Below are 55,725 nucleotides of genomic sequence, written 5' to 3' on the forward strand. Positions count from 1 at the left end.
TCCGCCCGGCGGGCGGCGTCGGCCGCGGCGCGGTGCAGGCGGTACATGTCGCCGTCGAGGCTGCGGCGGGCGGCCAGCGCGGCGGCGTGCCGCAGCGCCTGCGCCGCGTCCGCCGCCTCGGCGAGCCGGGCCGCCTGCTCGAACCGCTGCTGGGCCTCGCCGAGCAGGTTGCGGGCGAAGGCCAGCTCGGCCATGGCCAGGGCGAGCCGGCGGGCGTCCGCGCGCCGCTCCGGCCGGTCGGCGGCCCAGGCGAGGGCGGCCCGCATGTCCTGCGCCACGGCGTCGAACCGGACGCGCCAGTCCGCGCCCGCGGCCCCGCTCAGCGCGGCGGCACCGGCCAGGCACCAGTCCAGATGGCGGGCGCGGACGTCGGTCAGCTCCCCGGCGTCGGCGAGCCGCTCCGTCCCGTACTGGCGGACGGTCTCCAGCGCGTGGTAGCGGGTGCCGGTCGGCGACGGTGTCACGGCGAGCAGGCTGTGCTCGGCGAGGCGGCCGAGCCCGTCGACGACCGCGGCCGGGTCCAGCGGGGCGAACCCGGCGACGTCGGCGGCCGCGGCGGGGGTGAACGGCGCGACGAACACCGACACCCGGCGCAGCAGCGCCTGGTCTTGCGGGTCCAGCAGGTCGTGGCTCCAGTCCAGCACCGCGCGCACCGACCGGTGCCGGTCGTCGGCGCGGGGGCCGCCGGTGAGGATCCGCAGCGGGTCGGCGAGGCCGGCCAGGAGGCCGTCCAGTCCGAGGGTGGGCCACCGCGCCGCCGCCAGTTCGATCGCCAGCGCCATGCCGCCGAGCCGTTCGCAGATGGCCACCACGCCGTCGCTCGCCGCCGGTCCCGGCGGGGAGCCGACCGCCGCCGCCCGGTCCATGAACAGGGCCACCGCTTCGGACCGGTCGCCGCCGTCCCGCGACAGCGGCGGGACGGGGAAGGCCCGCTCGAACGGGACCATCAGCCGGGCGCGGCTCGTCACCAGCACCCGCAGCCGCGGGCAGGCGGCGAGCAGCCGCTCCAGGAACGGCGCCACCCCGTCGCGGACGTGCTCGCAGTTGTCCAGCACCAGGAGCGCCCGGCGGTCGGCCAGCGCGGCCAGCACCGCGTCATCGACGTCGCGGCCGGGCTGCTCGCCCACGCCCATGGCGGCCGCGACCGCCGCGCCCACCCGGCCCGGCTCGGCGACCGGCACCAGGTCGACGAACCACACCCCGTCGGGGTGGTCGCCTGCCACGTCCGCCGCCACCGCCAGCGCCAGGCGCGTCTTGCCCACCCCGCCGGGTCCGACGACGGTGACCTGCCGGTGCGCCTTCACCGCGGCGGCCAGTTCGCCGCGCTCCCGCACCCGGCCGATGAACGTCGTCAGCGGTGCGGGCAGGGCGGGTGCCGGCTCGGCGCGTGCGAGCTCGGCCGCGTGCCGGGCGAGCGCGCGCCGGTCGGGGAGCTGGAGCTTGCGCAGCAGCGAGGAGACGTGCGACTCGACGGTGCGGACGGAGATGACCAGCCGCGCGGCGATCTCCGCATTGCTGAGGTGCTCCCCGAGCAGCGCGAGGACTTCGGCCTCCCGAGCCGAGATCGCCGACCTGGACACCGACTCATTATCCGTGGTGTTCTCCGTGGTCGGCACGGATGCGTCCGGCATACCGGACGGGCGAGGCTGTGATCACGGCGATCGGGCCCGGCGGGACGGACCGGAGCGATCGCGTCACGACGACCACAGGAGTGACCATGACGACCGCCCCCGAGTGCCCGTCCGCGGGCGGCGCTCCCCGCCCCCGCTCCCGGCGCCGCCGCGACACCGAGCACCGGCTCGCCCACGACACCGACGTCTGGGTGGCCAGCGCCGCACCGGACGGCGCGCCGCACCTGGTGCCGCTGTCGTTCGACTGGGACGGCGAGACGCTGCTGATGGCCACGCCGGCGGGCAGCCCGACCGGCCGGAACCTCGCCGCGACCGGGGTCGTCCGGCTCGGGCTCGGCCACACCCGCGACGTGACGGTGATCGACGGCCGGGTCGAGGTGCTGGAGATCGGCGCGCTGCCGCCGGAGCGGGGCGACCGGTTCGCCGCGCGCGCCGGGTTCGATCCGCGCGGGGCGGACACGCCGTACCGGTGGTTCCGCGTCCGGCCGCACCGCGTCCAGGCGTGGCGCGAGGAGAACGAACTGGCGGAACGCGAGCTGATGCGCGGCGGCGTCTGGCTGGGCTGACGCCCGGCACGACCGGACTCTGCATATGACTCTGCATATAGGGTCTTTTCTACGCCCGAATACCAGGAAAGGGGCAGTTCATGAGCAGCACCGACAGCGGCTACGAGGGTTTCACCGCCGAGGAGCGGGCCGCGATGAAGGAGTACGCCCAAGAGCGCAAGAAGGCGGCGCGCCGCGCCTCGCGCGAGGAGAAGGCGGCGGAGGCGCTGCGGGACGTGCTGCAGAAGATCTCCGAGATGCCCGACTCGGACCGGGTCATGGCCGAGCGGGTCCACGCCGTCATCACGGCCACCGCCCCGGATCTCGCGCCGCGGCTGTGGTACGGGATGCCCGCCTACGCGCTGGACGGCAAGGTGGTCTGCTTCTTCCAGGCCGCGGCGAAGTTCAAGGCGCGGTACGCCACGCTCGGATTCAACGACCCGGCCAAGCTCGACGACGGGCCGATGTGGGCGACCGCGTTCGCCCTGACCGAGGTGACCCCGGAGGTGGAGGAGCGCATCGCCGCCCTCGTCAAGCGCGCGGTGGGCTGACGCGCGCGCTCCGAACGAACCCCACACGAGGCGGTGGGGGTGTCGGCCGAGTCCACGGGTCGGCACCCCCTCAGCGCCACAGAATGCGCCGCGCCGCCCCTGCCCGCCCCCGCGGGGCACGGCGCGGGGCTGGGGGCGTTCGTGCCCGGGGGTCGTGCCACTCAGCCGGGGGACGAGCTCAAAGACCTTGCGCGCCTCATTGCGGTCGCCGTCATGACCAGCAGGAGACCGGCGAGGGTCAGCCGGTACCCGGTCTCCTGCGCGTTCGTCGGCAGGCCGGTCAGCAGCGCGGACGCCACGCCCGGCACGACGTAGACCGCCGCCGCCAGCGCCCAGCGCGGACTGCGCGCAACGGCCGTCGCCCACACCCCGGCCAGCAGGAGGACGCCCTCCGTGCCCGCCCTGACCGACTGCCAGACCATGCCGTACTCCCGCACACCGGGCATGTAGGCGAGAACGAAAGCGGCCGCCGGGATCGCCAGCCACCACCACGGCCGGGTGCGCAGGCGCCCCGGCCGGGCGGCAGCGAGGACGACGGCCCCGGCCGCCAGCAGTCCGTAGGGCGTCAGCGAGACCCAGTCGTGGTACGCCGGGCCGAAGAACGGCGCCCAATGCGTCGCCTCGACTCCGAAGATCATGGCCCGGCTCGTCGAGAACGCCACGACCAGGGCCAACGGCAGCGCCGCTGGCGCCCATCCGCGCAGAAGCGCGATCACCAGCATCGCGGAGGCGGCCAGCCACCACGGCGACGCGTGGTCGCCGGCGCCGTACGCCAGGTTCGCCAGGGCGAGCGTCAGCAGGCCGAGCTGCGTGCCGTCGGCCCACCACGGCGCGGGCCCCTCGGCGGCCGCGCGGGCCCGGGCGGCGAAGCCCGCCGTGACGAGCCCGGCGGTCTCCCGCAGGGACGGGACGCGGCGCGGCGAATCGTGCATCAGCGTGCCGAGGATCTCGGCGCCGTACTCCTCGCGGTGGGCGCGCGGGAAGGCCCGCAGGAAGAGCCGGTACCAGCCCTCGGTGAACGTCCCGCTCATGCGCCCGCCGCGCCCGGCGCCATCCGGGCGGTGACGACCCGGGCGGCCTGCTCCATGCGCGCCGCCTCCCGGGCGAGCGCCAGGCGGCCGTCCTCGGTGAGCCGGTAGTAGCGGCGGGGACGGCCCCGCACGGTCTCCTCGCGGTCCACGGCGACCAGCCCGTCGCCCGCGAGCCGGTCGAGCGCGCCGTAGAGGGTGCCGACGGCGAGCCGCACCCGCCCGCCGGACTGCTCCCCCGCCCGCTTGATGATCCCGTACCCGTGCAGCGGGCCGTCGAGCAGCGCGGCCAGCACGAAGTACGTGGGCTCGCTCATCACTGTCGATCGTCTGACCATACGCGGACGATATATCACCATCCGATACATCGTCCCGCGATATATCAGAGAGTGAGCCGGATCACCCCGCCCTGGACACCGCCTGCGTGCCCGGTGCCGCGGCCGGGCACGCAGGCGGAGGTCGTCATTCGCCTGCGGGCTCGGGGATCCGCAGGTACTTGATGGCCTTGCGGTGGTGGGTGCAGGCGATGTGGAGCGCGCCGTCCGGGGTCTGCCGGATGGTCGGGTACGACAGCTCGCGGTTCAGCCCGTCGCGGGAGTTGTCGGTCAGGCAGTGGCCGTCGCCCGCCTCCAGGTCGTGCCGGTCCGGCCAGGCGCGGCCGCCGTCCGAGGAGAAGGCCGGCGTCATCGGGGCGCGCGGGGCTCCCCAGAAGGCGCGGGCGGGCGGCTGCGCCCTGATGCCCCGGCGGCTGACCGCGGTCAGCGGGCTCGGCGGAGCTTCACACGACGTGATGGTCAACGAACGCCGGCTCGCCGCTCGCAGAGGTCCGTCAAAGTTCCCAAAATGCGTGCGAGGCGCCCCAGGCAGGCGGTCATCGGGCCGCATGCGAACGGGTCGGGCGCACAGCGCGCCCGACCCGTCCACCAGTGAACCTATTGACGCTTATGCGAAGAATGAGGGGACGCCCCCACTGACGATCTTTCCTATGAAGTCGCCGCCGGGAAGCGCCCACATGAAGACCAGAGCACCGAGACCGCCGCCAACACCACACAGCCTGCTTACTATCGCCATGAATCTTCCGTTTCGAACGGGTCATGCCACCGAGAGGTGACGATTCGGCAGAAAAGTAGCAGAGTCGACGTCCTCACGACACGAAGTTTCGTGATCACTTGGGAGGGCAGTCAGAGCAAGCGTTTTCCGCCGGGTCGGCCGTCCACGAGACGGTCGTCACTCACTGCCGAAAGCACCGTCCGGCTCGCTGAGGCGGGTACGGACCTCCGCCGCCTCGGGCACCCCCAACGCCTCATAGAGCCGGTACGAACGGCGCCAGTGCGGCAGGGCGTGCGCGAAACCGTGGGTTCGGGCGAGCACCTTCGCCATGCCGTCCAGGGCGCATGCCTCCTGGTACGTGTCGCCTATCGCCCTGGCCAGTGCGAGCGACTCCTCGTACCGCTGGAGCGCGATGCCATACCGCCCAGTGCGGTCGTAGACGGCGGCGATATTGCGCAGGGCGCAGATCTCCTGGTACTTCTCTGCGATCTCACGTGAGATACTCAGGGCCTTCTGAAAATGGATCAGCGCCTCACCGTCGCGTTCCGCCTGGCCGTACCATGCACCGATGTGGTTGAGGCTGGTCGCCTCACCCCGCCGGTCGCCGATCCCTCTGCATATCGAGAGAGCACGGCGATAACACTCCAACGCCTCGTCCAGCCGGCCGGTCTTCCGGTACACCGTGCCCACGTTCATGAGCCAGGCGGGCATGTGTTGACGACCCATCTCCTTGACGGCCGCGGCCCGTTCGTAATAATCCAGCGCTGATTCGTAGCGGCCGAGATGGAGTTCGACGTCCCCCAAGTTGTTCAGCGTCATCTGCCGCCCCTGCGGGTCTCCCGCCTGCTCGTAAAGCGCGAGCGCGGCGTGCATCTCATCCGCGGCCTCGGCATATCGCCCGAGATGCCACAGCGCGATAGAACGGTGGTTGCGGACCTCTGCCTCGCCCACCTCATTCCCGATCGCCTGCCATGTGCTCAAGGACTGCTCGTAATATCCGATGGCGACGTCGATTTCGGAACGGTGCCAATGCAGCAGCCCCATCTGGTCGAGCAGCGTCGCGACGAGTTCTAGGTCACCCAGGGCACGGCCGATGCGCAACCCCCGGGTGGCGTGGTGGAGGGAGTCCTCGTGGTGGCCGGCGCGCAGGAGGATCCGGCTGAGGTCGGCCATGGCGAGGGCGGCCTGGCGGTCGTCGCCCAGGGTGCGCCATGCCTGGACGGCGCGTTCGTGAAGCACCGCCGCCTCCGACCACGGGCCCTGTTGTTCGAGGTACTGCCGCAGCGCGCGGGCCAGTAAGGCCGCGTGGCGGTGGCGGCCGCGGTCGGCGGCGTGGCGGGCGGCGCGCAGGAGGTTGTGCAGTTCGGCGTCCAGCCACTGCCGGGCCTGGTCGGCGGTCTCGAAGGCGGACGGCGCGGCCGACCGCGGGAACAGCGCCGCGTCGGCCTGCTCGGCGGTGGTCAGGTAGTGGTCGAGGAGGCGGTCCAGGGCGGCTTCGCGGGCGGGGGCCGGGTCGCGGTCGGCAAGCTGCCGGGCGTACTCGTGGATGAGGTCGTGGAAGCGGTAGCGGCCGGGCTTGGGCTCGCTGATCAGGTGGTGGTCGTGCAGGGCGTCCAGCAGGTATTCGGCCTGGGCTCGGTCGGTGTTCAGGAGGGCGGCGGTGTCCGGTGCGGTCACCTCGGCGCCGGGATGCAGGCCGAGCAGGCGGAACGCGCGCCGCGTCACGGCGTCCAGGCCGTCGTAGGACAGGCGGAATGCGGTGACGACGGCGCGTTCCTCGGCGCGCAGCTCGGCGAGCCGGCGGCCGTCCGCGCCGAGGCGGGCGGTCAGGTCGGCGACGGTCCAGCTGCTGCGGTGGCGCAGCCGGTTGCCGACGAGCTGCAGCGCGAGGGGCAGATGGCCGCAGAGCCGGGCGACCGTCGCGACGGCGGCGGGGTCGGCGTCCGGGCTCAGCTCGGCGACCCGGGTCAGCAGGAGGGCGGCCTCGTCCGGCCCCAGGACGTCCAGGGAGAAGGCGCGGGCCGCGTCCAGGCCGGACAGCCGGCGGCGGCTCGTGATCAGCACCAGGCAGCCGGGCGAGCCGGGCAGCAGGCGCCGGATCTGGTCGTGGCCCAGCGCGTTGTCGAGCACGAGCAGGACGCGGCGCCGGGCGAGTTCGGTGCGCCACAGGCCCGCGCGGCCGTCCAGGTCCGCCGGGATGCGGTCGGCCGGAATGCCCAGCAGGCGCAGCAGCTGGTCAAGGGCGGCGGCCGGAGCGAGGGGCTCGTTCTCGGTGTCGTGCCCGTAGAGGTCGAGGAAGATCTGGCCGTCGGGATAGCGGGCGGCGAGCCGGTGGGCCAGGCGGACGACGAGGACGGTCTTCCCCACTCCGGGCATGCCGTCCACCGCCACCACCTTCGTGGTGCCGCCGTCGTGCTCGGCCATCGCGGTGAGCCGTTCCAGCTCCCGGGTGCGGCCGGTGAAGGTCGCCAGGTCGCGCGGCAGATTGTTGGGGGGCGGCGCGCCGCCGGCGGGTCGGGGGCCCGCTATCAGCGACGAGTCGCCGGCGAGTATGCGCTCGTGCAGACGCCGTAGATCGGCGTGGGGGGTGGCGCCCAGTTCGGCCGCCAGGCGCTGCCGGGCCCGCTCATAAACGCGCAGGGCCTCGGCCGAGCGGCCGCTGCGGTGCAGGGCGAGCATGAGCAGTTCGACGGGTTTCTCGTCGTGCGGAAAATGATCGACGAGTTCATTGAGGCGGGCGACGAGTTCGCCGTGGCGGCCCTGGTCGAGTTCGAGCCGGGCGCGGGCGAGCGCGGCGCCGAGCAGTTCATCGCGAATGCCGTGGCGGCGTTGCGCGGCCCATCTTCCGGTGACGCCGCCGAGCGGTTCTCCCCGCGCCAGGCCCAGCGCCTCACCGTAAAGGGCGATCGCGTCCTCGGGGTGGCCGCTGGCGGCGATGGCGCGGGCCTGGTCGCACAGCGAGCGGAAGCGGTGGTAGTCGATCGTCTCGGGGTCGGCGTCCAGCACGTAGGCGCCGGAGCGGTGGTCCAGCCGGACGCCGTCGTCCAGCGAATTGAGGATGCGCCGCAACCGGGTGATGTGCGGGTAGAGCCGGTCGCGCGCCCGCTCGGGAGGGTCGGCGTCCCACACCCGGTCGATCAGCACCTCGGTCGGCACCGGGCGGCCGGGCGACAGCAGCAGGACCGCGAGGACGCAGCGCTCCCGCGCCCAGTTCAGGTGATGGCGCTGCCCTCGCGACCACAGTTCCAGCGGGCCGAGTATGCGGAATTCCATCCGCACTCTCCCAGAAGAAAGCCACCCTTGACATTCACAGCATGGCATTGTCAAGTGCGGATTTCCACTATCGGCTAAGTCTTTGCTGGCCAGGATGGGTCGGCCGACGGCATCGGCCGCAAGGTCGCCCGCAAGGCATTCGGCAAGGCACTCCGCAAGGCCGCTTTCCGACGATCGTCCGGGGTCGCGCAGTCCCAGTGCCGAAGGAGGACTGAAAGCACGATGTCCGAAATTCCATGGCGCCCGGTCCCGATCGGGCCCGGCGCCGACCGGTGGGCCACGTGCCGCCCGAGCAGGACCATGCTGGTGGTCGCCCACACCCTCACATCCGTGCAGCGGCTGATGGACGTTGCCCGGCTGGTGGAGAATGACCTGCGGATCCAGGTCGTCTTCACCCAGGCGCCCGACGTCTTCGGCGCCGGCGTCCGGGACTACCTGACCGGGATCGGCGCCGCCTGCCTGCCGTGGCGGCAGGCGACCAGCAGCCGGTTCGACCTGGCGATCGCGGCGAGCCTGGAGGGGCTGCACGAGATCCACGCGCCGCTGATCGTCATGCCGCACGGGGCGGGCCACAACAAGCTGGTCGGCACGGGCCGCGGCCGGACGGCCGGTTTCCGCGCCGCCTACGACCTGGACGCGCAGCGGCTCATGCACGACGGCGCGCTGGTCCCGTCGTCGGTCGTGCTGGCGCACACCGAGGACCTCGCCCAGCTGGAGCGGTCCTGCCCGGAGGCGGTCCCCGCCGCCGTGGTGTGCGGCGACCCGTCGCACGACATCCTCGTCGCCAGCCGGGAGTGCCGCCCGTCGTACCAGGTGGCGCTGGGCGCGGGCGACGGCCGCAAGCTCGTGGTGGTCACCTCGACCTGGGGCCGCAAGTCGCTGCTCGGCCGGCGGGCCGGGCTGTGGCGGCGGCTGGTGGCCGAGCTGCCGGAGGACGAGTTCCAGGTCGTCGCGCTGCTGCACCCCAACGTGTGGTCCGGCAGCGGATCCTGGCAGGTCAGGGCGTGGTTCGCCGACTGCCTGCGGCGCGGTCTCAGCCTGCTGCCGCCCGAGGCGGACTGGCGGCCGGTGGTGGCCGCCGCCGACTTCGTGATCGGCGACCACGGCTCGGTCTCGGCGTACGGGACGGTCACGGGCGTGCCGGTGCTGCTGGGCACGTTCGCGGCGGACGACTGCCGACCCGGATCAGCGCAGTCGCTGCTCGGCGCGCTGGCACCGCGGATCTCGGCGCGCACCCCGCTGCGCCGGCAGCTGCTGCGGGCCGCGGAGGCGTTCCGGCCGGAGCTGTACCGGGCGGTCGTGGAGCGGCTCAGCTCGGAGCCGGGCCGGTTCCACCGCAACATGCGGCGGTTGATCTACCGGCTGCTGCGGTTGCGGGCCCCGGACACGGTGCCGGTGGCGCTTCCCGCCGTCCCTCCGTGCCTGGTGAGGTAGGCGGCCATGTCACAGGACCATGTGGTCACGCGGCTGTTCGCACTGGACCGCGTGCTGTGCCTGGCACGCGCCACCGGTGCCGCGTCCGAGGGCGCCCCGGCGGTGCTCACCATCCCCCGGGGCGGGAGTGTGCGCGAGCCGCGCCTGCTGGTGTTCGGCGACCGCGACGCGTCCCGGCCGGGGATCCCGCTGTTCACGGACGCCCACGTGGTCGCCCGCTACGACCACGACGCGGACGAGGGACGGCTGGAGGTCGCCGACGTCCTGATCGGCCCGGACCTGCGGGCGCCGTTCCGGCCGGAGCGCCGGCTGCGGCGGACGCTGCAGCGGTATCCCGGGTGCGGCGTCGCGGTCCGCCGCTGGTACCGCGGGCTGCTGGCCGCGGCGCGCGACGGCTCGGTCGTCGCCACCCGCGGCTCGTGCGGGGCCGACGCGGTGTGGGCGCCCATCTGCGGGTCGTTCCTGTACAGCTGGGCGGCGGCCGGGCTGTCCCTGGCCGAGCTGCCCCGGATGCTGCTCGTCGTCGGGCGGATCACCGCCGCGGACGCGGGCCGTCCGGGCACGCTGGAGACGATGGGCCGCGTCCAGGTCACGGGCGTGCGGCCGGCCCCGGCGCGCTGGAGGCTGGCGTCATGAGCTCCGCGATCGTCGTGGCGGGGACCGTCAGCGTCTACACGACGGCGGCCGTGGAGGCGCTCGCCGCCCCGTACGCGCCGACGGCGCCGCCGCGCTGGGCGCAGGTCGGGATCTCCGGGGCGGCCGCGCACGTCGCACGCGTGCAGCGCGCGCTCGCCCACGAGGTGCGGCTGTGCACCGTCGTCGGACGGGACGCGGCGGGCGGCCTGATCCGGGAGGAGCTGGCCCGCGACGGCCTGCTCGGCCCCGGGGTCGTCGAGTCGCCGGCGTCCTCGGTGGGGGTCGTGCTGGTCGACCGGGACGGGCGGCGGATGGGCCTGCCGTACCTGGAGCCGGTGGACGGGTTCGCCTACCCGTTCGGCCTGCTGCGCGAGCAGGCCCGCGGCGCCGACCTGCTGGTGCTGACCAACGCCAGGTTCGTCCGGCCGCTGGTCGCCCCCGCCACCGCGCTGGGGATCCCCATCGCGGTGGACGTGCACCTGATCGCCGATCCCGGCGACGAGTACGACCGGCCCTGGCTGGAACGGGCGCAGATCGTGTTCTGCAGCCATGAACGGCTCGGCGGCGATCCGCGGGCCTTCGCCGCCGCGCTGTTCGCCCGGTACCGGCGCTGCGAGATGGTGGGCGTCGGCCTGGGCGCGGGCGGTGCGCTGCTCGCCCTGCGCGACGGGGTGCTGATCCGGGTGGCGGCGCAGCCTTCGGGGCGGGTGGTCAACACCTCGGGTGCGGGGGACGCGCTGTTCGCCACCTTCCTGGCGGTCTGGCTGCGCAGCCGCGATCCCGTCGCGGCGCTGCAGAGCGCGGTGCTGCACGCCGGGTGGAAGATCGGCCACCGGCATCCGGCGGCGGTGTCGCTGACCGCCGAGAAGCTGGCGGAGCTGCGCGCGTCGGCGCCGCCGCTGACCGTGGTGGAGCACTGGGACCGCTGATCAGTCCCGGTCCGCCAGCTCGGCCAGCCGCCGGTCGAGGATCCTGGTCGACGCGCCCGTGCCGGCCAGGATCCGCCGCGCGGCGGTGTAGTGCCGCCGCGCCTCGGCGACCTGGCCGTCCCGCACGGCCAGGTCGCCGAGCACGTGCAGGGCGTCCGCCTCGCCGATGGCCGAGCCGATCGCGCGCATCGCCGCCAGGCCGCGTTCGGCGAACCGGACGGCCGCGTCCGGCGGGTGCCCCTCGGCGTGGGCCTGCCCGAGCAGGAGCAGCGCCCGCGCGTGGGTGTAGGGGTCGGACGCGGACTCCAGCGCACGTTCGGCCTCGGTCAGGACGGCGACGGCGTCGGCGGCGCGGCCCAGCCTGATCAGGACGGCGCCGAGGTCGCACCGGGTGCGGGCCGCCCGCCTGTGCTCCCCGAGCGAGTCGTAGACGTCGACGGCGGAGGAGAAGTGCTCGGCGGCCGCGTCCAGGTCGCCGCCGTCTGAGTGCAGCAGGCCGAGTCTGCGGCGAGCCCCGGCGACGCGGTGCGGGACGTCCAGCCGCCGCCACAGTCGCAGTGCGGCGGTGAAGTCGCGGGCCGCCTCGTCCAGGCGCCCCAGTTCGCGCAGCGCCAGGCCGGTGCGGTTGAGCATCTTCGCCTCGGCCGTCGCATCGCCGTCGGCGCGGGCCGCGGCCAGGCCGGTCCGGTCGAACTCCAGCCGTTCGACGTGGTGGCCGCGGTGGGCGAACAGCGGCCAGGCGGCGTCGACCAGCCACCAGCTCTGGCGGTGCCAGCCCAGTTCGTGGGCGCGCGCCGCGATGGCGCGCAGGTTGCCGAACTCCTCGTCGAGCCAGTCGATGGCGGCGGCCGCGTCCGCGAAGACGGGCGGTTCGGGGCCGGAGAAGCCGGGGTCGGGCAGGCGCCGGTACGGGGCGATGACGCGCCCGGCGGCCAGGGCGGCCAGCACCGCGGCCTCGGCCAGGCGGCGCACCGCGGCCCGGCGCTCGTCCTCGGGGTCGAGGGCCTCGGCGGTCTCCAGCGCGTGCAGGCGCACCAGGTCGTGGAAGCGGTAGCGGCCGCCGGGGAGGTCATCGAGGAGGTTGGCGTCGGTGAGCACGCCGAGCCACTCGCCGACCTCGGCGACGGGCGCGTCGGCCAGTGCCGCGGCCATGGCGGTGTCGAACGTCGTGCCCGGGTGCAGGCCGAGCATCCGGTACAGGCGCCGCACCGGTTCGGGCAGGTTGTCGTACGACAGCCGCAGGGCCGCTCGGATCGTCACGTCGTCCTCAGGGTCTTGCGCCGACAGGACCGCCAGGCGCCGCCGCTCCTGGGTGAGGGCCCGCACGAGCTCGGCCAGCCGCCAGCGGGGGCGGGCGGCGAGCCGGGCGGCGGCCAGGCTCAGCGCCAGCGGGGACCGCTCGCATTGGTCCACGAGACGGGCCGCCATGTCACGTTCCACTTCGACCCGTTCTGCCCCGAGTGCGACGCGGAGCAGTTCCAGCGCCGCGTCGGGACCGAGCGGCCCCAGGTGGACGGCACGGGCGCCGCGCGCGACCAGTCCGGCCAGCCGCCACCGGCTGGTGACCACGGCGACGGCGCCGGGCGTCCCGGGCAGCAGCGGGCCGACCTGGGCGGCCGAGTGCGCGTCGTCCAGGAAGATCAGCAGGCGGCGGCCGGCGGCCAGCGACCGGTAGAGGGCGGCGCGCTCGGCCAGCCCGGACGGTATCCGCTCGTCGGGGAGCCCCAGCGCGCGGATGAAGCGCCCCAGGATCTCGCTCGGGCGCACGGGTCCGACCGCGGCGTGCCCCTGCAGGTCGGCGTGGAGCTGCCCGTCGGGGAAACGCGTGACGTTGGCGTGGGCCCAGTGCAGCGCGACGGTCGTCTTGCCGATTCCGGCGGAGCCGCTCACCAGGAGCACGTCGTGCGAGCCGCCGACCCGGTCGAGCTCGGCGAGGATGTCCTCGCGGTCGACCAGCCGCCCGGGTCCGGGCAGTTGGCGCGGCACCGGCAGGGGCGTCGGCGGGCGGTGGTGGATGTGGATGCCGCCGTGCACGTCCCGCGCCTGTACGACCGTCCCGGTCACGGGAACGCCGATCTCGTTGACGTGCCCGCGCAGCCGGTCGGCGCCGCAGGAGCTCCCGATCATCGCGCTGCCTTCTGGGAGGGGGGAGGAACTGAATGCTCACCTTCGGAAAACCGGCCTGTCAAGGCGGGTCAGGTTCCCCTGACGCGGGGGATCGCAGGGGGTGTCCCAGCACGACATGGGGGTTTCCGGGGGGTGACGGCGGTGGGCGCGCGGCCGGTTGCGGTCGTCGCCGAAATGGGTCTCGGCAGCGTCCCGCGGGGGCGATCGTGCGGGTGCGGCGGAGCCTGTGATGAAGTGGGAAGCCGTGACGAAGACACCGATTCATCCCGAGGCGCTGTTCGCCGTCGACGGCCTGCTGACCGACGAGGAACGCCAGATCAGGTCGACCGTGCGGAAGCTGTGCGACAAGGAGCTGCGCCCGCACCTGGCCGACTGGTTCGAGGAGGGCCGGATCCCCGCGCGCGAGCTGGCCCGGCGGTTCGGATCGCTCGGCGTCCTCGGCATGCACCTGACGGGGTACGGCTGCGCGGGGCTCGGCGCCGTCTCCTACGGGCTGGCCTGCCTGGAGCTGGAGGCCGCCGACTCGGGCCTGCGCAGCCTGGTGTCGGTGCAGGGCTCGCTGGCCATGTACGCGATCTGGAAGTACGGCTCACCGGAGCAGAAGAACCAGTGGCTGCCCGCGATGGCGGCGGGCGAGCGCATCGGCTGCTTCGGCCTGACCGAGCCCGACTTCGGCTCCGACCCGGCGCGGATGCGCACCCGCGCCCGCCGCGACGGCGCCGACTGGGTGCTCGACGGCACCAAGATGTGGATCACCAACGGGAGCGTCGCCGACGTCGCCGTGGTGTGGGCGCAGACCGACGACGGCATCCGCGGGTTCCTCGTCCCGGCCGGGACGCCGGGGTTCTCCGCCCGGGACATCGGGCGCAAGCTGTCCCTGCGCGCCAGCGTCACCAGCGAACTGGTGCTGGACGGGGTGCGGCTGCCCGAGAGCGCGCTGCTGCCCGGCGCGCGCGGCCTGTCGGGTCCGCTCGGCTGCCTGAACGAGGCCCGCTTCGGCATCGTCTTCGGCGCGATGGGCGCCGCGCTGGACTGCCTGGAGACCGCGATCGCGTACGCGGCCGACCGCGAGGTGTTCGCCCGCCCGCTGTCGTCCTTCCAGCTCACCCAGCAAAAGCTCGCGGACATGGCGCTGGAGCTGGGCAAGGGCCTGCTGCTGGCGATCCATCTCGGCCGGCTCAAGGAGGCGGGCACGCTGACGCCCCAGCAGGTCAGCGTCGGCAAGCTGAACAACGTCCGCGAGGCCCTGCAGATCGCCCGCACCTGCCGGACCCTGCTCGGCGCCAACGGCGTGACGCTCGAATACCCGGTGATCCGGCACGCGGCCAACCTGGAGTCGGTGCTGACCTACGAGGGCACGTCCGAGATCCACTCCCTGGTCGTCGGCCGCGCCCTGACCGGCGAGAACGCCTTCGCCTGACGGCTTTCGACATGCGCGAGTCCGGGGACGGCGATCCCCGGACTCGCGAACCGTCAGCTCACCCTGGCGTCAGCTCGGATCAGCCGCCGGCCTTCCACTTGTAGGCGCCGTTCTTGTAGCCGCGGATGATGACGTACGGCTTGTAGGTCTTGCGGTTCCCCGTGTAGTAGAACTTGCCCTGCGCCGTGGACGTCGCGTAGCTCCAGTTCTTGGGGTGGGTCGCCGACTTCTTGGCCCAGCCGCGCCACACGTACACCTTCTTGTTCGAGGTGTAGGCGGTGAAGGTCGCCTTGTAGGAGCGGACGTAGCGGCCGTCCCAGCACCAGTAGAGGCGGTTCTTGACGTAGAACAGCCACTTGGTCTTCTTGGAGTTCTTGTAGCCGCGGGTGCGCTCGTAGTACCCGCACCGCTGGGCGGCCTTGATGGCCGCGGTCTCCTTGGCGCTGTACGGCTGCCCGGCGCGCTTGGCCTCGGCCAGGAGCTTCTCCTTGGAGATCGACCCCTGGGCGGTGGCGGTCACTTCCTTGCCGGGGGTGTCCCGGGTCGCGGCCTGTGCGGCCGGCCCCGTGGCCAGGAGTCCGGCGGTGACGGCGCCGGAGACGATCGTCAGCGTGGCGACACGCCGCATGCGTTCTCCTCCATGCTCGGAGATAGGGGGTTTGAGTGGGCGGTACTACCGTAGAGCGCGCTCGGTACCACTTCACTCGTTTTTCGCCTCCTCTGATGCGCGCGACGGGCGCCCGGTTCCCCGCTTCGCAGAACTTTTTTCGCACCAATCCGGACATATCAAAACTTTGGAACATTCAACATCATCTTCATCGTGCTCGCCTACCACCCCGAGTCGCATTCGGCCGACACCGCGCCTCCAATGCGCCCGGCGCCGAGGCGCGCCGCTGAGCGCACGGATCTGTCCCGGGGATCTGCGGACCGATGTCCCTGTCGCCCCGACAAGGCCCCCGCGTACCGTGATTTCGCTCTACGGAGGGAAATCGATGAGACGTTCCGTCACAGCCGTCGTGGTGTCCGGCGCCCTGCTCAGCCTCGGCGCCACCTGCGAGCCGGCCGCGGCGCCGCCGCCCACGGCGTCGGCGACCGCGTCGGCGAAGGCGGCGGGCGCCGAGCCTTCCACGACCGCGAGCACGGCGTCGCCCAAGGTCGAGAAGCGCACCGTCACCGAGACCCGGGTGATCCCCTTCAAGACCCGGCGGGTCGAGGACCCCGACCTGGCGGAGGGCGGCACCAAGGTAAGGAGCCGGGGCCGCACGGGCCTTAAGAAGCTCACCTACGAGCTCACCATCACCAACGGCAAGCGGACGCGCAAGAAGCTGATCCGCCAGGAGGTCACCAGGGCGCCGGTCACCCGGGTCATCGCCGTCGGCACCCGGCAGTCCCGGCGGTGCGACCCCAACTACAGCCCCTGCGTGCCGATCGCCGGCGACGTCGACTGCGCGGGCGGCGAGGGCAACGGCCCCGCCTACGCGCAGGGCCCCGTCCGCGTCGTCGGCTCCGACATCTACGACCTGGACCGCGACGGCGACGGCATCGGCTGCGACGGCTGACCCGCACGACCGTGCCCCTTCCGGCTCCGCCCAAACCGGACGGGGCACGGACGGCCCGGTGAGGTCGGACGGTCTGATCAGGCCGCGAGCCCGATCGGTGGGCGGTGGTCTCCGCAGCGCATCCCCGGGCGGCGGGCTGCGCGGTCGCGCGGGCACGCCGTCCACAGCGCCGGCGGCCCGCACCGGCGACCGGGCACGTCAGCATGCGCGGGTCGTCGGGCACGCTCACTCGGCCTCGGATGCCGGAGTGCCGAAGCCCGCCGGCCGCCCCGCTCGGCGGCCGTCCCGGCCGGTGCGGGGCGGCCGGGGCCTGGCAGCATGGCCGCATGGACCGGATCGATCGCAAGATCCTCCGTGAGCTGCAGGATGACGGGCGGCTCAGCAACACCGAACTGGCCGACAAGGTGGGGCTGACTCCGTCGCCGTGCCTGCGGCGCGTGCGGCAGCTCGAACGCGACGGGGTGATCCGCGGTTACCGGGCGCTGCTGGACGGCGCGGCGCTGGGGCGCGGCTTCCAGTCGTTCGTCACCATCGTGATGCGGCAGGAGGACCAGGCCACGGTCGCCGAGTTCGAGCGCCGGGTCGCCGAACTGCCCGAGGTGGTGGAGGCGCACCGGCTGTTCGGCGATCCGGACTACCTGCTGCGCATCGCCGTGGCCGACATCGCCGCCTACGAGCGCTTCTACACCGACGTGCTGTCCGGCCTGCCCGGCATCGCCCAGCTGACCTCGCATCTGGCGATGAAGGTGGTCAAACCCGACCGCGGCCTGCCGATCATGTGAGGGATTCTGCGGCGGTCGGCGGCTTTTCGCGCAATTTCCTGCCAGCGGGGCGGGCGCGGGCGCGATGATCGGTCATCGCGTGCCAAGCGTTCCCGGTTAGCTTCGGGGGGCATGGACGCGCACGAGCTGCTGCTGTTCCTCGGCGTGGACCTGCTGCTGGTCTGCACACCGGGCCCCGACTGGCTCTACGTCATCGCCCGGAGCCTCAGGCAGGGCAAGCGGACGGGGCTGGCCGCCGTCGCGGGCATCTGTGCGGGCTACAGCGTCCACACCGCGATCGCCGCCGCCGGGCTGGCCTCCGCGCTGCGCAGCGTGCCGGCCGCCCTGCCGGTGCTGCGCTACGCGGGCGCCGCCTACCTGGCCGTGCTCGCCGTGCGCACGCTGCTGGCACTGCGCCGCCACGCCCCCGGTGAGGCGGACGGCTCCGCGGCCGTGCACCCGGGGCACCCGCCGACGGAGCCGACGCGCGTCGTCCTGCGGCAGAGCATGGTCATCGCCCTGCTCAACCCCAAGGGACTGCTGCTGTACCTGTCGCTGATGCCGCAGTTCGTCTCGCCGGACGCGGCCGTCCCGATCGCCGTGCAGTTCGCCGCGCTCGGCTGCCTGCACGTCGCGCAGTGCGCCTGCGTCTACGGGGCGGTCGCCGTCACGGCGGGACGCGCCGGCACCGCGCTGAACGGCGACGCCCGAGCCTCCCGGCGCATGACCGCCGTTTCGGCGACGCTCCTGCTGCTGGTGGCCGCGTTCTCCCTCGGCGCCCAGTGATCCCCTCGGCTACGGGCGGTCGGGGTAGCGGCGGCGCAGGTCGGCTTCGGTGTAGCGGCGGCATTTCTGGTGCCAGTTGAGGATTCCGGCGAGCCAGTTCTGCAGGTCCAGGATGTAGCCCTCGAGGAGGGCGCGGGCCTCGCCGTCGAGGTCGAAGTCGTCGTAGAGCACCGGCAGTTCGTGGTTGGCGGCGCGCTGGAACTGCCGCAGCCGCGCGTTCAGCAGGTCGTGGACGATGAGCGCGGCGGTCGGGTAGTCGCAGCCGAAGAAGTTCTGCACCACCACGCCGGCGTTGTGCAGGTCGCCCTCGAACTCGATCTCCTTCTGGTAGGAGAACAGGTCGTTGATCAGGCATCCGACGTCCATGGCGGCGTTCTCCAGCGACCGCATGGGGCTGGTGTCGTAGATCTCCGGGGGCACGTGGTACCAGCGGGTCAGCCTGCACAGCGAGATGGTCAGGTCGGCGCCGAAGGTGCGGCGCCGCATCTCGATGTAGTCGACCGGGTCGGGGACGCGGTTCTGCGCCTGGTTGTCCAGCTCCCACAGCCAACCGTCGATCATGTCCTCGACGGCGGTGCGGAACCGGCGGCGGGCCTCGACGGCCATCGGGCCCGCGGTGCGCGCCCACAGGTCGGCCAGCGACCGCTCCAGCGCGTTCACCGCGGGCGGCACGGCCTCGGGGTCCTCCACCGGCATGAACAGGCGCAGGCGCTCGTTGCAGATCTTGGCCCCCGCCAGGTCGCGGAACCGGCCGAACACCACCGGGTAGTAGTCGTCGCCGTAGGTGCCCCAGGTGAGCCAGCAGGACGCCAGGGTCAGCTCCTCCGGGGTGGCCCGGGGGTGCAGCCCGGCCGCGCACAGCGGGAAGTCGAAGTCGCGCAGGTCGCCCTCGCTCCAGATGTCGGAGAACGGGACGCCCGGCTGGGCCCGCAGCAGGCCCATGCGCTCCGACCACTCCACGACCTCTTCGCGCGACCGCTCCAGGTGGGGGCTCAGCGTGAGGGAGAACGGGATGTCGATGTCGGGGATCAGCGAGGGCCCCACCTTCTGCGGGGTGAAGGTGAACGTGCGGGCGCGGCGCAGCAGCGTCCTGAGGTCGAGCCCCGACGTGCCGAGGCCGCGCAGCGCCCCGGGACGGCCGACGTCCAGGTCCTTGTTCATGTAGCGGCTGGACCGCATGTGCCACTCGTGCCCGCCCGCCTGCCAGTCCTGCAGGCCCTTGGCGTAGGCCAGGACGCGCGCGCAGCCCTCCGGGTCGAGCCCCGTGTCGGCGAACAGCGGCGGCAGCTCGGTGGCGGCGGTGTGCTCGAACTGCTGCAACCGCGACGTCAGCACGTCGTTGACGGCGTCGGCGGCCTCCTGCGGCGAGCAGCCGAAGAAGGTCTCCAGCACCAGCACGCCGTTGTTGAGCTCGCCCTCCTGCTCGGTCTCGCGCTGGTAGGAGAACAGGTCGTTGCGCAGGTGCACGCCGTCGGAGAAGGTGTCGCGCAGCACCCGCAGCGGCCGCGAGTACGCCACCAGCGCGGGGACCTCGGCGTTGGCGGCGTGCTCCACCAGGCACGCCGACCAGGGCGCACCGCCGACGCGGCGGCGCATCTCGATGTACTCGACCGGGTTCGGCACCCGGTTCTGGTCGATGTTGGCCAGTTCCCACAGCGACTCGTTGAGCAGGTGGTCGGTGTGCTCGCGGAACCGTACCCGCCAGTCGCGGGACATGGCGGGGATGGTGCGCGCCCATAGGTCGGCCAGGCCCGCCTCGACGGGGTTGCGCGGCTCGGGCGTCGGGCCGCCGTCCAGCGGCATGAACAGCGGCAGCCGGTCGAGATGGGCCTTGCCGCCCTCGCGGTCGCGGGTGCGCTTGTACTTCTCCAGGAAGTGGTCGTCGAAGAAGAACACCCACACGTACCAGTCGGTGATGAGGCTCAGTTCGTCGGCGTCGCAGTCGGGGTGGGTGTAGGCGCACAGCAGCGCGTAGTCGTGGTCTTCCAGATCCTGGCCGGTCCAGACGCCCGAGCCCTCCAGCATCCGCATGTCGCGGGCCCACCGGCGGGTGTGGACGCGCGCGGCGTCGACATGCGGGTTCAGCCGGGCCGGGTACGGCATGTAGAAGTCCGGCAGCTCGAACGGCTTGCCGCCGGCGGGCTCGCCCGTGCCCGCCTCCCGCCCCCGCGCGGCGAGGCGCGCGGCGGACGTGCCCAGCCCGGTCGGCCCCGCCGACCAGCCGTTCCGGACCGCCGTCTCCTCACCTGAGGTCGTCTGGAACACGCTCATTGCCACATCCCTGCCGATTCGGGCCGCCGGACCAGTGATTCGCCTCAAGTATTGGCACGTGCGCAGTCTGTGACCAGACGTGCGAGCGGCGGTCACAGTGACATTGCGCTGCCGTCCGCTAACGAACGTGTCACGCCGAGGCGATTGCGGGTTCCAACGGTGCAGGTGAGGCCGCCGTTGCCAGGGCGACGGATGTCTACAGCTGGGGCCGCCATCCGACCTGGGACCGGCCGGCCCACGTCACCCCGTCCCGACCCCGGCACCACGCGGCGGGCTCGGGCCGCGGCGGCGGGCCGGGGGCGGTACGGCCCGCCAAGGTGAGCAGCACGGCGACGACGGCCGCCAGCTCCTCCTCGTCCGGGTGGCCGCGCACCACCTTCAGGACGGTCACTGCGGCTGGTTCCCGTGCTTGCGGCTGGGCAGCGGGGCGTATTTGGCGCTCAGCATCTCCAGCGCCCGGATCAGGGTCTTGCGGGTGTCGGCCGGGTCGATGACGTCGTCCACCAGGCCGCGCTCGGCGGCGTAGTAGGGATGCATCAGCGCGGCCCTGTACTCCTTGACCATCCGGGCGCGCATGGCGTCGGGGTCGTCGGCGGCGGCGATCTGCTTACGGAAGATCACGTTCGCCGCGCCCTCGGCGCCCATCACCGCGATCTCGTTGGTCGGCCAGGCGTAGGTGAGGTCGGCGCCGATGGACTGCGAGTCCATCACGATGTACGCGCCGCCGTACGCCTTGCGCAGCACGACCGACACGCGCGGCACGGTGGCGTTGCAGTAGGCGTACAGCAGCTTGGCCCCGTGCCGGATGATGCCGCCGTGCTCCTGGTCCACGCCGGGCAGGAACCCCGGCACGTCCAGCAGCGTCACCAGCGGGATGTTGAACGCGTCGCACATCTGGACGAAGCGCGCCGCCTTCTCCGAGGCGTGGATGTCCAGCACGCCCGCCAGCGTCATCGGCTGGTTGGCGATGACGCCGACGAGCCGGCCGCCCAGGTGCGCCAGCGTGCAGATGACGTTGGTCGCCCAGCGTTCGTGCACCTCCAGGTGCTCGCCGTCGTCGACGATCTCCTCGATGACCGCGCGCATGTCGTACGGGCGGTTGCCGTCCACCGGCACCAGGTCCAGCAGCGCCGCGCCGTCCCGGTCCACCGGGTCGGACGTGGGGCGCTGCGGCGGGCTCTGCCGGTTGTTGCTCGGCAGCAGCGACAGCAGGTACCGCACCTCCGCCAGGCAGGTCTCCTCGTCCTCGTAGACGAAGTGGCACACCCCGGAGGTCTCGGCGTGCACGTCCGCGCCGCCGAGGCCGTTGTGGGTGATCTCCTCCCCGGTCACCGCCTGGACGACGTCCGGGCCGGTGATGAACATCTGGGCGGTGCCCCGCACCATGAACACGAAGTCGGTCAGCGCCGGGGAGTAGGCGGCGCCCCCGGCGCACGGCCCGAGCATCACGCTGATCTGCGGGATCACCCCGGACGCCCGGGTGTTGCGCTGGAAGATGCCCCCGTACCCGGCCAGCGCCGTGACGCCCTCCTGGATGCGCGCCCCGGCGCCGTCGTTCAGCGACACCAGCGGCGCCCCGGCGGCGATCGCCATGTCCATGATCTTGTGGATCTTGCGGGCGTGCGCCTCGCCGAGCGCCCCGCCGAAGATGCGGAAGTCGTGCGCGTAGACGAACACCTGCCGGCCGTGCACGGTGCCCCAGCCGGTGACCACCCCGTCGGTGAAGGGCCTTTTGTCCTCCAGTCCGAAGCCGGTCGCCTGGTGCCGCCGCAACGGCTCGACCTCGTTGAACGACCCCTCGTCCAGCAGCAGCCCGATGCGCTCGCGGACGGTGAGCTTGCCCTTGGCGCGCTGCGCCTCGGTGGCCCGCTCGCTCGGCCCCTTGGCCGCCTCGGCCTTCAGCCGGGCCAGCTCGGCGACCCGGTTGCGCATCCGCGGTTCGGCCTGCTCCGCCGGCGCCGACGCGGGTCCGGGGGCGGGCGGCGGCGAGGCGGTCCGCGGAAGGCGCTGTGTCGCAATGCCGTCGGTCACTGAGATGGACACCTGGCTCACACCTTTCGAGTACTGGTCGGGTCGTCAGACGGCGGCCGCCGTCCGGGCGGCGGCCGAGGGCGCGCGCACCACCGCGGCCGAGTTGAACCCGCCCTGGCCGCGGGCCAGCACCAGCGCCACCCGCACCTCGGCGGCGCGCGGACGGTCGGTCACCAGGTCGAGTTCGTACTCGGCGGCGGGCGAGACGTTGGTGGTGGGCGGGATCAGCCCGTCGCGGATGGACAGCAGCGCGGCCGCCACGTCCAGCGACGCGGCCCCGGAGTAGAGCCGGCCCGTCATCGTCTTGGGCGCGGTGACCGGCACCCCGCCCGGGCCGAAGACCGCGTTGATCGCGTCCGCCTCGATCCGGTCGAGCTCGGGGACGGCCGCGGCGTCGGCGAACACCACGTCCACCTCGTCCGGGTCGGCGCCGGCGTCGGCCAGGGCGAGCCGGATGGCGCGCTCCAGCCCGGGCGGGCGCCCGCTGCCCGGCGCCGGGTCGAACGTGGCGCCGTACCCGGCGATCTCCCCGTAGACCTTCGCGGCGCCGCGCTCGCGTGCCGCGTCGGCGTCCTCCAGCACGAGCAGCGCCCCGCCCTCCCCCGCGACGTGCCCGCACGCCTCGGCGTCGAACGGCAGGTAGGCGCGGTCCGGGTCGTCGCGGAGGCTGAGCCGCCCGCCGGCGAGCTGGGCCACCCAGCCCCACGGGCAGATCGACCCGTCGACCCCGCCGGACACGATGAGCCTGCTGCCCTTGCGGATCTGCCGGCGGGCCTGCGCGATCGCGTCCAGGCCGCCCGCCTGGTCGCTGACGACCACGCCGCTGGGGCCGCGCATCCCGTGCCGGATGGAGATCTGTCCGGTGTTGACCGCGTAGAACCAGGCGAACGACTGGAAGGCGCTGACGTACCGGCCGCCCCTGCTCCACAGGTTCTGCAGCTCGCGCTGCCCGAACTCGAACCCGCCCGCGGAGCTGGCCGTGGTCACGCCCATGTCGAACTCGGGCACGTCGCCGGGGCGCACCCCGGCGTCCTCCAGCGCCCAGTCCGCCGCGACCAGCGCGAGCCGGGTCATGTGGTCGGTCTGCGGCAGCAGCCGCGCGGGCAGCAGGTCCTCGGCGACGAAGCCGGGCACCTCCCCCGCCAGCCGCGCCGGATACCGCTGCGGGTCGAACCGCCGGACGCGGCCGATGCCGCCGCGTCCGGCGCGCGTCGCGTCCCAGAAGGCCTCGGTGCCCAGGCCGTTGGGGGCCGTCACCCCGATGCCGGTCACCACCACGCACGCGCCGGTCACGCCGCCTTCCTCTCCTTCGCGGTCAGCACCATCGCGCTCTGGAAGCCACCGAATCCGCTGCCCACGGTGAGCACCGTGTCGGTCTTCCACTCGCGGGCGGTGATCGGCACGTAGTCCAGGTCGCATTCGGGGTCGGGGGTGTGCAGGTTGGCGGTCGGCGGGACGACGTCGTTCTCGATCGCCAGCACGGACGCGGCGATCTCGATCGAGCCGATCGCGCCCAGCGAATGCCCGATCATCGACTTGATGGAGCTGACCGGGGTCGCGTAGGCGTGCTCGCCCAGGCTGCGCTTGAACGCGGCGGTCTCGTGCCGGTCGTTCTGCTTGGTGCCCGAGCCGTGCGCGTTGATGTAGTCCACGTCCTCGGGGTTCATCCGAGCCTCGGCCAGTGCCACGCGGATGGCCTCGGCCATCTCCCGGCCGTCGGGCCGCAGGCCGGTCATGTGGAAGGCGTTGCAGCGGGTGGCGAACCCGGCGATCTCGGCGTAGACGTGCGCCCGGCGGGCCTTCGCGCGTTCCAACTCCTCCAGTACGAACACCGCCGAACCCTCGCCGAGGACGAAGCCGTTGCGGGTGCCGTCGAAGGGGCGGGAGGCGTGCTCGGCGTCGTCGTTGCGCGGCGTGGTCGCCTTGATCGCGTCGAAGCAGGCCACCGTGATGGGCGAGATCGGCGCGTCGGTGGCACCGGCGATCATCACGTCGGCGGCGCCCTCCCGGATCAGCTCGGTGGCGTAGCCGACCGAGTCGAGACCGGACGTGCAGCCGGTGGACACCACGGTGGTCGGGCCCTCGGCGCCGACCGCCCAGGCGACCTCGGCGGCGAACGAGCTGGGCACGAAGTAGTCGTACAGGTGCGGCACCGCGTACCGGTGGTCCACCAGGTCGAGGCGGCCGCCGTCGCTGACGACGTTGTACTCGCGGTCCAGGCCCATGGTGGCACCGACCGCGCTGCCGATGGTGACACCGGTGCGGTAGGGGTCGAGCTCGGCCGGTTCCAGCCCGCTGTCGGCCACCGCCTCGCGCGCGGTCACCACGGCGAGCTGCGCGGCCCGGTCCATGCGGCGGATCTCCTGCGGGCCGAGGCCGTGCGCCCGCGGATCGAAGTCGATCTCCGCCGCGACCCGCGACCGGAACTGGGACGGGTCGAAGAAGGTGATGCCCCGGGTTGCGGTGCGGCCCTCGCTGAGCAGGTTCCAGAAGTTCTTGACACCGATCCCGCCGGGGGCGGTGACACCGATCCCGGTGATCGCTACCCGCCTCGTCATCGTGCCTCCCAGTGGTAGAAGCGCTGTGCCATCGCGTCCTTCGGCGACCGCCAGGTCTGCGGGTCGTAGGCCTGGATGAACGGCTTGAGGTTCTCGCTGATGCCGATGAACAGGGGGTGCGTCCTGGCCTCCTCGATGGCCGCGCCGCCGTGCTCGTCGTCGAAGTCCTGCAGGTGGAAGTACAGGTCGTGGAAGGTGAACAGCTGCCGCCGCCGGGTGCCCATCCGGTGCGGCATCTCGGTCTGGTCGAACTCGGCGAACAACTTGGCGACGTCGTCGCTCGTGCCGGGCCGGATACGCGCGACGATCAATGTGCTGTGCATGGGTGCTCCTTGCCGGTGGCGGTGAGATCGGTGGCGGGGAAATCGGTGGCGGTGAGACCGGTGGACGGCGGGCCCGGACGGCGGTCAGCGGGCGGCGGGGCCGAACCAGCGGGTGAGCGCGTCGGCCGGGTCGCCGGCGCCGGGTGAGGTCCAGGCGACGTAGCCGTCGGGGCGGATCAGGACGGCGTCGGCGGGCGGGTCGAGGTCGGTGCCGGCGGGCTCGGCGGTGACCACGTCCACCCGGTCGGTCCAGCCCGCGGCGGCGCGCCGCAGTCCGGCGTCGTCGGACAGGTCGAGCAGCACGCCGCGGCCCGCGTGCAGCAGCGCGGTCGTGCTGGTCTTGCCGGACCCGGTGGCCAGCTCCTGGGGCGGCATGCGGCGGCCCAGCAGCGGGTGGTCGCCGGGGCCGACGTCGTAGCGGATCTCCAGCCCGCTGACCATGCCGACCAGGTGGCGCGCGACCTCGGGGTACTCGGCCAGCTCGGTGAGCAGCTCGCGCAGCGGGCCGGTGTTCTCGCCGGTGAGGAACAGCAGGCCCTGCGCCTGGGTGTTCATCAGCAGCCGGGCGCCCACCGGGTGCCGTTCGGAGTGGTAGGTGTCCAGCAGCTCGTCGGGGGCCTGGCCGCGCACCACCGCGGCCAGTTTCCAGCCGAGGTTGACCGAGTCCTGGATGCTGACGTTCATGCCCTGCCCGCCGGCGGGCAGGTGGATGTGCGCGGCGTCGCCCGCCAGCAGCACCCGGCCGCGCCGGTACTCGGTCACCTGCCGGGCGGCGTCGCCGAACGCGGTGGTCCACACGGCGGTGCCGCCGCTGATGTCCTCGCCGGTGAGGCGCTGCCAGCCCGCGGCGACCTCGGCGAACGGCGGCGGCTCGGTGCGCTTGCGCGGCGGACGCCCCCGCTCGCACACCACGATGCGGGTCACGCCGTCGCCGAGCGGGCCGGCCAGGACCATGCCGCCGGGGACGGGCTCGCCCGCCCAGCGCGGCTTGATGTCGACGCCCTTGACGTCGGCGATGAACATCTCCACGGTCGCGGCGGTGCCGGGGAAGTCGAACCCGGCGAGCTTGCGCACCGTGCTGCGGCCGCCGTCGCAGCCCACCAGGTAGGAGGCGCGCAGCCGCCGGGGGCCGGCCGGGCTTTCGACCTCGACGTCCACGCCGTCGCCGTCGTCGGACAGCCCGACCACCTCGTGGCCGCGGCGCACGTCGCCGCCGAGGTCGTCCACCCACCCGGCGAGCATCGCCTCGGTGCGGCTCTGCGGGATGCTCTTGCCGCCGAAATGCGCGCCCTCCAGCACGCCGAAGTCCAGCGGGATGCCGGCGAAGTGCCCGACGTCGCTGGTCTCGACCTCGCCCAGCCGGGGCAGCAGGCCGCGCTGGTCGAACGACTCCATGGTGCGGGCGGTGAAGCCCAGGCCGCGGGACTCGCCGGTGGGCTCGGTGAGGCGTTCCAGGACGACGACGTCCACGCCCGCCAGCCGCAGTTCGCCGGCGAGCATGAGCCCCGCGGGCCCTGCGCCGACCACGACGACGGGGACGGTTTCCTTCTGCTCGGTCACCTGCTGTTCCTTCCAGGAGCGGGCGGAGGCCGGCCCGAGGCACGCCGAAGGCCGGAAGCGCCCCGGGGGGCGTCCGGTGGAGGCTCGGGAGGCCGGTCGGGCGGCGAAGCGCGTGCGGCGACGCGGCGCCGAGATAGGGGTGCTGGTAGGCGAAGAACCTGCACAAATCGGCGGGAGCGCCCGTTTTCGGGCATAGCTCAACCGCGAGGAAAAGTGTGACATCGGCGCCGCGCGGCAGTCAAGGCGGCGGTGAACGCCCCGGCATGCCGAAGGCCGGGCCCGCGAGCTCGGGTCCCGGCCTTCGGTGCAGGTCAGACGGTCACACGACGACCTTGCGCCGGGCGAGCGCGGAGAAGCTGGAGCCCGCGTCCACGTAGTCGGCCTGCCTGGCCCGCAGCCGGTCGTACACCGCGGCGAGCCCGGTGAAGTCGGTCACGACGGTGGTGACGATGGCGTCGTGCAGGTCGGCCGCGTCCGGGTTGAGCGAGCCCTCGCCGCCCTGGACCAGGTTGTGCACCCGCCGCCGGGCGACGGCGCGGTAGTCCGCGTCGGCGCCCAGCCACTCGGCCTCCGCGGCGAGCGCGGCGCGGAATGCGGCGACGTCCACGCCGGGCCGGCGGCGCAGGAAGTCGATGGCCACCAGGGCGCCGCCGCCGCCGGACGCGCCGTCTCCGGCGTCGTCCAGCACGGTCTCCTCGACGACCTCGTACACCGTGGGCGGTTCGGAGAAGATCTCGGTGCTCATGTAGATCTCGTCGGGCCGCACCGTGGCGAGGTACTCGGCGTCCTGGAGGGTCGCCTCGAACCCCGCCCGGTCGTCGCAGCTGTGCTCGACCACCACGAGCAGGTCGTCGGCGCGCCGGTGGAGCGCGTCGGCGGCGACGCCGTCCGCGGCCGTGAGCACCCGGTTCATCACGTATCCGGTGAACAGGTCGCGGACGGCCGGCACCGTCATGGCCAGCGCCGAGTGCTTCTCGATGACGTAGTCCTGGCCGTCCCGGCGGCCGACCCCGGTGCGGGGGCCGCGGGTGACGAGGATGTCCTTGAAGGTCACGAGGCGTTCCTCTCCGTGCGGAACTGCGGCCGGACCGGGTTCACCCGGCGTGCTGCTGCAGGAAGCGGGACAGGTCCTGGATCTCGGGCGAGACCAGCATGTACTTCTCGTCGATGATGAGGGTGGGCACGCCGACGACGCCGTAGCGGGACGCCAGGGCGAGGTCGGCGTTGACCTCGTCGGTGTAGGCGCCCGGCTCCAGCGGGGGCAGCCCCTGCTCGGCGGCGATCTCGTTGAGCGTGCCGCCGTCGCCGATGTTGCGGCCCTCGACGGCGAACGCGCGCATCAGCGCCTCCGCCGTCTCGGTGCCCTTGCCGTGCGCGTGGCCGTGCTTGACCAGCCGGTGCGCGTCGGCGGTGTTGGCCATGATGGCGCGGTCCAGCCGGTAGCCGATGCCGACCTGGGCCGCCAGGTCGGTGACGAGCTTCTGCCGGCGCTTGTCCTCCTCTCCGTGGATGCCGTAGCGGTTGGCGTGCGCCTCGGAGAGCGTCCAGGTGACGTCGGACGGGTAGGACGGGTCGAGCTGGAAGGCGCGCCAGACCAGTTCGGGCTTGACGCCGACCTGGTCGAGCGCGATCGACAACCGGCGCTTTCCGATGTAGCACCAGGGGCAGACCATGTCCGAGAAGACTTCGATTCTCATGCCCCCACTCTAGGAAACGAGCACACTCCATGTAAGAACATACCTTTTAGTTAGCGCCTTTCCCTCGGGTAGGTGCGGCCCTTCCGCGGAGGCCCGGACGATGCCGCGCCGACCGCTGTTGACGGCGCCCGCGCGGGCGTGTCACGCTTTCGAGCGCGGGCGAGGTATGCCCACGACACCGCCGATGACGACCCCGGCGGTGGTCCGCCCGCCGTTCCACCGGCGCCCGTCGCGTCCCGTCGCACCGTCACGTTCCGGCCTTCGCACGCGGCCGGAGGCAGCCCGCGACGCGCCTTTGCACCGTTCTCACGTCCGCCGCGCCCGGCTTTCCGCCAGGCCCCTCTCCCGGGGCCTGCCGCCGTGCGCGCGGACGCCCGGCCGCGGCCCGGCGGTGTCTCGGCGCCCGCCGCGCCGGCCCCTCGCCGGCCCGCGCCGGTCCGTTCGGCACCCGATGGCACTCGATGGCAGGAGGCAGACATGGGAGTTCTCGACAACAAGATCGCGCTGGTCACCGGGGCGAGCCGCGGCATCGGCAAGGCGATCGCCGAGCGGCTGGCCCGCGACGGCGCGCTGGTCGCCGTGCACTACGCCAGCAACTCCGAGGCCGCCGAGAAGACCGTGGCGGGCATCGTCGAGTCGGGCGGCTCGGCCTTCGCCGTGCAGGCGGAGCTGGGCGTCCCCGGTGACGTGGACACGCTGTTCGACCGGCTGCGCGCCGGGCTGGCCGAGCACACCGACCGGTACGAGCTGGACATCCTGGTCAACAACGCGGGCGAGCAGACCGCCGCCGGGCTGGCGCCGGAGGACATCACGCCCGAGGCGTTCGACCGGCTGTTCGCGGTCAACGCCAAGGCCCCGCTGTTCATCACCCAGCGGGCGCTGACGATCGTGCCGGAGGGCGGCCGGATCATCAACATCTCCTCGGGTCTGACCCGGTTCGCCGTGCCCGAGCAGCTTGCGTACTCGATGACCAAGGGCGCGCTGGAGCAGATCACGCTGCACTACGCCCGGCACCTGGCGCCGCGCGGGATCACCATCAACACCGTCGCGCCGGGCATCACCGACAACGGCAGCCCGGTGTTCTCCATCCCCGAGGCGCGCGAGCAGATGGGCCGGCTGTCGGCGTTCAAGCGGGTCGGCACCGCCGAGGAGATCGCGGGCGTGGTGGCCTTCCTCGCCGGTCCCGACGGCGGCTGGACCACCGGCGCGTTCATCGACGCGACCGGCGGCACGCTGCTCGGCTGACCGGCCCGCGCCCGGAAACGGAAGTGGCAGTCATGGCGCAACGCCCCGTCCACCTCGCCGTCATCACCGGCAGCGTCCGGAACGGGCGGTTCGGCCCCATCGTGGCCCGCTGGTTCCTGGAGCAGGCCGAGGCCTGCCCGGACGTCACCGTCGAGCCGATCGACCTGGCGGACGTCACCCTGCCGGCGCGGCTGCCCGAGTTCGACATGCGGGACCGGCCGCCGGAGGCGGACGCGCTCGCCGAGCGGCTCACCGCTGCGGACGGTTACATCATCATTACGCCTGAGTACAATCACAGCTTCCCGGCCTCCCTGAAACACTTCATCGACTGGTTCATGGAGGAGTGGCAGGCCAAGCCGGTCGGCTTCGTCTCCTACGGCGGCATGGCCGGCGGCCTGCGCGCGGTGGAGGCGCTCCGCCTGGTCTTCGCCGAGCTGCACGCGGTGACCGTCCGCGAGACGGTCAGCTTCCACAACCACCGCGAGCGGTTCGGCGCCGACGGGCGGCCGGTGGAGCCGGAGGGCTGCGAGCAGGCCGCCAAGGTCCTGCTCGACCAGCTCGTCTGGTGGGCGCTGGCACTGCGGGAGGCCAAGGAACGGCGTCCCTACCGCCGCTGACCGACCGGCCGAGCAACCGACGCGGAAGAGGACTTGAGATGTCGACCATCACCACGGTCCTGGTGACCGGCGCCACCGGCTCGGTCGGGCGGCACGTCGTCGACCGCCTGCTGGCGCGCGGCGTCACCGTCCGGGCGCTCACCCGCGACCCGGCCCGGGCGCGGCTGCCGGAGGCGGTCGAGGTGTTCGCCGGCGACCTGACCCGGCCCGACACGGTGCGCCCGGCCGTCGAGGGCGCCGACGGGCTCTACCTGTTCCCGGTGCCCGAGACCGTCGAGGAGATCGTGCGGATCGCCGAGAAGGCCGGGGTGCGCCGGGTGGCGGTGCTCTCCTCGCTGACCGCCGGCGACGAGGTGGAGGCCAACGCCACCAAGGACCACCACCGCGCGGTGGAGCGCGCCGTGGAGGCCGGGGGCTTCGAGTGGACGCACGTGCGGCCCGGCGAGTTCGCGGGCAACGTGCTGTGGCGGTGGGGGCCGGCGATCCGCGCCGAGGGCGTGGCCCGGGCCCCCTACGGCGAGTCGCGGCGGGTGCCGGTCCACGAGGACGACATCGCCGCGGTCGCGGTCGCCGCGCTGCTGGAGGACGGGCACGCGGGGAAGGCGTACGAGATCACCGGCCCGCAGGTGCTCACGCAGATCGAGCAGCTGCGGATCATCTCCGAGGTGACCGGCCGCGAGCTGGGGTTCGTCGAGCTCACGCACGAGCAGGCGCGCGAGCTGATGAGCCCGCACGTGCCCGCCGACCTGCTGGAGGGCGTGCTCGGCTACATGCGCGAGTCGGTCGGCGCCGACCTGAAGGTGCACGCGGACACGATCGAACGCGTCACCGGGCGGCCCGCCCGCACGTTCGCCGAGTGGGTCGCCGACCACGCCGACGCGTTCCGCCCGGAGAGCTGACCGCCCGCCGCGGCGGCGCGGCCACCGCGCGCATCCGACACCGGCCCATCGGTCCGGCTCCTAGGCCGGACCGGTGGGCCGCCGCATGCGTTCCGGCGGACGTTCAGGCGGACTCGCCCGCGGCGCGGTCGTAGCGCTGCTGGGCGGCGACGATGTCGTCGGTGCGGCAGGTGATCCAGTCGATCAGCGTGCGCAGCAGCGAGGCCAGCTCGCGGCCGAGCGGGGTCAGCGCGTAGGAGACGCGCGGCGGCGTGCTGGACTCCACGGTCCGGTCGATCAGGCCGTCGCGGATGAGCAGCCGCAGGTTCTGCGACAGCATCTTCTCGCTGATGCCGCCGATGTTGTCGCGGAGCTGGTGGAAGCGCATCGGGCCCTGGTGCAGCGAGGTGACGATCAGCGTCCCCCACCGGTTCGCCACGTGGTTGAGCACCACGCGGCTGGGACAGTCGTCGACGAACGGGCCCTGCCGGCTGCGAGTCACCACACGTTCCAACTCGGCCTCCATCTCACCCACCTCAATTCTTTCTTTGGGGTTTGGAGCTTACCGGCAGGTAGGCACCTTGTCTCTCGAACCTGCACGCCCTATTTTGTCCAGTCGGAGAAAAATTCCCGTTAGGTCGCACTCGTTGTGAATTCATTTTGGAGGCATCATGCGGCTCGCCGCACCCCGTCCGTTCGACGTCACGCTCGCCGCGACCGGTGTCACCGTGGTGAGCCACTGGGCCGTCCCCGACCCCGACCGCCAGCGCGAGGTGGCCGACGCGCTGTTCGCCGCCTGGGAGGCCGGACCGCTGCCGGACGGGCTGCTGTCGGCTGACACCTTCACCAGCACCACCGAAAAGCCCCAGGGCGAGGAGAAGCTGAACACCGAGGACAGCGCGGTCGTCGTGGTGTCGCAGTGGCGGACCGCCGAGGACTACGAGCGCTTCGCGGCCACCGCGCCGCAACCGCCCGACTTCCCGGGCGTGCAGCGCCCCGAGCCCGTCGTGCACCGGCTCTACCGCGGAACGTTCCGCCGCGACCTGCCCACCTCGGTGCCGACCCAGGAGCCCGCCGGCGGCGCCGACGCCGAGCCCGGCTGCATCTTCATCGCCGAGTTCGAGATGGCCGACACCGAGTCGGCCCAGCTGTGGTCGGATGCGGTGTACGACGCGCTGGAGGAGGCGGTCGTCCAGAAGGGGGTGCTGCCCGGCTGGATCTCCAGCCACCACTTCCTCAGCCTGGAAGGGCGGCGGGTGTTCCAGTACGCCCAGTGGGCGTCGCCCGCCGCGCACGAGGAGTTCCTGGAGAGCGACCTGCGGCAGGATGTGCTGCGCCGGGCCGGGGGCCTGTCGAAGGTCAAAAGCGCGCTGGGCCAGCGGTACGTGCACCACGCGGGGCTGCGGCAGGGCTGACGGGCGCCGAACGCGGAAGGACCACACCTGATGACCACGCTGGTGACCGGGGCCACGGGCAAGGTCGGCCGGCACGTCGTCGCGGAGCTGCGCGCCGCGGGCGAGGACGTGCGGGCGATCAGCCGCAGTCCCGAGGCCCCGGGCCTGCCGAGCGACCTGCGGGTGTTCCGGGGCGACCTGGCGGATCCCGGGTCGCTGCGCGAGGCCCTCGCCGGGGTCGAGCGCCTCTACCTGTATCCGCACGCCCCGACCGCGGGCGAGGTGGTCGAGCTGGCCCGCGAGTCGGGCGTGCGCAGGGTCGTCGTGCTGTCGTCGCGTGCGGTGTCCCTCGGCACCGACACCGACCGGCACCTGCCGGTCGAGCAGGCGGTCGAGGCGTCCGGGCTGGAGTACGCGTTCATCCGGCCCAACGACTTCGCCGCCAACAAGACCGACCTGTGGGGCCCGATGATCCGCAAGGACCGGACGGTGCGGTTCCCCGACCCCGACGAGATCAGCAACCCGGTGCACGAGCGGGACATCGCCGCCGTGGCCGCCGCCGCGCTGCTGGCCGACGGCGCACCTCCGGCGGTGCACGAGGTGACCGGGCCGGAGATCCTCACCCAGCGGCGGCAGGCGGAGCTGATCGGCGAGGCCATCGGCGCACCGGTCCGGTTCGAGCCGACCCCGCCGGAGGAGACGCTGCGCATCCTGACCGCGCAGGGCGGCTGGGTCGCGCAGATGGCCCCGTTCCTGCTCGGCCTGGCGCCGTACTCCGAGGGCGAGCCGATCCCCAGCTTCAGCCTCGAGGAGCTGCGGGAGATCTGGAAGCCGCGGTCCACGGTGCTGGACGTCACGGGCCGTCCGCCGCGCTCGTTCCTGGAGTGGGCCCGCGAGCACCAGGCCGACTTCCTCTAAAAGCCCGTCCCGTCGGTCTGGTCCGCGTCCTGCGTGTCCCGCGACGCGCCCAGGCACGAGTCGAAGAACGCCAGCGCGCGTGCGTGGTAGGTGCGGGCGACCCGGCTGAGGCTGATGTTGTGGCCGGTGCCCGCCAGGCGTTCGACCCGCACCACCGGCGAGGACAGCCGCGCGGTCATGTCCCGCAGCGTGTCCTCGTCGTGCCGCCACCAGCGCTCGTGTTCGGCGAAGGTGAGCCGCACCGGCACCCGGATGCGGCCCGCCACCGCGTCGTACCGGTCGGGCCAGCTCGTCACGTCCGCCGCCTCGCGCGGCGGGAGCGGCCCGGCCAGGTCCCGCGCGAACTGGAAGGTGCCCGGCGGGTACAGGCCGAGCGGCCCCCAGTGCAGCCGGTGCGCGCCGAACCCTCCGGCGTCCCGGGTCCGCTCCGGGTCGGCCGCCCACCGGTGGCCGACCCCCGACACGTCCACCGCGCGCACGCGGTCGTCCTCGGCCGCGACCAGCAGCGCGACCTTCCCGCCGAGCGAGTGGCCGAGCAGGACGAAGCCCGCGCCGGTGGCGTGCCGGCCGGCCAGGCAGGTCAGCGCGGCGCGCACCAGCCGGACCTGCTCGGCCAGGCCGGTGCCTTCGGGCAGCGTGCCGGCGGACAGGCCGTACCCGGGGCGGTCCAGCGCGACCGCCAGGTACCCGTGGCCGGCGGCGTGCTCCAGCAGCGACTGGCCCGGCTCCACCTCGCCATGGAAGTACCGGGCGCGCATCCCGCCGCCGTGCAGCGCGACGAGGGCCGCGCGCGGCGGCCGCCGCGGCGGCGCGGCGAGCAGCCCGGACAGCCGCGTCGCCCCGGCGTCAACCGTGATCGGCCGAACGGACGCGGCCGCCGTCGTGGTGGGTGCCATGGTCTCCTCCCCGGTGCTCCGGCAGGCGCGGTATCGCGGCCAGCAGCCGCCTGGTGTGGTCCGTGCGGGGCGCGGTGAACACCTGCTCCACGTCGCCGACCTCGACGATCCGCCCGTCCTTCAGCACCGCCACCCGGTCGCTGACCTGCCGGATGACACCGAGGTGGTGGGAGATGAACAGGTAGGACAGGCCCAGCTCGGCGCGCAGCCGGGCCAGCAGGTCCAGCACCTGCGCCTGCACCGACACGTCCAGCGCGGACACCGGCTCGTCGCACACGATGACCTTCGGGCGGGTGGCCAGCGCCCGCGCGATCGCCACCCGCTGCCGCTGCCCGCCCGACAGCCGCGCCGGGCGGCGGTCCAGCAGCCCGGCGTCCAGGCCGACCTGCTCCAGCAGCTCCACGGCGCGGTCGCGGCGGGCCGGACGCGGCAGCCCGCTCACCGCGATCGCCTCCTCCAGAATGCGGCGGACGTCGAACCGCGGGTCGAAGGAGCCGAGCGGGTCCTGGTAGACGACCTGGACGCGGCGGCGGACGGCGCGGCGCTCCCGCGCGGACATGGCCCGCCACGGCCGCCCCTCGATCAGCACCTCGCCCTCGTCGGGGCGCAGCAGCCCGAGCACCAGGCGGCCGAGGGTGGTCTTGCCGGAGCCCGACTCGCCCACCACCCCGAGCGTCTCGCCCTCGCGCAGCTCGAAGGAGACGCCGTCGGCCGCCCGGCGCGCCCCGTACGCCTTCACCAGGCCGCGCGCCCGCACGACCGGCGCGCCGATCCGCACGGCGGGGCGGGCGGGCCGCGGGTCGGCCGCCTCGCGCAGCATGGCGGTGTAGGGGTGCTGCGGCCGGGTCAGCACCCGCTCGGCGGGCCCCTCCTCGACGATCCGGCCGTCCTTCATCACCAGGACGCGGTCGGCGATCCGCGCCACCACCCCGAGGTCGTGGCTGATGAGCAGCAGCGCCATCCCGTCCCGTTTGCGGGCGGCCAGCAGGTCCAGGATCTGCGCCTGGACGGTGACGTCGAGCGCGGTGGTGGGCTCGTCGGCGATGAGCAGGGCGGGCCGGCACGCGATCGCCGAGGCGATGAGGGCCCGCTGGCGCAGCCCGCCGGACAGCTCGTGCGGACGCTGCCGGGCCCGCAGCTGCGGTTCGGGCACGCCGACGTCGCGCAGCAGCTCGACCACCCGCGCGCCGACCTCGGCGCGGGGCACGGTGCGGTGCAGCCGCAGCGCCTCGGCGATCTCGCGGCCGACCGGGCGCAGCGGGTCCAGCGACACCAGCGCGTCCTGCAGCACGAAGCCGATCCGCGCGCCGCGCACCGCGCGCCACTGCCGGTCGCCGAACGCCCGCGCGTCCCGGCCGTCGACGCGCAGCGCGGCCGCGCGCACGTCGGCGCCCTCGCCCGCCAGGCCGATGAGCGAGCGGGCGGTGACGCTCTTGCCGGACCCGGACTCCCCCACGATCGCCACGCACTCGCCGGGGTGGACGGCGAACGACACGTCCCGCACGGCCTGTGTCGCGCCGAACGCGACCGACAGCCCGGCGACCTCCACCAGGGGACCGCTCACGCGTCCCTCCCTTCGCCCCGCCGCCGCAGCGCGCGCCCGACGACCGTGATCGACAGCACCGTCAAGGTGATCGCCAGCCCGGGGAAGACCGCCACCCACCAGGCGACCGCCGTGTAGTCGCGCCCGGCGGCCAGCATCGCGCCCCACTCGGGCGCGGGCGGCTGCGGACCGAACCCGAGGAACCCCAGCGACGCCACCGCGACCAGCGCGGTGCCGACCTCGATGGTGGCCAGCACCAGCAGCGGCGCCAGCACGTTCGGCAGCACGTGCCGCACGATGACGACCGCGCGCGGCAGGCCCAGCGCGGTCGCGGCCTCGACGTAGCCGGAGCCGCGCACGACCATCGCCCGCACCCGCACCAGCCGCGCGTACACCGGGACGGCGGCCACCCCGACCGCGCAGACCGAGTTGAGCGTTCCGGGCCCGGCCACCACCAGCACCACCAGCGCCAGCAGCAGGCTGGGCAGCGCCAGCACCACGTCGACCAGCCGCATGACCAGCTCGTCCAGCCAGCGCCCGCCGAGCGCCGCGACCAGCCCCAGCACCGTGCCGCCCGCCACCGCCAGCGCGGTCGCGCCCAGCCCCACCAGCAGCGACGGCCGCGCCCCGTGCACGATGCGGGTGAACACGTCGCGGCCGTTGGCGTCGGTGCCGAACACGTGGTCGGCGCCGGGCGGCGTCAGCGCCGCCGCCGGGTCCCCGTCGACGGCCGAACCGTCGGTGAACAGCCCCGGCGCGAGCGCCGCCAGCACGACCAGCCCGAGGAACAGCGCCGCCGCCCACAGGCCGGGCCGCGTCGGCGCGCGCCGCGCCCGGACCGCCCCGGCGGTGACCGCGGCGGTCACCGGGCACCCCGCAGCCGCGGGTCGACCACGAGATACAGCAGGTCGAGCACGATGTTGACCGCGACGTACAGCACCGCGGTGACCAGCACCGCCCCCATCACCACGGGCAGGTCCTTTCCTTCGACGGCGGTGAGCACCAGGCGGCCCAGCCCCGGCCGCGCGAAGATCTCCTCCACCACCACCAGCGCGCCGACCAGCGCGCCGAACATCCATCCGGCCAGGGTCAGCGCCGGCAGCAGGGCGTGCCGCAGCGCGTGCCGCAGCCGCACCGCCAGGTCCGACAGCCCGCGCGCCCGCGCGGTCAGCACGAACGGCTCGTCCAGCGCCAGTTCCAGGCTGTCGCGCAGCAGCTGGGTCAGCAGCGCCGTCAGCGGCACGGCCACCGCGACCGCGGGCAGCACCAGCGCCGCGACGCCGTCCGCGCCCGCCGCCGGGAACCAGCCGCGCTGGAACGACAGCACCGTCAGCAGCACGATCGCGGTCCAGAACGTCGGAATCGACACCCCGACCAGCTCGATCCCCGACGACAGCCCGCGGACCAAGCGCCCGCGGCCGGCGGTGAGCAGCGCCAGCGTCAGCGAGGCGGCGACGGCCAGCGCCATCGCGGCCCCGGCGAGCTGGAGCGACGGGCCCAGCTGCGAGCCGAGCGCCTCGGCGACCGGCTGGTGCAGCTGGTAGGACTCGCCGAGGTCGCCGCGCGCCATCCGGCCGACGAGCCGGCCGTACTGGACCGGCAGCGGCTCGTCCAGGCCGTACTCGGCGACCAGCTCGGCGCGCGCCTGCGGGGTGATCGTGTTCGGGCCGACGAGCGCCTGCTCGACCGAGCCGGGGGTGAGGTGCAGCGCGGCGAACGCGACCGTCACCGCGCCCCACAGCACCAGCAGCGAGGTGCCCAACCTGACCAGCACCGCCCGCGGCACCCGGAACCGGGGGCTCGTCCAGTGTCTCCACACCGTCTTCACCGGTCGCTCACCCACGCCTCGTAGAAGGTCGGATACGCCAGCGGGGACCAGCCGATGCCGTGCACCGTCTTCGACACGCCCAGCACGTAGGCGGGCACGTACACCGGGAAGGCCGCGGACTCGTCCATCACCTTGCGCTGCACCCGGGCGTACAGGTCGGCGCGTTCGGCCTGGTCGTCGGTGGCCAGGGCGGCGGCGAGCCATCCGTCCACCCGCCGGTCGGAGTAGCGCGCCCCGTTCTGGCCGAACCTGTCCGGCGTGGAGATGAACGAGGTGGCGAAGAGGTTGCGCAGCATGTCGCCGTCGATGCGGCGGCCGACGTAGTCGACCAGGTCGTAGTCGCCCGCGGCGTACCGGGGGAAGTACTCGGCCTGCGACACGTTGCCGACCCGCAGGTCGATGCCGAGCCTGCGGGCCTCCGCCTGCACCAGCTCGGCGAGTTCGGCGCGCTGCTCGCGGGCGACGCTGCGCTGGAACGGCCACCGGACGACCAGCCGCCGCCCATTTCTGGTGCGGTAGCCCTGCCGGTCGCGGCCGGTCCACCCGGCCTCGTCCAGGAGCCGCCCGGCGGCCGCCCGGTCGAACCGCCACCGCTCCCTGGTGGCCGGGTCGTAGCCCGGCGTGCTGGTGCTGAGCGGGCTGAACGCCGGGTCGAACAGCCCGAAGTACAGCCGCCGCACGATGGTCGGGTGGTCGATGCCGATGCGGAACGCTTCGCGGACCCGCCGGTCGGCGAAGACGCCCCGGGTGACGTTCGGCAGGTACATGTACACGCCGCCGGGCGCGGGACGCGTCTCCACCCGCAGCCGCGGGTTCGCGCGCACGCGGCGCACGGTGACCGGCGGGACGCTCGCGATCGCGTCGGCCTGGCCGCTGGTGAGCGCGCCGAGCCGCACCGAGTCCTCGGTGAGGATCGTGAACTTCAGCCGGGCCAGCCGGGCGGGGCCGGTGTGCCGGGCGGTGGCCGGCCCCCAGCGGTAGTCGGGGTTGCGCCGGTACACGATCTCCTGGTGCGGGACGAACCGCTCGATGACGAACGGCCCCGACCCGACGACATGGCGGGCCAGCACGTCGGGGCCGCGCCGCAGCGACGCGGGCGACTGCATCCCGAAGAACGCCTCCGACAGCGCGGCGAGGAACGGCGCGTGCGGCCTGGCGAAGTGCACCTTGACGGTCCGCGCGTCCACCACCGTGCTGCCGGTGTACGGCTCCATGTAGTGGGCGGCGAGCCGCGACTGCGTCTTCGGGTCGGCGATGTGGTCGAGGTTGGCCTTCACCGCCGCCGCGTCGAAGCGGGTGCCGTCGCTGAACTTCACGTCCTCGCGCAGCGTGAAGGTGTAGGTGCGCCGGTCGGGGGAGACCGACCAGGCGGTGGCGAGCCACGGTTCGACGCGCCCGTCCGGGCCGAGCGAGACCAGGGAGTCCAGGACGGGCCGGGTGAACAGCGCCGCCGAGTCCTGCGGGCTGGCGTGCGGGTCGAGCACCAGCGGCTCGTCGTCGACGGCGAACACGAGCGTGTCGGCCGCCGCCTGCCGGGCACCGCACCCGGCCGACGACAGCGCCAGCGCGGCCAGCACGGCCGGCACGAGGAGGCCGCGCCGGCTCACCGGGCGCCGCCGAACCAGCGGCGGACCGCCGCGTCCAGGTCGGCACCGGAGCCGGCGACCCAGGCGACGTGGCCGTCCGGACGCACCAGCACGGCCTCGGAGCGGCCGATGGCGCGCACCACGTCCACGCGGTCGTGCGGTCCGGGGCCGTCCGGCGGTTCGGGATGCAGGAGCAGGCCGCGCGCGGCCCGCAGCGCCCGGCCTCCCGCCCCCAGCTCGTCGGGCGGGACGCGCACGCCCAGCAGCGGATGGTCGCCGGGGCCCGCCGCGTACCGCACGTCCAGGCCGCTGATCGCCGCGGCCAGCCGGTCCCGCACCCGGGGGTAGGCGATCAGCTCGGCGAGCACCGCACGCAGCGGCTCGACCTCGGGCCCGCCGAGCAGGATCCGCGCCTGCGCGCGGATGTTGGCCAGGACCCGGCGGCCGACCGCGTGCCGTTCCTCGTGGTAGGTGTCCAGCAGCGGGTCGGGCGCGCGGCCGGTCGCCACGGCGGCCAGCTTCCAGCCGAGGTTCACCGCGTCCTGCAGCCCCAGGTTGAGCGCCTGCCCGCCGGCCGGAAGCTGCCGGTGCGCGGCGTCGCCCGCCAGCAGCACCCGGCCGCGCCGGTACTCGCTCGCCTGGCGGGCGGCGTCGCCGAACGCGTTCACCCAGATCGGCCTACCGTGCCCGATGTCCTCGCCGGTGACCCGCTCCCACACCTTGACGACCTCGGCGAAGTCGGGGGCGGTGGCGCGGTCCGCGGCGGGGCGGCCGAACTCGTGCACCATCACCCGGGTCACGCCGTCGCGCCGCCGCGCCGCGATCGCCAGGCCGTCCGGCAGCCGCTCGAAGCGCCGGTCCCGGATCTCGATCCCGGCCACGTCGGCCCGCAGCAGCTCCCGGCGGGCGTCCTCGCCGGGGAACGCGAAGCCGCCCAGCCGCCGCACGGTGCTCTCCTCACCGTCGCAGCCGACGACGAACCCGGCGCGCAGCCGGACGGGGCCGTCCGGCCCGTCGGCCGCCACCTCGACGTGGTCGGCGGTCTGGGCCAGCGCCCGCACCTCGTACCCGCGCCGCACGTCCGCGCCCAGCTCGGCGGCCCATCCGCCGAGCAGTTCCTCGGTGCGGGTCTGCGGAACCTTCCACTGCCCCGGGTAGGGCGTGCGCAGCCCGGAGAAGTCGAGCGGAATGCCGCCGAAGTGGCCCCGCAGGTCGTTGGGCGGCATCCCGTCGAGCCGCTCCAGCAGGCCGCGCTGGGCGAAGATCTCCATCGTGCGGGCGTGCAGGGTGGAGGCGCGCGACTCGGCGGTGGGCGCGGGCAGCCGCTCCAGCACCACCGCCTCCGCCCCGCCGAGCCGCAGCTCGCCTGCGAGCATGAGCCCGACCGGGCCCGCGCCCACGATGATGACCTGGGTGTCCATCGTCCTCCTCTTGCGTCGGGTGCCGCCCCGACGGAGCCGCGGGCGGCGGGGCGGGTGAACGGGGTGGGTGAACGGAGCGGGGTCGACGGGCGGGGCCGGCGGGGTCAGCGGCGGCTCTCGGCGTACTCCTTGGCATGGCCGAGGGTCGCGGAGCTGTTGCCGCTGAGCGCGGTCCGCACGAACGTGCGGGCCCGGTCCAGGTCGGCGTCCTCGCCGAGCACCTTGGCGATGTTGTCGGTGTTGATGATCACCGTGTGCTGGGACGTCGCGGTGACACCGCCGTCGTGCTCGGTCAGCAGCCAGTAGCCGGTGTGCAGGTTCATCAGCGCGGGCAGCACCAGCTGCTTGTAGACGATCTTGTGGTGCGGGAAGCACACCCGCACCGACTCGGTGGTGTGGGTGGAGCCGTCCTTGGTGCGGGTGTCCATCCGCAGCACCTGCAGGCCCGGCGTCTCCTCGGTCAGGCGGACCTCGGCGACGTGCGGCAGCCGCTCCTTCCACAGGTTCGCCTCGTTGAGGAAGTCGTAGACGTCCTTGGCGGACCCGTCGATCTCGACGGTGTCCTCGAACGACAGCAGGACGTCCTGCTCTCCGGCGACCAACTCGGCATTGCTCTTCAGGGCGGCCAGCTCGGCGGTGCTGTTGCGGTCGACGGCCCGGTCGATCCAGGCCAGCTTCTCGGGGTCGTCGTCCACCGCGCGGTAGTCGTGCAGCAGCCGGACCCGGGACGTGTCCGCCGTCAGCGGCTCGATGATCCAGGTGCCGCCCATGGCCGCCACCGGCGGGCTGGACACCTCCTGGCGGAACTCGATGCGCAGCCGCTCGCGGTCGAGCCGCCGCCGCGACGTCCAGTTCTTGATCTCGCCGTTGGCGGTGGCCCAGATGCGGATGCGCTCCTCGGTGTCGCCCTTGTCGACGTGGTCGACGTACACGGTCGGCGGGAACAGCCGGGGCCAGTTCTCCACCTGGGCGATCAGGTCGTACACCTGGGCCGCGGGGGCGGCCACGGTGATCTCGTGCTCCACCTCGCGGACGCCGTCGGTCGCCATCTGTTCTCCTTCGGGGTTGGCGGGCCGTGTTCTGGGCGCGGTCTCGGCCGTGGCCGGGACGCGCGGTCGGGTCAGAGGGGCCGGGCGGCGGGCTCAGAAGTTGCCCAGGCCGCCGCAGACGTTGAGCGCCTGGGAGGTGATCGACGCCGCGGTGTCGGAGACCAGGTAGCCGACCAGGCCGGCGACCTCCTCCGGGGTGGAGTAGCGGCCCAGCGGGATCTTGGCCTGGAACTTCTCCAGGACGGCCTCCTCGCTGGTGTCCCAGGCCGCCGCGTAGCCCTCCCGGACCCGCTGGGCCATCGGGGTCTCGACATAGCCGGGGCAGACCGCGTTCACCGTGATCCCGGTCGGCGCCAGCTCGTTGCCCAGCGCCTTGGTGAACCCGACGACGCCGTGCTTGGAGGCCGAGTAGGGGGCGCCCAGCACCACGCCCTGCTTGCCCGCCGTCGAGGCGATGTTGATGATGCGGCCGCGCGACTTGCGGCGCATCCCGCCGGTGTTCAGCACCTCGCGCGTCATGAGGAAGACGCTGTTGAGGTTGGTGTTGATGACGTCGAACCACAGCTCGTCGGCGATGTCGGCGGTGACCCCGCCGCCGCTGCGGCCCGCGTTGTTGACCAGCACGTCGATCGTGCCGTAGCGGTCCACGGCGGCCTGGACGAACGCGCGGATCTGCGCGGCGTCGCGGACGTCGCACGCGGTTCCGTCCACCTCCAGCCCTTCGCCGCGCAGCTGCTTGACCGTGTCCCGAACGCTGTCGGCGGACCGCGCGCAGAGGTACGCGCGGTGTCCCTGTTCGGCCAGCAGCCGGGTCACCGCCAGCCCGATTCCGCTGGTGCCGCCGGTGACGATCGCGACGAGGTCTGCTTGGTTCGGCATGCTCTCTCCCTGGTGGTGTCGGTGCCCTGCTGAGTGCCTGCGCGCCGGTCCCGGCACCGGCGCCTCGAATACCGGGTCCCCCGCGTATCCGCGTTCCGACTGCCGGCGCCCCGGGGCGCCGATGCCCCGGTTACCGGTGTTCCGAGCGCCTGCACCCCGGGTGCCAGCGCCCAGGCCGGCGTGCCGACACAAGCTGGGTGCCAGTGGCCACGCCGAGGTGCCGGTGCCCAAGCCGAGGCGCCGGTACCCAAGCCGAGGCGCCGGTACCCAAGCCGAGGCGCCAGTGGTCCGGGCCGGATGCAGGGCCCAGGCCGGGGTGCCGGTGCGCCGGGCGTCGGCGGTCTGGGGATTCGGGGCGGATGGATGCGTGGTCGCCGCGGGGGTCAGGCGGCGCCGGCCGCCGCGAGATGCCGGTTCACCACGTCCAGCAGCGCGGCCGGCGTCTCGACCTCGGTGAGCGTGTCGTCGTCCAGCCGGACGCCGTACTCGCGCTCGATGCGGCTGCCGGTCTCCAGCAGTGCCAGCGAGTCGTAGCCGAGGTCGGCGAAGGGCTGGTCGGCGGCGCCGGGTCCCAGTTCGATGCCCGCCGCCTCGCGCAGAATGCGCCCGAGGTCGTCAATGGTGATCGCAGTCGCCATCGTGGGTTCCTTTCGTGCGAGACGGGACGGTGCCCGGACATGACGACGGCCGGACCGTTTGCGGACACGGTCCGGCCGATGGCGATAAAAGTCGGTCGTGAGATCGAAAAAGCGCCGGCACTCACCCGCGGAAAGCGGAGCGGTAACGGCGGGAAGGGCGGCGGGGAAAATGCGCCGCCGACGATCGGGCCGGGAGGATTCGGGCAGCCCTCGCCTGGCAGCAAGAGCGTGACATCCGCCCCGCTCGACTGTCAACCCCCACCGCATGCACCCCTCTGACCTGCATGTTCACCGTTTCGGTGCGGGGAGGCGACGGATCGGGGGCGCCGTCCGCAACGCGAAGGGGGCGCCGCCCGGCCGCGCGTGGCGGTCGGGCGGCGCCCCCTTCTCCTGTGCTTTCGCACCCCGTGATCCGAGGGGGATCGGTGCGCTCACCGGGCACGCCGGTCAACCCACCGAGCGGAGCTCAGATTTCGGCGGATCGAACGCGGGACGAGGTCGGCGACCGGCGAGGGGAAGCGATTATCACGGCCAGCTCGTCAAGGTCGTACAGTGCACGGCCGGGGGTTCCGTAGCGGGTCAGCTTCCCCCGGCTCGCCCATTTGCGGATGGTCGCTTCGGAGACTCCCGCGGCGAGGGCGGCGAGCTCGGTGGGAACCGCGCGGCGCGGTTGCGACCTGGCAATCATCGGATCTCCTTGACACGTCGCGAAATCTGATCCTGGTTCATCCGGGCGAACAGCTCCAGCCACCGGCTCGGTGGCCACGTATGCCCTCGGTCGCATCGGACGTCGGTGGGCCGCACCTCCTCTCCGCTCCCGCTCAACGCGTACATCTCGCCGTCGCAGCCGGTGTGCACGCACGTGCCGAGGACGCGGCGGACCGCCTTCGGGCCGTGCAGCGCCCGGCGCGCCTGGTCGGCCACGGCCACGATCTCGGCGGCGAACTCGGCGCCGCCGTCGTGGGCCAGCAGCCAGTCCAGATGCCGCACCAGATACCGGCACAGGTCGCCGACCTCGCGCCGGGCCGGCCGCGCCACCCGCCGCTGCTCGGCGACCAGTCCCGCCCAGCAGGCGAGCACGGCGAGCATGTCGGAGCGGGCCGCCATCAGGGCCTCATCGAGCGCCGGCCCGGTCCGCCGACCGCCGGTGATCCGCTCGGTCAGCATCCACGAGGACGGCACGAGCGCCTGCTCGCACTCGGCGTACAGCACGGGCAGCCGCCTCAGGTCCGCCTCGACGCGCCGGCGGCACCGCACGCACAGCCGCGGGGCGACCGGGGGCGCCTGCCCCCGCGAACGCGGCCCGGCCGTCCGCTCGCAATCCCGCGCGGCGCACACCATTCTTCCCGCCATTCGACCGTTCCCTTTCGGATGGGCGTGGACACGACCTGCTGGAATGGACTTGGTCCACAAATTTCCGGGCACCGCTCACCGGCCCGGCGGACGGCGCCGTCCGCCGGGCACGCCTCATCGCAGTGCTATGCGCTGGTTGTCATCGGGACGCGGGCACGACGCGCCTGGAAAGATCAGTGGTATATCGCGTCGGAGACTTCGTCGACGGGCCGGTCATCGCCCGTTCGCTTCCGCGGACACAGGACTAAGAGCAGCGTCAACGGCATCCCTGGCAGGCTCGGAGGGCTGACTGGAGTGATCCCGAATGGGACCGGAGGGCGTCCCGCGGGGCGGCGCCGGGAGCGGCGGGGGTGGTGGGGGTGGCGATGCCGCGGCCGACGGACGTGCTCGCCACCTGCCGATCCACGCGCCGAACGCCGCGGTCCACCGGCACCCCGGAGCCACCCGAGGCGGACTCGCCTACTATCACAAACTATCAGTTTGCCACGAACTCATGGATAGCAGCTAAAACCAACCGCCGATCACAAGTCAAGACGATCTGCTGTTACATGCCATGGCGAGCCCGGTAAACTCGACATAAAACCAGTGGTCAGCCAGGTGTCCGCTGATCAGGCGTGGCCACGTGAGGCCATCCGGACCAGCTCGTTCCGATTGACGAACGAGGCGGGCTGTGCAATAGCTCACATCATCCCGCAGGAGGGTTGATTCCTCAAACGCTTCCGTCGGCGCCGCCCCGCCGCCCAATTGAGAACGATCTTCAGATAATGCGGGCGCGGGCGACCGACCGGGCCGCCCCGCACGCGACGGCGCGCGCCCGCATCGGCGCCGGCGGGTCAGCTCCAGAGCCAGCCGGGCAGCGGCTCGCGGGCCTCCAGCCACTCCTCGGGGATACAGGACGTGCCGTGGTGGGCGGCGATGACGCCGCCGACGATGGCGGCCATGGTGTCCATGTCGCCGCCCACTTCGACGCACGTCCGCAGCGCCGCCGGATAGTCGTCCAGCCGGGTGGCGACCGTCCACAGCGCGAACGGCACCGTGTCGGGGGCGCTGATCTGCGAGCCGTTGCCGAGTTCGGCGGCGACCTCGGCGGCGGGGCGGTCCAGCAGCTCCTTGGCCCGGCGCAGGCCGTCGTGCACGTAGCCCTCGGTGACGTGGGCCAGCGCCGTGTCGATCAGCTCCGGCCCGGCCAGCGTCCCGCCGCGTGCCGCGGCCGCGTGGGCGGCGGCCACGGCGATGGCGACCGCGCCCGCGACGCCCTCCGGATGGGCGTGGGTGACCTCGGACGCGGCGGCGGCCTGCGCGGCGGCCCGGTCGAGGTCGTCGTGGAACCAGGCGCCGAGGGGGGCGATCCGCATCGCGCCGCCGTTGCCCCACGACCCGGACCCCTTGAACAGCCCCCGGCTCAGGGCGCGCCACTCGCCGCCGCGCCGGATCCCGTCGATCAGCTGGATGGCGCCGTAGCCGTAGTTGCGGTGGGGCTCGGCGCGTTCGGCGAACGCGCGGGCCAGGATGGTCTGGTCGATCTCGCCGAACCGCGTCAGGACGTCCAGCACCGAGCAGGCCATCTGGGTGTCGTCGGTCCAGGGCCACCGGCCGTCCGTGCACGTGGGCGACGTGACCCGCAGGTGGGGCTCGAAGCCCCGTTCGCCGAAGGCGTCGCCCACCGAGAGGCCGGTGAGGGAGTCCAGTGCGAGGGTCTGACGGGTGGTGGTGGAGACCGGCATTCCGCGATTGTGGTCGCCTGCGTCGGGCCCCGCAAGGCATTCGGGGCGACGACGCGGGCCGGTCCCGGCCGCGCGGCTGAACGAGGGGAGCCGGGGTAGTGGTGGACGCATGGCCGGTGAGACGAACGCGGCGTCCGGTCACCGGACGGCGCCGCACACCGCCGACCTGCGGATCGAGGCGTGGGCGCCGACACGCGAGGGCTGCGTCGCCGAGGCCGTGGCCGGGCTGGTGGACGCGTTCGCCGACCGCTCGAAGGTCCCGCCGCTGGGCGTGCGCGAAGCCGAGATCGGCCCCGCCGCGGACGCGGACCTGCTGGTCGCCGCGCTCGACGAGGTGATCTACCGGCTCGACGCCGCCGGCGAGCTCGTCCTGGCCGCCGACGTCGCGGCCCGCGACGGCGACCGGCTCCGGCTGCGGCTGACGGTCGGGGACGCGCGGCGGGCCGAGGCGACCGGCGCGGTCCCGAAGGCGGCCTCCCTGCACGGCCTGAGTTTCGCCGAGCGGCACGGCACGTGGGCGTGCGCGGTGACGGTGGACGTCTGAGCCCGGCGCCCGCGGCGTCAGCCCTTGACGACGCCCACAGGCACCAGCCGGGCGACCTTGCGGCACAGTCCGGCGCCCTCGGTGGCCTCGATGACGGCGGTGACGTCCTTGTAGGCGGCGGGCGCCTCCTCGGCGAGGCCGCGCCAGGACGCGGCGCGCACCGCGATGCCGCCGGACTCCAGCCGGGCCCGCAGGTCGCGTCCGCTGACGCCGCGCGCGGCCTGGTGACGGCTCTGCACGCGCCCGGCGCCGTGGCAGGCGGAATGGAACGCCCGCCCTTCCGTGACGCCGGTGAGCACGTAGGACGCGGTGCCCATCGTCCCGGGGACAAGGACCGGCTGGCCGACGTCGCGCAGATCCGGGGGCAGTTCGGGGTGGCCCGGCGGAAAGGCCCGCGTGGCGCCCTTGCGGTGCACGCACACCCGGCGCCGCCGCCCGCCGATCCGGTGGTCCTCCAGCTTGGCGAGGTTGTGCGACACGTCGTACACCAGGTCGAGCCGCACGCCCGCGATCCGCTGGAACACCCGCCGCGCGGCCTGGGCGAGCAGCTGCCGGTTGACGCGCCCGTAGTTGGCCGCCGCCGCCATCGCGCCGAGATACGCGCGTCCGGCGGGCGACTCGACGGGCGCGCAGGCGAGCTGGCGGTCCGGCACGCGGATGCCGTGCCGGGGCATCTCCCGTTCCATGACCTGCACGTGGTCGGTGCAGATCTGGTGGCCGAGCCCGCGCGACCCGCTGTGGATCATCACGCAGATCTGGCCGCGGCGCAGCCCGAACGCCGCGGCCACGGCCTCGTCGTACACCTCGGCGACCCGCTGCACCTCCAGGAAGTGGTTGCCGGAGCCGAGGCTGCCGACCTGCCCGAGGCCGCGTTCCACGGCGCGGGTCCCGACCTGCCCGGGGTCCGCGCCGGCGACGACGCCGCCGTCCTCGCAGCGGTCCAGGTCGCGCTGGACGCCGTGGCCGCGTTCGACCGCGAACCGCGCGCCGCCGGTGAGGACGCCGTCCATCTCCTTGGCGTCGTGCAGCCTCCAGACGGCGCCCTTGGCCATGCCGCGCGGCACGGCGACGTCGAGGGCGTCCATGACGTCCGCCAGCACGGGCCGCAGCCCGGCGCCGTCGACGTCGGCGGCCAGCAGCCGCACCCCGCAGGAGATGTCGAACCCGACGCCGCCCGGTGAGACGACCCCGCCCTCGGCCGGGTCGGTGGCGGCCACCCCGCCGATCGCGAAGCCGTAGCCCCAGTGGACGTCCGGCATCGCGTAGGAAGCCTCCACCACGCCGGGCAGTCGCGCCACGTTCGCGACCTGTTCGAGCGCCTGGTCCGCGCCGTGCAGCAGCGTCCGGGAGGCGAACACCACCCCGGGGACGCGCATCCCGCCGGTGGGCTCGATCCGGTAGCGGTACGGCCCGTCCTCCAGCAGCCTCATGGCCTCAGGTGCGTCGCGAACCACCGGGTGGCCAGCTCGGTGACCTGCTCCAGCGCGCCCGGCTCCTCGAACAGGTGGGTCGCCCTCGGGACGATCTTCAACTGGTGGGCGGCGCGCAGCCGGTGCCTGGCCAGGTCGTTCAGCTCCAGTACCCGCGGGTCGGCGCCGCCCACGATCAGCAGGACGGGCGCCCGCACCCGCCCCAGCGCGTCGTCCGCCAGGTCGGGGCGGCCGCCCCGCGACACGACGGCCTTGACCGCGTCGGGCCGCTCGGCGGCCGCGGCCAGCGCGCCCGCCGCGCCGGTGCTGGCGCCGAACAGGCCGATGGGCAGGCCCGCGGTCTGGGGCTGCTCCCCCAGCCAGTCGACGGCGCCCACCAGCCGCCGCGCCAGCAGGCCGATATCGAAGCGCAGCGCGGCCGTCTCGGCGTCCACGCGCTCCTCGTCGGCGGTGAGCAGGTCCAGCAGCAGCGTGCCGAACCCGGCGGTGTTCAGCCCGGACGCCACGGCGCGGTTGCGCGGGCTGAACCGCGAGCTCCCGCTGCCGTGTGCGAACAGCACGACCCCGTCGGCCCGGTCGGGCACCACGAGGTCGCCGTCCAGGGCCGCGTCCGGGAGCGCGACCGTGACACCGGTGGTGATCATCGCTGTTCCCCGTGCTCTCGTACGGCCGGTCCTTCCAGACCGCCGTACCCGCGCACGGCCGTCTCACCCGGGTGATCCGTCCGCGGGCCGCGTCCGTACCCGCATGCGCCTACGATGCAAGCGGACCGAGGGAGGGCGTCAGATGGCCGGACAGGCGAGACCGATCACACTGGTGGGCGAGCCCGTGCTGCACCGCCCATGCCGCACCGTCACACAGTTCGACGAGGAGCTGGCGCGCCTGGTGGACGACATGTTCGCCAGCATGTACGAGGCCGACGGGGTGGGCCTGGCCGCCAACCAGATCGGTGTGGACCTGCGCGTGTTCGTCTACGACTGCCCGGACGAGGACGACCGGCGGCAGAAGGGCGTCGTGGTCAACCCCACGCTCGTCCTGCCCGACGGCCCCGACCGGCGACTGGACGACGGCGAGGAGGGCTGCCTGTCGGTGCCGGGCGCCCACGCCCCCGTGGCCCGCCCCGACCGGGCCACCTGCCACGGCTTCGACGTCACCGGCGCCCCCGTCACGGTCGAGGGCACCGGCCTGCTGGCCCGCTGCCTGCAACACGAGACCGACCACCTGAACGGCAAGCTCTACATCGACCGCCTGCCGGCCCGGGTCCGCAAGCAGATCCTGAAGGACGTCGAGGCCGCCCGCTCCTGAGTGCGGGCCGGCACGTGCGGGCGCCCCCGGTTCGGCGCGGCGGGGCGCCCAAAAAAATGCGCGAAACCGTAGTTGACACCGAACACCCCGATCAGGCTAATATTCAGCGCATGGAGCTGTGATTCCTTCTGGGTTGAGCCGACCGCGGCGCATACGCCGCCCCGCTCCCCATCCCTCATCTCACCAGCCGCCGGGTCAAGCCTCTCACCAGCGCTGACGTCTGCCCGGCGCGTTTTCATCCAGTCATCTGCACGGCCGTCCGACGCGTGTCCGCACGGGCCCTTTTTCGGCCTGCGCCGATGTGCGCCGACCCGGTACGGCCGTTTCTCGAGCCTGCCCGGAGGTAATTCCTCATGCGTGCCGTTCACCCGCACCCCGAGTCCGGCGATTTCGTTTCCAAGGCCGGAAAAAAGAGCAAGAAGCGCAACAAGTACCGCGACCCGAAGGCGGCCGTGTTCGCGCAGCAGCGCCGCAACGCCCGCCGGATGCCGAACCGCCAACTGCAGCGCGGTCGCTGACCACCGCCGGGCCGCCCGGGCTCCTCGTCCGGGCGGCCCGGCCGTCCCTTGCGGTCAGGCCGGCCGGGCGTGGCCGCGCTGGACGAGCCACTGGAGCCACCGGGTGGCCTCCTCGTTGCGGCCCGACCGGACCAGCAGATCCATCAGCAGGGTGACCGCCTCCACGTCCTCGGCGTCGGCGGCGCGGCGCAGCCACGTCTCGGCCTCGTCGAGACGGCCGGTCTCCTTCAGCAGCCTGCCCAGGTTGCGGAAGGCCGCCGGAATGCCCGCGTCCGCGGCGCCGCGCAGCAGCGGCTCGGCCTCGTCGTAGCGCCGCTGGTCGAGCAGGTCGCGGGCGGCGGCGTTCATCGCGGGCGGGTATCCGGCGTCGGCCGCCTTCATCAGGTAGGGGACGGCTTCGCGGTAGCGGCCCTGCCCGTTCAGCAGCACGCACAGATTGAACATCGCCGGGATGTGCCCGGCCTCGGCCGCCCGCCGCAGCCACGACTCGGCCCGCTCCGGGTCGGTTTCGACCAGGTCGTTGCCGAGGTTGTACATGGCGTCCAGGTGGCCGTGCTCGGCGGCCCGCCCGTACCAGTCGCGGCTGTCCGCCGCCTGTCCCGTCTCGCCGAGCAGGACGCCCAAATTGAACATGGCCTGCGGCTCCCCGGCGTCGGCGGCCTGCCGGAGCCAGCGCTCCGCCTCCTCCAGCCGTCCCGACTGCGCCAGGAAGACGCCCAGGTTCGTCACCGACAGCGCCCGGCCCGTCTCGGCTGCGGCCCGGTGCCAGCGCTCGGCCTCCTCCATGCGCCGCCCGGACGCGCACCACCGGGCCAGCTCCGTCATGGCCGCGGGGTCGCCCGCCTCGGCCGCCCGCGTGTACCAGTGCTCGGCCTCCTCCGCCCGGCCCTCCCCCTGCGCCGTGCGTCCGAGATGCAGCATCGACTCGGTGTCCCCGGCCTCGGCCGCCCGCTCGAACCACCCGCGCGCCTCGGCGTCCCGCCCGGAATCGGCGCACATGACCGCCAGATTGACCATTCCGTGGACGACCCCCAGCTGCGCCGCCCGGCGGAACAGCTCCTCGGCCTCGCCCGCGCGCTGCGGATCGCGCAGCAGCAGCGCCCCGAGATTGACGATCGCCTGCACCTCGCCCGCGTCGGCCGCGGCCCGCAGCCACCGCTCGGCCTCCCCCGTGCGCCCCGTGCCGCTGAGCAGCGTGCCGAGGTACTTCATGGCCATCACATGACCGGACTCGGCCGCGGCGGCATACCAACGTTCGGCCTCCTCCGCGCGACCGTCCCGCTCGCACATCAGCCCGAGCTGCGCCTGCGCCTCGGTATCCCCGCCCTCCGCGGCCACCCGGCACGCCTGTTCCTCATGCCACGTCCTGGTCATGCCGCCCCTCTCACGCCCGTCCGGATCTTCCCGGTCTACGACTCCACCCCCCGCCCCCGGGTTCCCCACACTCCGGACGCACTGGCCACGGCGCACCCACGGTCGAGCCACGCGGGCTAGGCCATGTCCGGTGGATCCTGGTGTACGGCTGTGGTTGATCTTGAGAGGCAGCAGGTCGGCACTCGGAGGCGTCCGCCGCCCCACGGCATCGCGGTCGAACGCCGCACCGCCCACCCCGAAATGAGGCCCGGCATCGCTCCCCACACCGGGCCCGGCCTGCACCACCCGGCCGGAGCACCCCGCCACCGCGCCGCTGCGGACCCACCACGATCCGCCGGACACGCCTCGGGCCCTGTCCGGCGGATCTCGGCAGCCGGATCGTCCACCGCCCGTGCGGCACCGCCGCCATGTGCAAGCGGGCCGGGACGGCAGCCGCCCCTCCGCCTCCGGCGCCGCACCGTCACCAACCCGACTGAAGCACCGACGCGGCAGCGCCACCCGCCAGGCCAAGCGCGCACCACCGGGCCGGGACCACCGCTCCACCATGCTCCGCCGGACACGCCATAGCGGTGTGATACGAGACGCGGCCCGCAGGCGGTCGTTCAGACGGGGCAGCCCTCCAGGCGCTCACCGGGGGCGCGCCGGTGAACGGAGCAGAGCCTCAAGACGGGTGACGACCGGGCGCCAGTCCTCGGGGAGCCGGTGGCAGCGGGTCGCGCGCCAGCCGCGGTGGGCGAGCGTGTAGGTGAAGTGGTCAGGGATGTTGCACCAACGGCGCGAGGACGTCCGGGTGGTGACGCCGTCCAGCGCCTGGCGGAGGTCGCGGAACCGCGCCTCGTCCAGTGTGAATTCGGCGGTACGTCCTCGGCCGGTGGTGACCGTTCCGTCGCGGTGGACGACGACCGTTTCGCCGACACCGGCGAAACCGCCGCTCCGCGTGTACGAGACGAGCATTTCGGAGGACGCCGGAGACGTCAGGGAAAGCGCCGCGACACCCGCGACGGCAATATATGGGAACATCGATGGAAATACCTCGCACATTTCATGGCGAGTCGTCGGCGTGGAACCCCGCACACCTTCCACACCGACGACTCGCCGACCCAGCCACCCCGGTGGGTCTTCCAGGGAAGCCTCAGAATTTGAACAGCACGCCGCCGGTGCCCCGGATGGCCGCGCACCGGTTGGCGAAGGTCCGGGAGTAGACACGCGGCCTGCCCTTCCAGGTCCCGTGCGCACGGACCCGCACAGGCGCGTACTCGAGCGTGCACCGGCCGGGCCGCTCCGGCAGGCGCGCCACCTTGCCGTTGACGCGTCGCAGCTGGTCACAGGCTCGCTTCGGGGCAGGGTGAGACCCTCCGTCCGGCCCGCACCGCAAGCTGACGCTCGCGACCCGGCCCGTCCCCTGCACCGGGGCGACGGTGAGCCGGTAGCCGCCGACCGGCTCCGTCGCCTCGGCGGCGGCCGGCGCCGCCCACGGAATCGCGACCATTCCCCCGATGACGGCCAGCGTCTTCCGCACGCACATGTGGAAACCCCCTGGAATTCGCCTGCCACGGTCCGCGGCGCCCGGCGCGGCGACATCCCGATTTGTGGCCGGGATGTCGCCGCCATGAAGGAGCGACGGCGGCCCGCGTGACAGTTCCTTCCCACGGATCGGTCCGCCTCCTTGACACTAAGAAGCCGACCCGCCCGCACACAACCGGGAGTTTTGACCGCATACGGTCATTAGATTGAGATTTGAACCTTGTTGACCAGTTCTGCAAAGTGAGCTGGGGTTTCTCTTACTCACCCCCGCCGACAGGACCCAGGTCACTTCCCGCAATGGCCGTTTCGTGCGAGTCCCACCTCTACGATGTTCTGTTCGGCGTTCTGTTCGGCCACCCCCGCACCGCACGGGCGGGCCCGCAGACCTGGGCAGGACGCCACGGCACCGATGCCAACGACACCCGCCGAGCCCCGGACGGCGGCTGAGACGGCCGGACGGCAGCCCTCAACAGCTACGGCGGCGGCTCCGTGCGGCCCCAACGTCGCGGGCGGACTCGCAGAATCGGGGGCAGGCCGGCTCGGGTTCGGTGCCGGCCATCGCACGTCTGCCGGACCAAGGCGGTGATCTGGACGGGTTTCGGCGTGGGGCCCTGACGGCGGGGCGGCGGCGTGCACGGCGACGTCGGCTTCTCGCTGCGTTCCCACGATGTCGGAGCGGCCGTATCGGCAGGCGGGCAGCTCCCGCATGCCATCCCGTTCAGCCCCTGAGGAACGTGGTGACTTCGGACAGCAGTTGGAAGAGGCCGCGTTCGGGGCGGTCCAGATGGACGTGGTGGATGGCGTCCGGCAGGGTGACGGTGCGGGTCCGGGGGGCGCCGGCGAGGTGGTCCATCAGGCGGGTGACGTCCTCGGGGCGGGACCAGAAGTCGCGTTCGCTGCGGATGACCAGGGTGCGGGCATCGATCAGGCTGGCGTCCCAGAACTGGCGTCCCTGGGCGAGGCAGAAGGCCTCGCCGAGGGGCCGGTGGGGTGCGCAAGCCGGGCGGGTCGCGGTCGTCGCTCGCGGGGTCGGCGCGGAGGGCCTCGCGCTGGTAGGCGGCGCGGACGCGGGGGTCGCGCCACCGGTCCTTGTCGGGGATGGGGATGTCCTGGTCCCAGCGCGAGGTCCCAGCGCGAGGTCAGGGCGTCGGCGGTGACGGCGCGCCAGGCGGGCATGGACGCGGGTGGCCGGGACGGTCCGGGTCCTCGTACTCGTCCTGGAGCGGCCGGCGGGACGTGCCCGAGTACAGCGAGTGTGGACGACAGGTCGTGCGCGCCCGCGGCAGCATCTTCGTGTCGACGACGCGGTGACGGCGGCGGAGGGCAGGCCGACGGCGAGCATCAAGGGAGCGCAGCCTTCCCGGTGGGGAGATCGACTCGGCCAGACAGCAACCGCCGGTGAAAGCCGGGCCAAAAGGAAAGACGAGTACATCGCCGGTACGTCCGTTCAGTTTCCGCTGTTGACCTGGCAGCATGAAAACCAACCCACGACGCAAAGGGCGTGATGCCGTGACAGCGGAGCAGGTGGAGATCGAGCGCAAGTACGACGCGGACACCGACTTCACGCTGCCCGAGCTGTCCGACCTGCCCGGGGTGGCCGCCGTGGGACCGGCGCGGTCGCACCACCTGCACGCCACCTACTTCGACACCGACGACCTGCGGCTCGCCGCGCGCGGCATCACCCTGCGGCGGCGGCGCGGCGGCGATGACGCGGGCTGGCACCTGAAGATGCCGGTCGGCCCGGACAGCAGGGCGGAGACGCGCGCGCCGCTCGGGCGGGCGCGGGTCGTCCCGGCCCGGCTGGCGAACCTGGTGGCCGCCTACACGCGCGGTGCGCAGCTGCGGCCGGTCGCCACGCTCGAGACCGAGCGCACCGTGCTGCCGCTGCTGGACGAGGACGGCGCGGTGCTCGCCGAGGTGGCCGACGACGCGGTCACCGGCCACGACCTGCGGGACGACCGCGAGACCGGCACGTCCTGGCGGGAGATCGAGGTCGAGCTGGGCAGCGGGAAGCCGGGGCTGCTGAAGGCCGCGGGCAAGCGGCTGCGCAAGGCCGGGGCGCGGCGGTCGGCGTCGTCGTCCAAGCTCGGACGGCTGCTGGACGGCGCCGTCCCGCAGGCCCCGCCGGCGCCGGTCGACGACGGCTCGGCGGGCGCGGCCGTGCAGGCGTATCTGGCCGCCCAGGTCGCGGCCATCCTCACGTACGACCCCAAGGCGCGGGTGGCCGAGGAGGACGCGGTCCACAAGATGCGGGTCGCGGTCCGCCGCATCCGCAGCACGCTGCGGAGCTACCGGCCGCTGCTGGTGCGCGAGCACGTCGATCCGCTGCGGTCCGAGCTGCGGTGGCTGGCCGGGGTGCTCGGCGAGGTCCGCGACCTGGAGGTGCTGCGCATGCGGTTCACCGCGCGGCTGGACGAGCTGGACGCCGGCGGCGCCGGGCGGGAGTGGCTGGACGACATCGCCCGCGAGGAGAGGTCGGCGTACCGGCGGCTCAACGCGGCGCTCAAGGAGCCGCGCTACTTCGCGTTGCTGGACGCGCTGGAGCGGCTGGCCGAAGCCCCGCCGCTGACCGACCGCGCCGCCCGCCGGGCCGCCAAGGAGCTGCCGGGGCCGGTGGCCCGGGCGTGGCGGCGGATGGAGAAGGCGCACGCCGCGATCGCCACCGCCGAGGACGCCGACGAGGCGCGGCACGAGACCCGCAGGGCCGCCAAGCGGGCCCGGTACGCGGCGGAAGCGGCCGTTCCGGTCCTCGGGGACGCCGCGGCACGGGCCGCCCGAGACGCTCGCCGCGTGCAGGAGGTGTTCGGCGGCCACCAGGACGGGGTGATCGCCATGGCGCGGCTGCGGGAGATCGCCGCACGGGTGCGCACTCCCGCGGAGGCGTTCACCGT

Annotated in this window: 52 protein-coding genes (1 of these 52 only partly in view); 18 read left to right on the forward strand and 34 right to left on the reverse strand. The window is 73.5% G+C overall.

The genetic code is table 11. The annotated features are described in order from the left end of the window. Window positions 1-1,580: ATP-binding protein (locus tag ABD879_RS09590; protein ID WP_345019582.1), on the reverse strand; the 1,580-nt coding region annotated here is incomplete at its 3' end. A 137-nt stretch (window positions 1,581-1,717) separates the two neighbouring features. Between ABD879_RS09590 and ABD879_RS09595 the strand changes: the two genes are divergently transcribed. Beyond that, window positions 1,718-2,197: a pyridoxamine 5'-phosphate oxidase family protein gene (locus ABD879_RS09595; protein WP_345019584.1), complete on the forward strand. Its 480-nt coding sequence runs from the start codon at window positions 1,718-1,720 to the stop codon at window positions 2,195-2,197. An 80-nt stretch (window positions 2,198-2,277) separates the two neighbouring features. After that, window positions 2,278-2,727, forward strand: coding sequence for an iron chaperone (locus ABD879_RS09600; RefSeq protein WP_345019586.1), 450 nt, complete (start codon window positions 2,278-2,280; stop codon window positions 2,725-2,727). A gap of 161 nt (window positions 2,728-2,888) precedes the next feature. Here ABD879_RS09600 and ABD879_RS09605 read toward each other — a convergent pair whose 3' ends face one another. The 4 genes from ABD879_RS09605 to ABD879_RS09620 all read right to left on the reverse strand — a co-directional run bounded on the left by ABD879_RS09605 (window position 2,889) and on the right by ABD879_RS09620 (window position 8,078). Beyond that, window positions 2,889-3,758, reverse strand: coding sequence for a hypothetical protein (locus ABD879_RS09605; protein WP_345019588.1), 870 nt, complete (start codon window positions 3,756-3,758; stop codon window positions 2,889-2,891). Next, complete coding sequence (locus tag ABD879_RS09610) at window positions 3,755-4,072, reverse strand: PadR family transcriptional regulator (protein WP_345019590.1); 318 nt, start codon at window positions 4,070-4,072, stop codon at window positions 3,755-3,757. The genes ABD879_RS09605 and ABD879_RS09610 overlap by 4 nt, the downstream gene beginning before the upstream one ends. Before the next feature lie 145 nt (window positions 4,073-4,217). Continuing rightward, window positions 4,218-4,442 (reverse strand): hypothetical protein, encoded by a 225-nt coding sequence (locus ABD879_RS09615; protein WP_345019592.1) that lies wholly within the window; start codon window positions 4,440-4,442, stop codon window positions 4,218-4,220. Window positions 4,443-4,982: 540 nt separating this feature from the next. Beyond that, complete coding sequence (locus ABD879_RS09620; protein WP_345019594.1) at window positions 4,983-8,078, reverse strand: AfsR/SARP family transcriptional regulator; 3,096 nt, start codon at window positions 8,076-8,078, stop codon at window positions 4,983-4,985. A gap of 222 nt (window positions 8,079-8,300) precedes the next feature. Between ABD879_RS09620 and ABD879_RS09625 the strand changes: the two genes are divergently transcribed. The 3 genes from ABD879_RS09625 to ABD879_RS09635 are packed head-to-tail and all read left to right on the forward strand — an operon-like array spanning window position 8,301 to window position 11,077. Then, entirely contained in the window at window positions 8,301-9,512 is a 1,212-nt protein-coding gene (locus ABD879_RS09625; RefSeq protein ID WP_345019596.1) for a hypothetical protein, read from the forward strand. Between the two features lie 6 nt (window positions 9,513-9,518). Next, window positions 9,519-10,148 carry a hypothetical protein gene (locus ABD879_RS09630; RefSeq protein ID WP_345019598.1) on the forward strand — a complete coding sequence of 210 codons (630 nt, stop codon included), beginning with the start codon at window positions 9,519-9,521 and terminating at the stop codon, window positions 10,146-10,148. Next, window positions 10,145-11,077, forward strand: coding sequence for a carbohydrate kinase family protein (locus tag ABD879_RS09635; protein ID WP_345019600.1), 933 nt, complete (start codon window positions 10,145-10,147; stop codon window positions 11,075-11,077). The genes ABD879_RS09630 and ABD879_RS09635 overlap by 4 nt, the downstream gene beginning before the upstream one ends. Here the strand turns inward: ABD879_RS09635 and ABD879_RS09640 are convergent, their stop codons facing one another. Beyond that, a complete protein-coding gene (locus ABD879_RS09640) occupies window positions 11,078-13,204 on the reverse strand; it encodes a tetratricopeptide repeat protein (protein WP_345019604.1) in 2,127 nt (708 codons plus the stop codon). A gap of 244 nt (window positions 13,205-13,448) precedes the next feature. Between ABD879_RS09640 and ABD879_RS09645 the strand changes: the two genes are divergently transcribed. Beyond that, a complete protein-coding gene (locus ABD879_RS09645) occupies window positions 13,449-14,624 on the forward strand; it encodes an acyl-CoA dehydrogenase family protein (protein WP_345019606.1) in 1,176 nt (391 codons plus the stop codon). A gap of 79 nt (window positions 14,625-14,703) precedes the next feature. Here the strand turns inward: ABD879_RS09645 and ABD879_RS09650 are convergent, their stop codons facing one another. Next, entirely contained in the window at window positions 14,704-15,252 is a 549-nt protein-coding gene (locus ABD879_RS09650) for a hypothetical protein (RefSeq protein WP_345019608.1), read from the reverse strand. Window positions 15,253-15,616: 364 nt separating this feature from the next. Here ABD879_RS09650 and ABD879_RS09655 point away from each other — a divergent pair, with 364 nt between their 5' ends. The 3 genes from ABD879_RS09655 (at window position 15,617) to ABD879_RS09665 (ending at window position 17,730) form a co-directional block, all read left to right on the forward strand. After that, a complete protein-coding gene (locus ABD879_RS09655; RefSeq protein ID WP_345019610.1) occupies window positions 15,617-16,183 on the forward strand; it encodes a G5 domain-containing protein in 567 nt (188 codons plus the stop codon). Between the two features lie 326 nt (window positions 16,184-16,509). Beyond that, window positions 16,510-16,965 carry an Lrp/AsnC family transcriptional regulator gene (locus ABD879_RS09660; protein WP_345019612.1) on the forward strand — a complete coding sequence of 152 codons (456 nt, stop codon included), beginning with the start codon at window positions 16,510-16,512 and terminating at the stop codon, window positions 16,963-16,965. A 111-nt stretch (window positions 16,966-17,076) separates the two neighbouring features. Next, window positions 17,077-17,730, forward strand: a complete 654-nt coding sequence (locus ABD879_RS09665) for a LysE family translocator (RefSeq protein WP_345019614.1) — start codon at window positions 17,077-17,079, stop codon at window positions 17,728-17,730. Between the two features lie 9 nt (window positions 17,731-17,739). Here ABD879_RS09665 and ABD879_RS09670 read toward each other — a convergent pair whose 3' ends face one another. The 9 genes from ABD879_RS09670 to ABD879_RS09710 all read right to left on the reverse strand — a co-directional run bounded on the left by ABD879_RS09670 (window position 17,740) and on the right by ABD879_RS09710 (window position 28,170). Further along, complete coding sequence (locus ABD879_RS09670; RefSeq protein ID WP_345019616.1) at window positions 17,740-20,001, reverse strand: terpene synthase family protein; 2,262 nt, start codon at window positions 19,999-20,001, stop codon at window positions 17,740-17,742. Between the two features lie 196 nt (window positions 20,002-20,197). Beyond that, window positions 20,198-20,392 carry an acyl-CoA carboxylase subunit epsilon gene (locus ABD879_RS09675; RefSeq protein ID WP_345019618.1) on the reverse strand — a complete coding sequence of 65 codons (195 nt, stop codon included), beginning with the start codon at window positions 20,390-20,392 and terminating at the stop codon, window positions 20,198-20,200. Beyond that, the gene (locus ABD879_RS09680) at window positions 20,389-21,933 is read right to left on the reverse strand and encodes an acyl-CoA carboxylase subunit beta (protein WP_345019722.1); all 1,545 of its coding nucleotides are present in this window, start codon (window positions 21,931-21,933) and stop codon (window positions 20,389-20,391) included. The genes ABD879_RS09675 and ABD879_RS09680 overlap by 4 nt, the downstream gene beginning before the upstream one ends. A gap of 144 nt (window positions 21,934-22,077) precedes the next feature. Continuing rightward, window positions 22,078-23,325, reverse strand: coding sequence for a ketosynthase chain-length factor (locus ABD879_RS09685; RefSeq protein ID WP_345019620.1), 1,248 nt, complete (start codon window positions 23,323-23,325; stop codon window positions 22,078-22,080). Beyond that, the gene (locus ABD879_RS09690; RefSeq protein ID WP_345019622.1) at window positions 23,322-24,590 is read right to left on the reverse strand and encodes a beta-ketoacyl-[acyl-carrier-protein] synthase family protein; all 1,269 of its coding nucleotides are present in this window, start codon (window positions 24,588-24,590) and stop codon (window positions 23,322-23,324) included. The genes ABD879_RS09685 and ABD879_RS09690 overlap by 4 nt, the downstream gene beginning before the upstream one ends. Then, on the reverse strand, window positions 24,587-24,913 hold the full coding sequence (locus ABD879_RS09695) for a TcmI family type II polyketide cyclase (protein ID WP_285497398.1): 327 nt from the start codon (window positions 24,911-24,913) through the stop codon (window positions 24,587-24,589). The genes ABD879_RS09690 and ABD879_RS09695 overlap by 4 nt, the downstream gene beginning before the upstream one ends. Before the next feature lie 84 nt (window positions 24,914-24,997). Beyond that, window positions 24,998-26,473 (reverse strand): FAD-dependent monooxygenase, encoded by a 1,476-nt coding sequence (locus ABD879_RS09700; RefSeq protein ID WP_345019625.1) that lies wholly within the window; start codon window positions 26,471-26,473, stop codon window positions 24,998-25,000. A gap of 319 nt (window positions 26,474-26,792) precedes the next feature. Next, window positions 26,793-27,527 carry an EthD domain-containing protein gene (locus tag ABD879_RS09705; RefSeq protein WP_345019627.1) on the reverse strand — a complete coding sequence of 245 codons (735 nt, stop codon included), beginning with the start codon at window positions 27,525-27,527 and terminating at the stop codon, window positions 26,793-26,795. 40 nt (window positions 27,528-27,567) lie between these two features. After that, window positions 27,568-28,170 (reverse strand): DsbA family oxidoreductase, encoded by a 603-nt coding sequence (locus ABD879_RS09710; protein WP_345019630.1) that lies wholly within the window; start codon window positions 28,168-28,170, stop codon window positions 27,568-27,570. Window positions 28,171-28,647: 477 nt separating this feature from the next. Here ABD879_RS09710 and ABD879_RS09715 point away from each other — a divergent pair, with 477 nt between their 5' ends. From ABD879_RS09715 to ABD879_RS09725, 3 genes are read left to right on the forward strand one after another with little or no spacing between them, the layout of a single operon-like run. Then, a complete protein-coding gene (locus ABD879_RS09715; protein ID WP_345019632.1) occupies window positions 28,648-29,415 on the forward strand; it encodes an SDR family oxidoreductase in 768 nt (255 codons plus the stop codon). Between the two features lie 32 nt (window positions 29,416-29,447). Further along, complete coding sequence (locus ABD879_RS09720; protein ID WP_345019634.1) at window positions 29,448-30,032, forward strand: NADPH-dependent FMN reductase; 585 nt, start codon at window positions 29,448-29,450, stop codon at window positions 30,030-30,032. A 38-nt stretch (window positions 30,033-30,070) separates the two neighbouring features. Further along, entirely contained in the window at window positions 30,071-30,931 is an 861-nt protein-coding gene (locus ABD879_RS09725) for an SDR family oxidoreductase (protein WP_345019636.1), read from the forward strand. Window positions 30,932-31,034: 103 nt separating this feature from the next. Here ABD879_RS09725 and ABD879_RS09730 read toward each other — a convergent pair whose 3' ends face one another. Further along, window positions 31,035-31,436 (reverse strand): winged helix-turn-helix transcriptional regulator, encoded by a 402-nt coding sequence (locus ABD879_RS09730; RefSeq protein WP_345019638.1) that lies wholly within the window; start codon window positions 31,434-31,436, stop codon window positions 31,035-31,037. Between the two features lie 145 nt (window positions 31,437-31,581). Between ABD879_RS09730 and ABD879_RS09735 the strand changes: the two genes are divergently transcribed. Both ABD879_RS09735 and ABD879_RS09740 read left to right on the forward strand, forming a co-directional pair. Continuing rightward, the gene (locus ABD879_RS09735; protein WP_345019640.1) at window positions 31,582-32,325 is read left to right on the forward strand and encodes a hypothetical protein; all 744 of its coding nucleotides are present in this window, start codon (window positions 31,582-31,584) and stop codon (window positions 32,323-32,325) included. A gap of 30 nt (window positions 32,326-32,355) precedes the next feature. Beyond that, the gene (locus ABD879_RS09740; RefSeq protein ID WP_345019642.1) at window positions 32,356-33,222 is read left to right on the forward strand and encodes an SDR family oxidoreductase; all 867 of its coding nucleotides are present in this window, start codon (window positions 32,356-32,358) and stop codon (window positions 33,220-33,222) included. Here ABD879_RS09740 and ABD879_RS09745 read toward each other — a convergent pair. The 11 genes from ABD879_RS09745 to ABD879_RS09795 all read right to left on the reverse strand — a co-directional run bounded on the left by ABD879_RS09745 (window position 33,219) and on the right by ABD879_RS09795 (window position 46,139). After that, window positions 33,219-34,118, reverse strand: coding sequence for an alpha/beta hydrolase (locus tag ABD879_RS09745; RefSeq protein WP_345019644.1), 900 nt, complete (start codon window positions 34,116-34,118; stop codon window positions 33,219-33,221). The genes ABD879_RS09740 and ABD879_RS09745 overlap by 4 nt on opposite strands. Beyond that, window positions 34,069-35,682: a dipeptide ABC transporter ATP-binding protein gene (locus ABD879_RS09750; protein ID WP_345019646.1), complete on the reverse strand. Its 1,614-nt coding sequence runs from the start codon at window positions 35,680-35,682 to the stop codon at window positions 34,069-34,071. The genes ABD879_RS09745 and ABD879_RS09750 overlap by 50 nt, the downstream gene beginning before the upstream one ends. Then, entirely contained in the window at window positions 35,679-36,527 is an 849-nt protein-coding gene (locus ABD879_RS09755) for an ABC transporter permease (RefSeq protein WP_345019648.1), read from the reverse strand. The genes ABD879_RS09750 and ABD879_RS09755 overlap by 4 nt, the downstream gene beginning before the upstream one ends. Continuing rightward, window positions 36,524-37,504 carry an ABC transporter permease gene (locus tag ABD879_RS09760; RefSeq protein WP_345019650.1) on the reverse strand — a complete coding sequence of 327 codons (981 nt, stop codon included), beginning with the start codon at window positions 37,502-37,504 and terminating at the stop codon, window positions 36,524-36,526. Before ABD879_RS09760 ends, ABD879_RS09755 begins: the two co-directional genes overlap by 4 nt. Next, entirely contained in the window at window positions 37,486-39,096 is a 1,611-nt protein-coding gene (locus ABD879_RS09765) for an ABC transporter substrate-binding protein (protein WP_345019652.1), read from the reverse strand. Before ABD879_RS09765 ends, ABD879_RS09760 begins: the two co-directional genes overlap by 19 nt. Continuing rightward, on the reverse strand, window positions 39,093-40,496 hold the full coding sequence (locus ABD879_RS09770) for an FAD-dependent monooxygenase (protein WP_345019654.1): 1,404 nt from the start codon (window positions 40,494-40,496) through the stop codon (window positions 39,093-39,095). The genes ABD879_RS09765 and ABD879_RS09770 overlap by 4 nt, the downstream gene beginning before the upstream one ends. 104 nt (window positions 40,497-40,600) lie before the next feature. Then, window positions 40,601-41,545, reverse strand: a complete 945-nt coding sequence (locus ABD879_RS09775) for an aromatase/cyclase (RefSeq protein ID WP_345019656.1) — start codon at window positions 41,543-41,545, stop codon at window positions 40,601-40,603. A 93-nt stretch (window positions 41,546-41,638) separates the two neighbouring features. Beyond that, window positions 41,639-42,424 carry a 3-oxoacyl-ACP reductase gene (locus tag ABD879_RS09780; RefSeq protein WP_345019658.1) on the reverse strand — a complete coding sequence of 262 codons (786 nt, stop codon included), beginning with the start codon at window positions 42,422-42,424 and terminating at the stop codon, window positions 41,639-41,641. Window positions 42,425-42,807: 383 nt separating this feature from the next. Then, on the reverse strand, window positions 42,808-43,062 hold the full coding sequence (locus ABD879_RS09785; RefSeq protein ID WP_345019660.1) for an acyl carrier protein: 255 nt from the start codon (window positions 43,060-43,062) through the stop codon (window positions 42,808-42,810). 684 nt (window positions 43,063-43,746) lie between these two features. Next, on the reverse strand, window positions 43,747-44,415 hold the full coding sequence (locus ABD879_RS09790; protein WP_345019663.1) for a hypothetical protein: 669 nt from the start codon (window positions 44,413-44,415) through the stop codon (window positions 43,747-43,749). A gap of 833 nt (window positions 44,416-45,248) precedes the next feature. Next, the gene (locus tag ABD879_RS09795; protein WP_345019665.1) at window positions 45,249-46,139 is read right to left on the reverse strand and encodes an ADP-ribosylglycohydrolase family protein; all 891 of its coding nucleotides are present in this window, start codon (window positions 46,137-46,139) and stop codon (window positions 45,249-45,251) included. A gap of 109 nt (window positions 46,140-46,248) precedes the next feature. Between ABD879_RS09795 and ABD879_RS09800 the strand changes: the two genes are divergently transcribed. Continuing rightward, on the forward strand, window positions 46,249-46,683 hold the full coding sequence (locus ABD879_RS09800) for an archease (protein WP_345019667.1): 435 nt from the start codon (window positions 46,249-46,251) through the stop codon (window positions 46,681-46,683). A 17-nt stretch (window positions 46,684-46,700) separates the two neighbouring features. On the opposite strand, the gene ABD879_RS09805 is transcribed toward ABD879_RS09800, so the two are convergent. Both ABD879_RS09805 and ABD879_RS09810 read right to left on the reverse strand, forming a co-directional pair. Next, window positions 46,701-48,113, reverse strand: coding sequence for an RtcB family protein (locus ABD879_RS09805; RefSeq protein ID WP_345019670.1), 1,413 nt, complete (start codon window positions 48,111-48,113; stop codon window positions 46,701-46,703). After that, window positions 48,110-48,757, reverse strand: coding sequence for a dienelactone hydrolase family protein (locus ABD879_RS09810; RefSeq protein WP_345019673.1), 648 nt, complete (start codon window positions 48,755-48,757; stop codon window positions 48,110-48,112). Before ABD879_RS09810 ends, ABD879_RS09805 begins: the two co-directional genes overlap by 4 nt. Window positions 48,758-48,899: 142 nt before the next feature. Here ABD879_RS09810 and def point away from each other — a divergent pair, with 142 nt between their 5' ends. Beyond that, window positions 48,900-49,418, forward strand: coding sequence for a peptide deformylase (gene def, locus ABD879_RS09815; RefSeq protein ID WP_345019675.1), 519 nt, complete (start codon window positions 48,900-48,902; stop codon window positions 49,416-49,418). 353 nt (window positions 49,419-49,771) lie between these two features. After that, window positions 49,772-49,936, forward strand: a complete 165-nt coding sequence (locus tag ABD879_RS09820) for a hypothetical protein (RefSeq protein ID WP_345019677.1) — start codon at window positions 49,772-49,774, stop codon at window positions 49,934-49,936. A 54-nt stretch (window positions 49,937-49,990) separates the two neighbouring features. Here ABD879_RS09820 and ABD879_RS09825 read toward each other — a convergent pair whose 3' ends face one another. The 4 genes from ABD879_RS09825 to ABD879_RS09835 form a co-directional block, all read right to left on the reverse strand. Next, window positions 49,991-51,310, reverse strand: a complete 1,320-nt coding sequence (locus ABD879_RS09825) for a tetratricopeptide repeat protein (protein WP_345019680.1) — start codon at window positions 51,308-51,310, stop codon at window positions 49,991-49,993. 627 nt (window positions 51,311-51,937) lie between these two features. Continuing rightward, complete coding sequence (locus tag ABD879_RS09830) at window positions 51,938-52,351, reverse strand: hypothetical protein (RefSeq protein WP_345019682.1); 414 nt, start codon at window positions 52,349-52,351, stop codon at window positions 51,938-51,940. A gap of 91 nt (window positions 52,352-52,442) precedes the next feature. Beyond that, complete coding sequence (locus ABD879_RS32935) at window positions 52,443-52,835, reverse strand: SSI family serine proteinase inhibitor (protein WP_378270789.1); 393 nt, start codon at window positions 52,833-52,835, stop codon at window positions 52,443-52,445. A 717-nt stretch (window positions 52,836-53,552) separates the two neighbouring features. Next, entirely contained in the window at window positions 53,553-53,687 is a 135-nt protein-coding gene (locus ABD879_RS09835; protein WP_345019684.1) for a hypothetical protein, read from the reverse strand. A 656-nt stretch (window positions 53,688-54,343) separates the two neighbouring features. Between ABD879_RS09835 and ABD879_RS09840 the strand changes: the two genes are divergently transcribed. Continuing rightward, a protein-coding gene (locus tag ABD879_RS09840; RefSeq protein ID WP_345019687.1) for a CYTH and CHAD domain-containing protein crosses the window boundary here: on the forward strand, window positions 54,344-55,725 show its 5' portion. Its footprint extends 94 nt past the window's final position; 1,382 of the gene's 1,476 nt are visible here — the first part of the coding sequence; it begins with the start codon at window positions 54,344-54,346; its stop codon lies beyond the right edge, outside the window.

It is taken from the genome of Actinomadura keratinilytica, assembly GCF_039539665.1.
Taxonomy (GTDB): domain Bacteria; phylum Actinomycetota; class Actinomycetes; order Streptosporangiales; family Streptosporangiaceae; genus Spirillospora; species Spirillospora keratinilytica.

Bases quoted from the DNA above. Each gene is read 5' to 3' on its own strand.
- ABD879_RS09595 (WP_345019584.1), top strand. From the start codon at position 1,718: ATGACGACCGCCCCCGAGTGCCCGTCCGCGGGCGGCGCTCCCCGCCCC.
- ABD879_RS09600 (WP_345019586.1), top strand. From the start codon at position 2,278: ATGAGCAGCACCGACAGCGGCTACGAGGGTTTCACCGCCGAGGAGCGG.
- ABD879_RS09605 (WP_345019588.1), bottom strand. From the start codon at position 3,758: ATGAGCGGGACGTTCACCGAGGGCTGGTACCGGCTCTTCCTGCGGGCC.
- ABD879_RS09610 (WP_345019590.1), bottom strand. From the start codon at position 4,072: ATGAGCGAGCCCACGTACTTCGTGCTGGCCGCGCTGCTCGACGGCCCG.
- ABD879_RS09615 (WP_345019592.1), bottom strand. From the start codon at position 4,442: ATGACGCCGGCCTTCTCCTCGGACGGCGGCCGCGCCTGGCCGGACCGG.
- ABD879_RS09620 (WP_345019594.1), bottom strand. From the start codon at position 8,078: ATGGAATTCCGCATACTCGGCCCGCTGGAACTGTGGTCGCGAGGGCAG.
- ABD879_RS09625 (WP_345019596.1), top strand. From the start codon at position 8,301: ATGTCCGAAATTCCATGGCGCCCGGTCCCGATCGGGCCCGGCGCCGAC.
- ABD879_RS09630 (WP_345019598.1), top strand. From the start codon at position 9,519: ATGTCACAGGACCATGTGGTCACGCGGCTGTTCGCACTGGACCGCGTG.
- ABD879_RS09635 (WP_345019600.1), top strand. From the start codon at position 10,145: ATGAGCTCCGCGATCGTCGTGGCGGGGACCGTCAGCGTCTACACGACG.
- ABD879_RS09640 (WP_345019604.1), bottom strand. From the start codon at position 13,204: ATGATCGGGAGCTCCTGCGGCGCCGACCGGCTGCGCGGGCACGTCAAC.
- ABD879_RS09650 (WP_345019608.1), bottom strand. From the start codon at position 15,252: ATGCGGCGTGTCGCCACGCTGACGATCGTCTCCGGCGCCGTCACCGCC.
- ABD879_RS09655 (WP_345019610.1), top strand. From the start codon at position 15,617: ATGAGACGTTCCGTCACAGCCGTCGTGGTGTCCGGCGCCCTGCTCAGC.
- ABD879_RS09660 (WP_345019612.1), top strand. From the start codon at position 16,510: ATGGACCGGATCGATCGCAAGATCCTCCGTGAGCTGCAGGATGACGGG.
- ABD879_RS09665 (WP_345019614.1), top strand. From the start codon at position 17,077: ATGGACGCGCACGAGCTGCTGCTGTTCCTCGGCGTGGACCTGCTGCTG.
- ABD879_RS09670 (WP_345019616.1), bottom strand. From the start codon at position 20,001: ATGAGCGTGTTCCAGACGACCTCAGGTGAGGAGACGGCGGTCCGGAAC.
- ABD879_RS09680 (WP_345019722.1), bottom strand. From the start codon at position 21,933: ATGCGCAACCGGGTCGCCGAGCTGGCCCGGCTGAAGGCCGAGGCGGCC.
- ABD879_RS09690 (WP_345019622.1), bottom strand. From the start codon at position 24,590: ATGACGAGGCGGGTAGCGATCACCGGGATCGGTGTCACCGCCCCCGGC.
- ABD879_RS09695 (WP_285497398.1), bottom strand. From the start codon at position 24,913: ATGCACAGCACATTGATCGTCGCGCGTATCCGGCCCGGCACGAGCGAC.
- ABD879_RS09710 (WP_345019630.1), bottom strand. From the start codon at position 28,170: ATGAGAATCGAAGTCTTCTCGGACATGGTCTGCCCCTGGTGCTACATC.
- ABD879_RS09715 (WP_345019632.1), top strand. From the start codon at position 28,648: ATGGGAGTTCTCGACAACAAGATCGCGCTGGTCACCGGGGCGAGCCGC.
- ABD879_RS09720 (WP_345019634.1), top strand. From the start codon at position 29,448: ATGGCGCAACGCCCCGTCCACCTCGCCGTCATCACCGGCAGCGTCCGG.
- ABD879_RS09725 (WP_345019636.1), top strand. From the start codon at position 30,071: ATGTCGACCATCACCACGGTCCTGGTGACCGGCGCCACCGGCTCGGTC.
- ABD879_RS09730 (WP_345019638.1), bottom strand. From the start codon at position 31,436: ATGGAGGCCGAGTTGGAACGTGTGGTGACTCGCAGCCGGCAGGGCCCG.
- ABD879_RS09735 (WP_345019640.1), top strand. From the start codon at position 31,582: ATGCGGCTCGCCGCACCCCGTCCGTTCGACGTCACGCTCGCCGCGACC.
- ABD879_RS09740 (WP_345019642.1), top strand. From the start codon at position 32,356: ATGACCACGCTGGTGACCGGGGCCACGGGCAAGGTCGGCCGGCACGTC.
- ABD879_RS09745 (WP_345019644.1), bottom strand. From the start codon at position 34,118: ATGGCACCCACCACGACGGCGGCCGCGTCCGTTCGGCCGATCACGGTT.
- ABD879_RS09770 (WP_345019654.1), bottom strand. From the start codon at position 40,496: ATGGACACCCAGGTCATCATCGTGGGCGCGGGCCCGGTCGGGCTCATG.
- ABD879_RS09775 (WP_345019656.1), bottom strand. From the start codon at position 41,545: ATGGCGACCGACGGCGTCCGCGAGGTGGAGCACGAGATCACCGTGGCC.
- ABD879_RS09780 (WP_345019658.1), bottom strand. From the start codon at position 42,424: ATGCCGAACCAAGCAGACCTCGTCGCGATCGTCACCGGCGGCACCAGC.
- ABD879_RS09785 (WP_345019660.1), bottom strand. From the start codon at position 43,062: ATGGCGACTGCGATCACCATTGACGACCTCGGGCGCATTCTGCGCGAG.
- ABD879_RS09790 (WP_345019663.1), bottom strand. From the start codon at position 44,415: ATGGCGGGAAGAATGGTGTGCGCCGCGCGGGATTGCGAGCGGACGGCC.
- ABD879_RS09795 (WP_345019665.1), bottom strand. From the start codon at position 46,139: ATGCCGGTCTCCACCACCACCCGTCAGACCCTCGCACTGGACTCCCTC.
- ABD879_RS09800 (WP_345019667.1), top strand. From the start codon at position 46,249: ATGGCCGGTGAGACGAACGCGGCGTCCGGTCACCGGACGGCGCCGCAC.
- ABD879_RS09805 (WP_345019670.1), bottom strand. From the start codon at position 48,113: ATGAGGCTGCTGGAGGACGGGCCGTACCGCTACCGGATCGAGCCCACC.
- ABD879_RS09810 (WP_345019673.1), bottom strand. From the start codon at position 48,757: ATGATCACCACCGGTGTCACGGTCGCGCTCCCGGACGCGGCCCTGGAC.
- def (WP_345019675.1), top strand. From the start codon at position 48,900: ATGGCCGGACAGGCGAGACCGATCACACTGGTGGGCGAGCCCGTGCTG.
- ABD879_RS09820 (WP_345019677.1), top strand. From the start codon at position 49,772: ATGCGTGCCGTTCACCCGCACCCCGAGTCCGGCGATTTCGTTTCCAAG.
- ABD879_RS09825 (WP_345019680.1), bottom strand. From the start codon at position 51,310: ATGACCAGGACGTGGCATGAGGAACAGGCGTGCCGGGTGGCCGCGGAG.
- ABD879_RS09830 (WP_345019682.1), bottom strand. From the start codon at position 52,351: ATGTGCGAGGTATTTCCATCGATGTTCCCATATATTGCCGTCGCGGGT.
- ABD879_RS32935 (WP_378270789.1), bottom strand. From the start codon at position 52,835: ATGTGCGTGCGGAAGACGCTGGCCGTCATCGGGGGAATGGTCGCGATT.
- ABD879_RS09835 (WP_345019684.1), bottom strand. From the start codon at position 53,687: ATGGACCACCTCGCCGGCGCCCCCCGGACCCGCACCGTCACCCTGCCG.